Origin of the sequence: Candidatus Thiopontia autotrophica (genome assembly GCA_014384675.1) — a bacterium.
GTDB lineage: Bacteria > Pseudomonadota > Gammaproteobacteria.
This window is the reverse complement of sequence record JACNFK010000019.1, coordinates 1-43,285: the sequence shown is the minus strand read 5'-3', so window position 1 is coordinate 43,285 and position 43,285 is coordinate 1. Positions and strand designations below refer to the sequence as shown.

Genomic DNA, 43,285 nt, shown 5'->3' with positions numbered 1-43,285 from the left:
AGAGGAGGAGATCGCAGATTGGGTCTACCGTGAACAGACTGCATAGCGGGGTCACATAGCGGGGTCAAACCTGCTGTTTTAGCGTTATTCGCGCTATACTAACCGCATGTCCAGAAAACTCAGACTCTTCCACCCCGGTGCGTTCTACCATGTCATGCTGCGCGGCAATGCCAAGCAGACTATTTTTGGTGAGAATGGGGCGTATCAACAGTTTGAGCGGTTTCTCGCTGAAGGGTTGGAGCAACACAAGCACCGGTTACATGCCTACTGCTGGATGGGGAACCACGTTCACATGCTGCTACAGTGTGCGGATACTCCGCTCTCTGAAATGATGAAGGTGCTCTCACAGCGCTACACCTACTGGTTCAACCGGCAACATGATCGGGTAGGGCACCTGTTTCAAGGGCGTTACAAGGCGCTGATGGTCGATACCGATCACTATCTGCTGGAACTGGTTCGTTATATCCACCTCAATCCGGTGCGGGCAGAACTTGTGAAGAGTACAGATGATCATCCCTGGAGCAGCCACCACGCCTACCTGGGGCGACAAACCACGCCATGGCTGACAACAGATTGGGTGCTGCGGCAGTTTCATGAAGAGCGTGATGCGGCGCGTGCCAGATACCTCCACCTGCTTGGTGAGCCAGTAGATGAGCAGCAACAGGCACTATTTACCAGTGGAACGACCGAAGGACGGGTGATTGGCAGTGATGATTTTCTGCGTAGAATGGAAGAGAGAGCGGGTGTCACCAGTGCGCCGAATATCCCACTTGAGCAGATTGTTGACCTGATTTGTGATCAGCAAAACCTCAATAAAGATGAACTCCGCTCCGCAAGCCGACGCAGAGCAATAACAGAGGCCCGTGCAGTGATCACCTTGCTGGCCGTCCATGATGCAGGAAAGACCCTGACAGAGACCGCTGACTACTTTAATCGCGATATCACGGTCCTGAGTCGTCAGATGAAAAAACTGAAAGAGCGTTCTGAGCGACTTGTGTCGTTAAGAGAGCAATTGAATTACTACCGAATAACGCTAACAAAGCAGGTTTGACCCTCTTAATAAAGCAGGGTCGAACCTGCTGTTTTACACTATTTATGATAGTTTAAGATAATGTTACTTGACGATAGTATTTTGGTACGATACTATGCAGCAAAATATGATAAAAAGTTACACTGATAAACGAACTGAAAAATTTGCAACTGATGGAAAGCATAAGTCTATTCCCGATCAAATTGGCAAAAGGGCATTGATGAGATTGATACAAATAGATAATGCTACTTGTTTAGATGATTTGCGTTTACCATCATCAAATCATCTAGAGAGTTTATCTGGTGACAGAAAAGGGCAGTACAGTATTAGAATTAACCAGCAGTACAGAGTGTGCTTTGTTTTTGAGAGTGGTAATGCATACAATGTTGAAATTGTTGATTACCATTAAATAGGATAAAAATTATGATTAAAAATAACTTCCATCCAGGTGAATTCTTGCAAGAGTTGTTGGATGATTACAGTATAACGGCTTATCGATTATCTAAAGATATCTTTGTGCAGCAGACTCGTATTGGTGAGATATTAAAAGGAAGCAGATCTATTACTAGCGATACTGCAATAAGACTTGGGAAATATTTCAATAATTCCCCACAGTATTGGCTGAACTTACAAGATAGCTATGATCTAACTAATTGCAATGTTGAGAACTATCACAGTATTAGCCCCATTGGATACAAGTAAAGCAAGTAAAGGGTCAGGCATTTACTATTTATGATCTCCAAAAAGGGGACAGATTTATTTATCTGACGCAGCGGAGCTCTTTGCAAATAAGGGGACACAATACTTAATTCAAACGGACGAATTAAGTATTGTGTCCCCTTATTTTATCCTTATTTTATCTGCCTTATTTTGGATAAAATGATTGATACTTTCATAATGTAAAAGTATCATGCATTAATGCGTAACGTCGTTAGAGAAATTGAGGCTGCAGGGTTAGCTGCCCGTATTGTCACAGAGAGTCAGTTGGCGCGTCTGCTTGATGGGTCACCGCAAAGTCGATACAACCTGATCAACCGAGCGATGCACCGTGGCGAGTTGCTGCGCTTAAGGCGAGGTCGGTATATTCTGCCAGAACATATCTCTAAACAGCAGTCTACCCCCTTTTGTATTGCTCAGGCGCTACGGCCCGGATCCTATATCTCACTGCAATCTGCACTGAGTCTACATGGGTGGATTCCGGAATCTGTACCCACAACGCTCTCTATTGTGCCGGGCCGAAGGCGTGAAGAGCGGGATATTGCACCATTTGGACGCTTTCTTTTTTACCCACTGGCTATTGAGCAAGGCTATTTTCTGGAGAAGGTTGAGCGTAAAAAGTTAGGAGGATGTGTAGTGTTGATTGCACAACCACTGCGCGCACTGCTCGATATTTTTTGCCAGCGTAAGATGGAGTACCCTGGTTTGAATGGACTAATAGAGGGGTTGCGTATTGATAGAGAGAATTTACAAACCATCAGGATGGAGGAGTTGCAACAGCTCCGCTCGGTCTATAAACATAAGCGGATGCATCTGTTGATTGATGAAATGAGTCAGGATCTTACTACAATGGCAACAATCAGTGATTGAGCTAATAGGTCACCGTTTACAGAGCTACCAGGTTTCTGATTCAAGGGGGCAAGAGCATGCGCTCAAGGAGATTTTACAGGAACTTGCGCTCTATGCATTGTGGAGGGCCGGGTTCTTTAAAGTTGCCGCTTTTCAGGGGGGGACTGCGCTCCGTATACTGCACCAGCTACCCCGTTTCTCAGAGGATCTCGACTTTATCTTGCAAGAGCCTGACCCAAATTTTGAGTGGTCACCCTATTTAAACAGGCTGTTGGAGGTGTTGGCCGACTTTGGTGTAGATTGTGAGCTGGTTGATCGAACAAATAAGAATCGAGCTGTTCGTCATGCAATGCTGAAAGATGACTCCATTGGGCGACAACTGGATCTTTCATTCTTTAATGAGAGTGGTGGCATCAGGAAGAAGCTAAAGGTCAAGCTGGAGATTGATACTAATCCACCAGAGGGCTCATGTTTTGAATACAGCTATCTTGATTTTCCATTGGATTTTGAACTCACTGTCCAGGATTTGCCTAGTAATTTTGCACTTAAGATACACGCGCTACTTTGTCGTCCATATCTCAAGGGACGTGACTGGTTTGATTTTGGGTGGTATATCAGGCAGGGGGTTACGCCAAATATCTCATTGATCGCGGCTGCATTGGCACAAAGTGGACCATGGGCGCAGCAGCAGATAGAGGTCAACAGAGAGTGGTTGCAAGAGGCCTTGAAAAAGAAGATTCAATCCATTGATTGGCAGCAGGCGGCAGAAGATGTTGCGCCATTTCTGATCTCTGCGGAACAGGCAAGCTTAACGCTTTGGAGTGAAAGGTTTTTCATCAATAAACTGGAAAAGTTATAAAAGGGGACAGATTTATTTGTTATGTATGCAAATGAAACTTTGTATGTTATATTTGCATAGATGATTACTAGAAAAGTGAAGCGCGAGCTGCTTAATGCGCTAGACAAAAGTCCTGCTGTAGTACTTACTGGGCCACGACAGATCGGTAAGACTACACTCGCGTTTGAGGTGGCTAATGAGAGGAATGCTCTCTATCTTGACCTTGAACGCCCAAGTGATCTTAGTAAGCTGTCAGATGTTGAGCAATTCTGTAACCTGAATCAAGATCGATTACTGATTCTTGATGAGGTTCAACGCGTTCCGGATCTGTTCGCACCGCTACGGGGTATCATTGATGAGCGCCGGCGTAAGGGGATTAAGAGTGGCCACTTTCTATTGCTTGGATCAGCCTCCATTGAGTTGCTGAAGCAAGCGAGTGAAACACTCGCAGGTCGTACACGCCACATTGAACTCTCATCTTTGGACGTGGTTGAGGTTGGAGGTGAGCAACAAGCCAAACTTTGGGGGCGTGGGGGGTTTCCAGAGAGTTTCCTGGCTGAGGAGGATCAGGATAGTTTCGAGTGGCGAGTCGATTTTATCCGTACCTATCTGGAGCGAGATATCCCACAGCTTGGTCCACGTATCCCAGCTGAGACATTACGTCGTTTCTGGACAATGTTGGCCCATAATCAGGGGCAGGGGTTTAATGCGGCTGCTTTTGCTAAAGGGCTGGATGTAAAAGGGGTGACCACCAGTCGATATCTTGATTTAATGGTAGACCTGCTATTGGTTCGTCGTCTGCAACCATGGGTAAGCAATCTGGGTAGACGACTGGTCAAGGCGCCTAAGACTTACATTCGGGATAGTGGGATTTGTCATGCGTTGTTGGGAATAGAGCAGACCAACGATTTGCTCGGTCATCCTGTTGTCGGTGGTAGTTGGGAGGGGTTTGTGATTGAAAGTATTTTGAATCGGATTCCAAAGCAGGCTACCTATGGTTATTACCGAACTACGGGTGGCGCAGAGGTCGATCTGGTGGTTGAGATGGGGGCTGGAGAGGTTTGGGCGATTGAGGTGAAATACAGTACTGCTCCTACTTTATCCAGAGGATTTTACAGTGCATGTGAGGATCTACAGCCGACCCACAAATACGTTGTACATAGCTGTGAGGCGCGCTTTCCATTAGGCAAAGGAGTTGAGGCAATTAGCCTGTCTGCTTTGTTAGGACTGCTGTAAAAAAAGTAAGTGAATAGCAGGGTCAAACCTGCTGTTTTAGCGCTATTCGCGCAATACTAACCGCATGTCCAGAAAACTCAGGCTCTTCCACCCCGGTGCGTTCTACCATGTCATGCTACGCGGCAATGCCAAGCAGCCTATTTTTGGAGAGTACAGATGATTATCCCTGGAGCAGTCACCATGCCTACCTGGGGCGACAAATCACGCCATGGCTGACAACAGATTGGGTGCTGCGGCAGTTTCATGAAGAGCGTGATGCAGCGCGTGCCAGATACCTCCGTCTTCTTGGTGAGCCAGTAGATGAGCAGCAATACGCTAACAAAGCAGGTTTGACCCTCTTTGTGTTGTAAACATTGCAAATTAGTAATTAAAGTACTAAAATACAATAATGATAAAAAGATTATTAGAAAGCAAGCTTGTTGATGCGATTAACAACATGCCCGTTGTTGCGCTGCTTGGCCCTCGGCAGGTGGGTAAAACGACACTAGCATTAGAGGTTGCAAAGCTAATTGATAAAAGTAGTCATTATCTTGACCTTGAGTTGGATTCAGATATTGCTAAATTATCCGATGCTCAAGCCTATCTTGAAAGGTTTAAGGGTAAGCTTTTAATTATTGATGAAGTGCAAAGGCAGCCAGATCTATTTCGACTATTACGCTCTTTGGTTGATAGTAGAAAGAGGTCTGGCGAGCGTTCAGCGCAGTTTCTATTACTTGGTTCGGCATCACGTGATTTAATTCAACACTCATCAGAAACATTGGCAGGACGTATTAGATTTATAGAGCTAACACCATTTTCTGTCAGTGAACTGAGTGCCCAGAATGAATATCAATACAACATGGAGAAGCATTGGCTACGTGGAGGTTTTCCAGATAGTTGTTTGGCCACATCGGATGATCAGAGTTGGTCTTGGAGAGGGGATTTTATCTCATCTTATATAGAAAGAGATATTCCATTAATGGGGCCGCATATTCAGCCAGTCACAATGCGTAGGCTTTGGACAATGCTTGCCCATAATAATGGACAGCAAGCTAATTACTCTAAACTTGGTGAGAGTATTGGGGTTAATTACAAAACGATAAAGAGTTATATAGATACGCTGAGTGAATTTTATATGGTTCGACAGTTGCAGCCTTGGTCTGGCAACACTAAAAAACGATTGGTCAAGGCGCCAAAAATATATTTGAGGGATAGTGGTATTGCCCACCGTTTTTTAACCATTACAGATTTTGAAAGTTTATTAGGTCATCCTGTTATTGGTGCGAGTTGGGAGGCTTTTGTGATAGAAAATGTACTAGGTCAATTATCAGATAAATGGCAATATAGCTATTATAGAACTTCAGCACAAGCTGAAATAGATTTGGTATTAGAAGGCCCAAATAAGCAGATTTTGGCGGTAGAAATAAAAAGGTCTTTATCACCATCTGTCTCTAAAGGTTTTTATTATGCTTGTGATGATATTAACGCTACGCATAAATTTATCATTTATCCGGGAAAAGAAAGATATCCAACAGTAAACAATGTGGAAGTTATGGGATTAATCGAGTTTGTCAATTATGGGCAATTATGGGGACACAATTAGCGGGGTCAGGCTTCGCTTGTTGCCCTATCTGGAAGAGAACAAAAAGAAAACATAGATTGATTTTTGGTTGATGAGGTGTATAGTCGAACCTATGACAGATGATGAATTGAAAAAACTGGTTGCAGGACTTGCGGTTGCACAGGATAGAACGGATGCTCAGCAGGCCAAGACGGATGCGCAGCTGGCCAAAACGGATGTGCAGCTGGCCAAAACGGATGTGCAGCTAGCCAAGACGGATGCCAAGCTGAATCGTCTGGCTGAGATGTATGGTGGAGTAGGTAATAATCAGGGGAAGGTGGCGGAGGAGTTCTACTTTAACTCATTGAAGCAGAATCCTGTTTTGAGTGGGATCAATTTTGATTTGATTGAGAAAAATGTGACCCGTCATGCTGCGAATATTGAGGAGGAGTACGATCTTCTGCTGATTAACGGTGAGGATGTATTCATTATTGAGGTTAAATACCGTGTTCACCCCAAAGATATTGAGCGCTTGGTGGGACGAAAGGCGATTAATTTTAGAAAACTGTACCCAGAATATGTGAACTATCGTCACCATCTGGCATTGGCCACCTTTGCAATTGAGGATGATGTGAGGGATCTGGCTCTGGAGCAAGGGGTAACAATCTTGCAGCGTCGAGGTAAGGTGATCGAAACCTTGGCCGCCTAAACAGCGGGGTCAGGCTTTCCTTGTTGTGGTTGTTATTCAGTGGCATTATCGTTAGATGGCAAGAAAACCAAGAATCCACTACCCAGGGGCGCTCTACCATGTGATGCTCCGTGGTAATGCCAAACAGACGATCTTTACTGAGGCGGTAGAGTACCAGCAGTTTGAGAAGATTCTGGCGCAAGGGTTAGAGGCGCACCAAGTCAAACTACACGCATACTGCTGGATGAAAAATCATCTCCATCTGGCGCTGCAGGTAGGTAAGATACCGCTCTCAAAACTGATGCAGAGCCTGTCACAACGTTACACCGTCTGGTTTAACCACCGCCACGACAGGGTGGGGCACCTCTTTCAAGGGCGCTACAAAGATATACTCATCGACAGTGATCAATACCTGCTGGAGCTGATCCGCTACATCCACCTCAACCCGGTTCGGGCCAATCTGGTGACAGATTCTGCAGACTACCCACACAGTAGTCATCGTGCGTACAGTGGTATCGCAGCCGCACCTCCTTGGCTGACCATGGATTGGGGGCTGGGTCAGTTCGGAGAAGAGACAGTTGCAGCTAGAAACAACTACCTTGAATTCATGGGGCACCCCGTGAAGGAGGAGATGGACCGTCAACTGTGTAACGGTAGCGAACAGGGAAGAATCCTCGGTGGGGAGCGCTTCGTCAGCAATATAGAGGCTAAAACAGGAAATAACAACAATAAGCGAAGCCTGACCCCGCCAGAGGTGACCCCGCAAGAGGTGGTGGAGGTTGTTGCCGAAGTGTTTCAACTGGAAGCCTGGGAGGTGACTGGAGCAAGCCGTGCAAGAGACCTTGCAGAGGCAAGAGCCGTGACTGCGCTGGTTGGTATGGATGACTGTGCTCTGACGCTCACTGAAATTTCTAAACAGTTGCAGAGAGATCTCCCAACCCTGAGCAGACAGGTTAAAGCCCTGCGTGGAAAAATAGCCAGAAACCCAGCCCTGCAAACCAAAGTGGATGAGGTCGGGGTCAGGCTTCGCTTATTGTAGAGCAGGGGTCAGGCTTTCCTTGTTTCCCTATTGTATTTCGTTGAGTGCTCTGTATGTTTGTGATAGTATTATTAACAGTACGATTAAGGAGGTTGTTATGAATACGATTGCAGCGAATGATCTGAAAACCAGGGGTGTCTCTGCCCTTGAAGAGGGGCTGCTTGTTGAGCCAGAGGTGGTGATTACTGTGCGCGGTAAGGAGCAGTATGTGGTGATGCATCTGGAGCAGTATCGTTATCTGCGTGAGATGGAGTTGGAGGCGGCCCTGTTAGAGGTGCGCCGTGATCTGGAAAACGGTGATTTTGTACGTGAAACGGCTGAAGCACATCTGGCTCGGGTGGCTGGCGAGTGAGTTATTCACTGGTTTTCAGTGAGAGTTATAGTAGACGGGCAAGAAAATTACTCAAAAAACATCCGGAGCTGAGGAGTCAATATCTAAAAACATTGCAACTGCTAGAGTTGGACCCATATCACCGGTCATTGCGGTTACATGCCTTGGAGGGGAGGTTGGCAGGAGTGCACTCTGTCTCCATTAATATCAGCTACCGTATTACATTGGAGTTCTTGGTGGATGATCATGAGATTATCCCTGTCAATGTCGGCACGCATGATGATGTGTATCGCCAGTAGTGTAAATTAAATAAGGAAACAAGGAAAGCCTGACCCCGATTCTGCATAAAGGCGGCTCTTTTTGATAAGATCGCCCTTTTTTATTAGGCGGCTGAAACAGAGATGGCGACTATACGCGAGAAGTTACATACACTCATTGCTCCTGTAGTAGAGGGGCTGGGTTACGAGCTGGTTGGGATTGAGTACCTGCCGCAGGGCAAGCACTCTATTCTGCGGATCTTTATTGACCACAAAGATGGGATTACCCTGGATGACTGTACCGAGGTGAGTCACCAGCTTAGTGCGCTGCTGGATATTGAGGATCCACTGAATGGTCACTATAACCTGGAGATCTCCTCCCCGGGACTGGAGCGCCCTCTCTTTGTTGAGGAGCACTATGTCCGTTTTGCCGGCAACATGGTCTTTGTACGAACCTCGTGCCCAATTGATGGCAGACGCAAGTTTGAGGGGGTTCTGAAGGGGGTTGAAGAGGGGGATGTGGTGGTTGAAATCGGGGAAGAGAGCTTCCGCATACCTCTGCTACAGATTGATAAGGCACACCTGGTAGCGTAAAAGGAGATGTTTGTCCCCGATGTTTAAAAAATGGTTGAAAAAGGGGGGATAAGCTGTAAAATTCGCGCCAAGTTGGGGAGTGGGAGTTGTATGTGGTACCCGCTACCAAATCACAAAAAGGCCGATCTTTTTGATGAGATCGGCCTTTTTTTATGTTTTTTTCACCGGCAGCGGCCGGGGTTTACAGATAGAGAGTTGTGTTATGAGTAAGGAAATTCTGCAGGTTGTTGAGGTTGTCTCCAATGAGAAGGATATCAGCAGGGAGGTTATTTTCCAGGCGCTGGAGGCGGCGCTGGCGATGGCAACCAAGAAAAAGCATAGTGAGGATATCGGTGTTCGTGTTGCGATTGATCGTGAGACTGGCGAGTATGAGACCTTCCAGACCTGGGAGGTGCTGGATGGAGATGAGCCAGGTATCGAGATGGAGTACCCGGATGCTCAGTTATGGCTGATTGATGCGGTTGAGGAGGACCCAGAAATCAAGCCGGGTGAATTTATTGAAAAACCTATCGCCTCGGTTGAGTTTGGCCGTATCGCCGCGCAGGCTGCCAAGCAGGTTATCTTCCAGAAGGTTAGAGAGGCTGAAAGAGAGAAGGTCGCTGCCGAGTATCAGGAGCGAGTTGGTGAGCTACTGGGCGGCATCGTCAAGCGGATGGATCGCGGCAGTGCAATTATCGATCTTGGCGGCAATGCCGAGGCGGTAATTCCTCGGGAGCACCAGATTCCACGTGATCCGGTGCGCCCGGGTGATCGACTACGTGGCTGCCTGATGGAGATCCAGACCGAGCAGCGCGGCCCGCAACTGGTGGTAAGTCGGGTTGCACCAGAGGTACTGGTAGAGCTGTTTACTCTGGAGGTTCCAGAGATCAGTGACGGGTTGATAGAGTTGAAGGGGGCTGCTCGTGACCCTGGTTCACGTGCCAAGATTGCAGTCCACAGTCTGGATCGTCGGGTTGATCCGGTAGGGGCATGTGTTGGTATCCGTGGATCACGGGTGCAGGCGGTCTCTAATGAGTTGGCCGGCGAGCGAGTTGATATCGTGCCATGGGATGAGAATGAGGCACAGTTTGTCATTAACGCCATGTCTCCGGCAGAGGTGGTCTCTGTGGTGGTAGACGAGGACAAGCACTCGATGGATATTGCGGTGGAGGAGGATAACCTCTCCCAGGCGATTGGTCGCGGTGGACAGAACATCCGTCTTGCCAGTGAGCTGACCGGCTGGACGCTTAATGTTATGAGTGAGGAGGAGTTCGATACCAAGGCGGAGTCCGAGGCGGCAGATATTCAGAAGAGGTTGATGGAGCAGCTTGATGTAGACGAGGACGTGGCAGCAATTCTGGTTCAGGAAGGGTTTAGTGGGGTCGAGGAGATTGCCTACGTTGATGAGACAGATATGATGGCAATTGAGGAGTTTGACGAGGATATCGTTGCCGAGCTTCGTAACCGTGCCCGTGATTATCTGTTGACCCGTGCAATCTCGCACGAAGAGGTTCTGGAGGGGCGAGCCCCGGCGCAGGATCTGCTTGAGCTTGAGGGGATGGATGAGCAGCTGGCGTACAAGCTGGCAGCGCATGGCATTATAACTGCGGAGGATCTGGCTGAGCAGGCTACTGATGAGCTAATGGATCTTGAAGGTCTTGAGCTTACAGCAGAGCGCGGATCAGAGCTGATCATGAAGGCAAGAGAGCCATGGTTTGCTGATGAGCAGGAAATTGAACAGAACGCCGAGAAACAGGCTGAAGCATAAGCGGTAAGGTAAGGAGAGGCAGAGCCATGTCACAGGTAACAATTTCTCAGTTTGCTGAGGTCGTAAAAATTCCAGCGGATCGCCTGCTTGAACAGCTCGCTACTGCGGGCATTTCAAAGAGCAGTGTAGACGATGAGATCTCTGATGATGAGAAGATGAAACTTCTCGGCTTCCTCAGAGAGTCCCATGGTGGTGGAGGATCTGCAGGATCAAAGAAAAAAGTAACACTCAAGAAAAGATCAACAGCAACCCTGAAGGTTGGTGGTGGAGCACGTTCCTCTACCAGTAGAAGCGTTAATGTAGAGGTTCGTAAAAAACGGACAATTACAAAGCCGATAGATCCTGTAGCTGCAGAGGAGCAGAGTAGGGAAGCAGAAGATAAACAGAAAATAGAACGTGAGAGGCGCGCTGAAGAGGAGCGCCTGCGCCTGCAGCAGGACGAAAATCGTCGCCAACACCAGCTTAAGAAAAAAGAGGATGAAGAGCTTGCACGTGAGGAGGCAGTTCGACGAGAGAAAGAAGAGGCAGAGAAGAAGGTTCGAGAGAATGAAGAGCGTAGAATTCTTGATGAGCAGGCTCGCCTGGTAGCAGCAAAGGCTGCAGAAAAGAAGCGCGAGGATGAGAAAGAGTCATCGGGCAGAAAAAAATCCGGCAAAAAGCAGCCAACGCGTTATGGTCGCAAGGAGCTTCATGTTGCTGCTGGCAAGTCAGGGCGCAAGAAACAGAAGAAGGGTGCAAAGGGTAGACGCGCACCCAAGGTGGAGATGGAGACAGAGCATGGTTTTACCAAGCCAACAGCACCAGTTGTACTGGAGGTGCAGGTTCCAGAAACCATAACTGTTGGTGATCTTGCGCAAAAAATGTCTACCAAGGCGGCTGAGCTTATCAAGGTGATGATGAACCTTGGAACTATGGCAACCATCAATCAGGTAATTGATCAGGAGACAGCATCCCTGCTGGTGGAAGAGCTTGGACATACTCCTGTGTTGATGAAAGAGAATGCTCTGGAAGAGGAGCTTATGGTTACGGAAGAGCATGCAGGAGATGAGGTTCAGCGTGCTCCGGTTGTGACAATCATGGGTCATGTTGATCATGGAAAGACCTCGCTTCTGGATTACATTCGTGAGTCTCAGGTAACAGATAGTGAGGCTGGAGGCATTACTCAGCATATTGGTGCCTACCGTGTGGCTACACCAAAAGGAGAGATTGCGTTTTTGGATACCCCGGGGCACGCCGCCTTTACTGCTATGCGTGCTCGTGGAGCCAAGGTGACAGATATTGTTGTGTTGGTGGTTGCAGCTGATGATGGGGTAATGCCTCAGACAGAGGAGGCAATTCAACATGCCAAGGCGGCAGATGCGCCACTAATTATTGCGGTTAACAAGATTGACAAGCCAGAGGCTGATCCTGAACGAGTCAAGAGTGAACTGGCAAGCAAGGATGTAGTTCCTGATGATTGGGGCGGTGATGTCTTGTTTGTGAATGTATCTGCTCACACCGGTGAGGGTGTTGATGATCTATTGGATGGAATCATCCTGCAGTCCGAAATGCTGGAATTGACTGCGGTAACCGATGCGCCGGCAAAGGGTAATGTGGTTGAGTCCAGGGTTGATAAGGGTCGTGGTGCTGTGGCAACAGTGATGGTGCAGAGTGGCACCATGCGTAAGGGTGATATTCTGTTGGCTGGTCGTGAGTATGGTCGTGTTCGTGCAATGATGGATGAGCATGGCGAACTATTGAGCGAGGCTGGACCATCTACTCCGGTTGAGGTTCTTGGCCTCTCTGGAGTTCCAGAGGCTGGCGAGGAGGCTATTGTGGTCCCTAATGAGCGCAAGGCTCGAGAGATTGCCAATTTCCGTCAGGGAAAATATCGTGATATTCGCCTGGCCCAACAGAAACAGGCTAGCCTGGATCGTATGTTTGAACATATGCAGGATGGTGAGACTTCAGCTGTTAATATTCTTATCAAGGCAGATGTCCATGGCTCTGCAGAGGCGTTGGGTGATGCGCTTAACAAGCTCTCTACAGATGAGGTGAAGGTGAAGGTAGTCTCTTCTGGAGTTGGTGGAATTAATGAGTCGGATGCCAATCTTGCGGTAGCGTCCAATGCGATTGTGATCGGCTTTAATGTACGTGCCGATGCAACTGCCAAGAAGCTGATTGAGTCAGAGGGGATTGATCTCCACTACTACAGCGTTATCTATGATGCGATTGATGAAATCAAGCGCGCAATGGAGGGAATGCTCTCTCCAGACTTCAAGGAGGAGATTGTCGGCCTTGCAGAGGTACGTGATGTCTTCCGCTCTCCAAAACTTGGTGCCATTGCGGGATGTATGGTCTCTGAGGGTGTGGTCAAGAGAAACAGTCCGATCCGTGTATTACGTGACAATATCGTAATCTACGAGGGTGAGCTGGAGTCGCTGCGCAGATTCAAGGATGATGTCAGCGAGGTTCGTGCTGGAACAGAGTGTGGTATCGGGGTGAAGAGCTATAACGATGTGAAGGCGGGAGATCAGATTGAGGTCTTCGAGCGTGTAGAGGTTGCGAGAACCTTGTAGTTGACGAATCAAGAGCTGGTTGGCAATGAATAATGAACGTACTCGTCGGGTTGGCGAGCAGGTAAAACGCACTTTAGGTGAACTTATTCAACGTGAGTTGAGGGATCCCAGAGTGGGCTGGGTAACAATCACCGCAGTCAATGTCACCTCTGACTTCTCTCATGCAACGGTCTACTTTACTCTGTTTGGTGAAGGTAGTTCGGTGGAAGAGACGCTGCAAGCACTGGATCATTCGGCAGGATTTTTGCGTTCAAGATTGAGCAAGAGTCTGCAGTTGCGAACCGTACCGCTATTGCATTTCAGACATGATACGTCAGTTGAGTATGGTAGCGACATGGAGTCATTGATTGACAAGGTTGTGGCCGAGGATAACTCCAGACACCCTTCTGGGCGTCAGGAAGAGCAGTAGTTATGGGAAGAAGAAACCGCAAGGGGCGCAATGTCTCTGGAATCCTGCTACTGGATAAGCCGGCAGGTATTACCTCCAATGGTGCACTGCAGCGAGTAAAGCATCTTTTCTTCGCGAAGAAGGCGGGACATACAGGGAGCCTTGATCCAATTGCTACAGGTATCTTGCCAATTTGCCTGGGAGAGGCGACAAAGTTCTCTGGATTTCTGCTGAATGCCGACAAGAGTTATGTGGCAGAGTGTCAGCTTGGCGTGGTTACCCGTTCAGGTGATTCCGAGGGCGAGGTGGTCAGTGAGCGCCCGGTTGAGGGTGTTAGTGAAGAGATAATCAAAAACGCACTGGAGCAGTTCAGAGGTGATATCGAACAGATTCCGCCAATGCACTCAGCCATCAAGGTTAATGGTCAGCCCCTCTATAAACTGGCTCACCAGGGGATTGAGATTGAGCGGGAGCCTCGACAGGTGACTATTTATGCTCTCGATTTTATTGGGCTTGATGCAGATAAAGAGCGGATGACCATAAGTGTGCACTGCTCCAAGGGTACATATATTCGTACCCTGGTTGAGGATATTGGTGAGATCATCGGATGTGGTGCTCATGTAGCAGAGCTGCGTAGAACCACGTTGGGACCATATAAGGAAGATGACCTTCTGACTATTGAGGAGCTGGAAGAGATCAGAGAGGCAGATGGAAACAGAGGGCTGGATAGCCGCCTGTTATCTCTCGATAGCGCTGTAGAGGATTACGACAAGGTTCAGCTGGACAGGGATAGTAGTTACTATATTCGTCAGGGACAACCGATACAGGTCTCTGGTGCGCCAGAGGATGGCTGGGTTCGTATCTATGATGATGTGGAAAAGTTTGTTGGAGTGGGCGAGATTATTGATGATGGCCGAGTGGCCCCCAGAAGGTTGGTTTCATAGTTAAGAACAGGCAAGGGGGTCAGGTCTGCGTTTTTACTGTTATTTGATGATCGTATCAAATAACAGTAAAAACGCAGACCTGACCCCCTCATGATTTATCAGATATTCCTTGTGGAGTTGGGCCTGCATCGATAAAATACGCACCTTTCATTTTTAAGTCGTGAGCATTTTTTTAGAGTCGTTCAAATCTGGACGGCGGTTATGGAGTTAATAGAGTTATGTCAGTGAATGCAGAGCAAAAAAGCGAGATTGTTCAGAAATATCAGCGTACAGAGGGTGATACCGGATCACCAGAGGTTCAGGTCGCGCTACTTACAGCACGAATCCAGGATCTTACCGGGCACTTCAAGGAGCACAACAAGGATCACCACTCCCGTCAGGGGCTGCTGAAGATGGTTAATCAGCGCAGAAAGTTACTTGATTATCTGAAGAGTAGTGATGGTGGTCGTTACACCAAGCTGGTTGCAGATCTCGGTCTGCGTCGATAAGCGCAGAATTATTAATTACATTGAAACGGGGATGGGCCCTGTTTTACTAGCATCCATTAGCCATTATGGGTCAGCCATTATGGGTCAGGGAAGAGAATAGATGACACCTATCATAAAGAGTTTTGAATACGGAAATCAGACAGTAACAATAGAGACAGGTGAGATCGCCCGTCAGGCATCTGGTGCAGTCAAGGTTAGCATGGGGGATACAGTTCTTCTGGTAACTGTTGTTGCCGAAAAGGAGGCACGTGAGGGACGCGACTTTTTCCCTCTGACTGTTAACTATCAGGAAAAATTTTACGCTGCTGGAATGATCCCGGGTGGTTTCTTCCGCAGAGAGGGTCGCCCTACAGAAAAAGAGACACTGACCTCGCGTCTGATTGATCGTCCAATTCGTCCGCTATTCCCCAAGGGGTTCATGAGTGAGGTGCAGGTAATTGCGACAGTTATATCCTCTGATAAAGAGATAGATTCAGAGATTCCGGCAATGATCGGCACCTCTGCAGCACTGGCACTTTCCGGGGTTCCATTCCAGGGCCCTATTGGTGCAGCCAAGGTTGGTTATAGCCATGGTGAGTATATTCTTAACCCAACAGCAAGTGAGAAAGAGGGATCTGATCTGGAGTTGAGTGTTGCCGGTACTGCAGATGCGGTATTGATGGTTGAGTCCGAGGCAAACATTCTCTCCGAAGAGGCAATGCTTGGGGCAGTACTGTTTGGTCATGAGCAGATGCAGGTTGTTATCAACTCTATCAACGAGATGGTTGCAGAGCTTGGTGTAGAGCAGTGGGATTGGGAGGCTGCCGCAGAAGATAGCGCCCTGACCGATGCAGTTGCAGCAGCAGGTGCCGAGGGTGTAACTGAGGCCTACCAGATTGCAGACAAGATGGAGCGTTACGGCCGTATGGGCGAGGTGCGTGACCAGATTGTTGCAGAGCTGGCCACTGAAGATAGTGAGTGGGATGCAGATACCGTTAAAGGTGCAGTCAGCAAGCTTGAGAAGAAGATAGTACGTAGTCGTATTATTGAGGGTAACCCACGAATTGATGGACGTGACACCAAAACGGTTCGTCCAATTTATGTAAAAACAGGAGTTATTCCTCGTGCCCACGGTTCGGCACTATTTACCCGTGGCGAGACTCAGGCACTGGTAGTAACTACACTCGGTACCGAGCGTGATGCCCAGATTATTGATGCGCTTGAAGGAAGTTTTAAGGATCCGTTCATGCTGCAGTACAACTTCCCACCATTCTCCGTTGGTGAGACTGGTCGTGTTGGCAGCCCGGGCCGTCGTGAGGTTGGTCATGGCAAGCTGGCCAAGCGTGGTGTGCAGGCGGTTGTGCCAAGTAATGATGAATTCCCATACACGTTGCGAGTGGTTTCCGAGATTACTGAATCCAATGGATCAAGCTCCATGGCCTCTGTCTGTGGCAGCAGTCTCTCAATGATGGATGCAGGTGTTCCCCTGAAGGCTCCGGTTGCAGGTATTGCGATGGGTCTTATCAAGGAGGGAGATGAGTTTGCGGTTCTGACAGATATCCTTGGTGATGAGGATCATCTGGGTGATATGGACTTTAAGGTGGCCGGCACTGAAGAGGGCATCACAGCCCTGCAGATGGATATCAAGATTACCGGAATCACCCGTGAGATCATGGAGATTGCACTGGATCAGGCACGTGATGCACGTCTCCATATTCTTGGTGAAATGAATGCAGTTATCTCTACACCGCGTGATGAGGTTTCAGAGTTTGCGCCACGTTATCTCACCATGAAGATTGATCCTGACAAGATTCGTGATGTAATCGGTAAGGGTGGTGTGGTTATCCGTGGCATCCAGGAAGAGACCGGAGTGAAGATTGATCTGGATGACGATGGAAGTATCAAGATTGCAGCAACAGATGGTGAGGCTGCCAATGAGGCGAAGAAGCGGATTGAGACTATCGTTGCCGATGTTGAGGTAAACAAGATATATGAGGGCAAAGTTGTCAAGCTGATGGACTTTGGTGCATTCGTAAACATTCTTCCCGGCAAGGATGGCCTGGTTCACATCTCACAGATTTCGGAAGAGCGGGTCGAGAAGGTTGGAGACCATCTGAGTGAGGGTGACACAATTCAGGTCAAGGTGCTTGAGGTTGATCGCCAGGGACGTATTCGTCTGAGCATGAAGGCTGTATAAAACTTGTGATGGAGATCTGGGAGATCTGAGTGGGTCACGAAGTGACTTAATCAGAGCTTTCATAGAGAAAAAAGGGACCCGGATGGGTCCCTTTTTTTGTAGAATCGATACCTTATGAAAATCCTCCTTAGTAATGATGATGGTGTAAATGCCACCGGCCTGCAGACCTTGCGTAAACATCTCGCCAAGAGCAACGAGGTAGTAGTAGTTGCCCCTGATCGCAATCGTAGTGGCGCCAGTAATTCGTTGACCCTGGAGCATCCTCTCCACCTGTTTACCCATGAGAACGGAGATTACTCCGTAGATGGCACCCCGACTGATTCGGTTCATCTGGCACTTACAGGATTGCTGGATGAGGATCCGGAAATTGTGGTATCCGGAATAAATTCCGGTGCCAACATGGCAGATGATGTGCTCTATTCAGGTACGGTTGCCGCCGCCATGGAGGGGCGCTTTCTTGGGCTGCCGGCAATTGCGGTCTCTCTGGTCTGCAGGGAGGACCAGTGTCAATATTTTGAATCTGCCGCTATTGCAGTTGAGAAGATACTGGAGAGACTTAAACAGCATCCTCTGGAGCCAGAGACTATCCTTAATGTAAATGTGCCAAATCTTCCCTGGGAAGAGATTCATGGTTTCAAGGCAACATGTCTTGGCAGAAGACATCGTTCAGAGCCAGTGGTAAAAATGAAGGATCCACGTGGCAAGGATATATATTGGGTAGGCGCTGCAGGCAAAGCTGAAAATGGAGAAGATGGCACAGATTTTCATGCTGTAGAGAGTGGCTGGATCTCGGTAACCCCAATTCATACCGACCTGACACAACGCACAATGATAGATGGAATGGAGCAGTGGCTCTCATGAATAACTATGAGGTTGGCTTTCGTTCACGTCGGGTTAGAGAGCGTCTTATAAGTCAGCTGGAGAAGCAGGGGATCACGGATCTTGAGGTGCTGAATGCAATCCGGACGGTTCCTCGCCACCAGTTTGTGGATGAGGCGCTGGCGTACCGGGCCTACGATGATGTGGTGTTGCCAATCGGCCATGAACAGACTATATCGCAGCCCTATATCGTTGCCCTGATGACGGAGTCGCTGATGCGTCATGGGCGCCCAAAACGGGTGTTGGAGATCGGAACCGGATCTGGCTACCAGACTGCAATCCTCGCGCAACTTGTACCACATGTATACACTGTAGAACGTATTGGTGCATTGATTCGCAGGGCACAGGATAGATTTGCCGAGATGGGAATTCTGAATGTAGAGATGAAGCTGGACGATGGTCATGTGGGGTGGGAGGAGAAGGCTCCATTTGACGCAATTATTGTTACTGCAGCACCGGCAGGAATTCCCACCCGTCTTCTTGGACAGCTGGAGATTGGTGGAAGAATGGTGGTGCCAGTAGGGCCAGAGAAGCAGGAGCAGAAACTTTTGGAGCTGACAAAAACAGTAGATGGGTATGAAGAGGAGGTTCTGGAGAGGGTGAAGTTTGTGCCCATGAGGTCAGGAGCAAGATAATGGAGTGGATGAATAGAATGAATGAGAGGGTTGCCGTCTGGGCAGATCGCCCTCATGCCGAACCTGTTTTGGCAGGTCTTAGTTTTGCGGAGTCCAGTTTCTTTCCGGTTCCACCTGATGTGTTGCTTGCACCAATGACCCTGGCGCACCCCTCTCGAGGATGGCGATATGCAACTCTGGTAACGGTTGCCTCGGTGCTCGGCGGAGTTTTCGGCTACCTGATTGGGCTCTATGGAATGGAGCTGGTTGAGCCACTTATTGCGCAGTGGGGGCTGCAGGATTCATACGATCACGCCAAGGCACTGTTTGCAGAGTGGGGCATATGGATTATCTTCCTTGCCGGGTTTTCACCAATCCCATACAAGCTGTTTACTATCAGTGCTGGAGCGCTGGCCATGTCGCTTCCACTGTTTTTGGTGGCCTCACTTATTGGTCGTGGCGCCCGTTTCTTTCTGGTGGCGGCATTTGTTATCTGGGGAGGAGAAAAGTTCCTCAAGATGGAGCGTGGCTGGATGTCTCGTCTGGGATGGATTGCCGTGCTACTTGCAGCCATCTACTACTTCTTGCGACATTGATGAGACAGATAGTAGCCATAATCCCCCTGTTTGTTGTTGTCTCCCTGCTGGTGGGCTGCAGCAGCAGTCGTCCATCACTATCTCCGGTCTCTAATCAGACCCATCTTATTGGAGAGATTCAGGAAAGTTATACAGTGCGTACAGGTGACAGCCTCTACATGATAGCTATGGAATTTGATCTGGATTATCTTGATCTGGCCAGGTGGAATGGAATTAGTTCTCCATACAGAATCCACAAGGGGCAGAAATTACGTCTGCACCCAAACAGCTCACAATCCTCAAAACCACAGCCTGTAACTGGTGATTACTATATTGTGAGACCAGGAGATACATTAAGTGTTATTGCAGAGAGGCTGAATATTAAAATGGCTAATCTGGCACGCTGGAATAGCCTGAAGTCACCTTATCAGATTCATGTGGGGCAGAAGTTAAGGTTGAGGTCGGCGCTATCTGCCGGACAGATAACAGGGGTAAAACCAAAGCCGATATCAAAATCGAGCAAGAGGATAACGGCAGTTAGTAGATCTTCTGCCGCAACCAGCATGGGCCGCCCTTCATCTGGAAAAATTATTAAACGGTACTCCAAAGAGAGGGGGGTTACAGGAGTTGAGTTTGGTGGTAGAGAGGGTGACCCAATTGTTGCCGCAGGTGATGGCAAGGTGGTCTATAGCGGCACCGGTCTGGTGCGTTATGGAAAGCTGTTAATCATCAAGCATGACAATAATCTATTGACAGCCTATGCTCATAATAGTCAGCTGCAGGTTAGGGAGGGGGATGTTGTAAAAATTGGTCAGCAGATCGCAGCAATGGGGAAGAGTGGTACCGATCGGGTGAAGTTGCATTTCGAGGTCAGAAAAAATGGAAAACCGGTTGACCCAATGAGATACCTGGCAAAACTCTCAGGGAGTGGTAGGTAGGTGGCGTAATGGGCAGTTCAGATCAAGAGAAGTTTGCATCCAGCAAACTGAAGGGAAAGGACCATGATGCCCTCCATCTCTATATGCAGGAGATTCGGGAGTTTCCGCTACTGACCGCGGAGGAGGAGTGTGCATGTGCACGTAAAGTACAAAAGGGTGACAGGGATGCCAAGAATCATCTGATTGAATCCAATCTGCGTCTTGTAGTAAGTATCGCCAGGCGTTATCAGAATCGAGGCGTCGCCTTTATGGATCTGGTGGAGGAGGGAAATCTTGGCCTGATTCGTGCTGTTGAAAAATTTGACCCAGAGCGAGGTTTTCGTTTTTCAACCTATGCTACCTGGTGGATAAGACAGGGGGTTGATAGAGCATTGATGAATCAGGCCCGTACAGTGCGCTTGCCAGTCCACGTCATGAGAGAGATGGGGCGTTATATGAGAGAGTCTCGTCGTCTTACTCAATCCATAAACCATGAGCCCTCAATTTCCGAGATCGCGACATCGCTTGATAAGACGGCGGAAGAGGTTGATAAAATTCTAAAGCTTAGGGAGATCCCGACATCAACGGAACTGCCGGTTGTGAAGGGCTCCAGCAGGACAGTTGGTGACAGAATTGAAGATACCTCACTGGAGGATCAGGATGATCTGTTTCTCAGGGACGAAATTTTCACCCATCTGAGCGAGTGGCTAGATAGCCTTAAGGAGCGTGAACGCAAGGTTGTTATTCACCGTTTTGGGTTGTTGGGAGAAGATGAGATGACTCTTGAAGAACTTGGCAAAGAGATGGGGATTACCCGTGAGCGGGTACGACAGATTCAGCTGGATGCACTTCAGCATCTGCATGATGTTCTTGAGCGCTCAGGCTATTCAGAAGAGACACTTTTTTAGGTTGCCCTGGCTGTTTCCTGGTCATGGTTTCTACTCTATACAAGATTACTGAGGTATAATTTCGTCTAATTTTTTAGGGAATCTCTGAAAAAGCGTAATGGGATGGGGGTTTGGGGGAGGAGCTTTAACCCTTCCCCCATAGGATAACTTGAGAGGGAGCTCTGATTGAGTCACGAAGTGACTTAATCAGAGCTTCCTTAGGCACTAAATGATCGGAGTTAAGGTCTTGATTGAGGATTTCCAGAGAATCAAACGGTTGCCGCCATACGTATTCAATATCGTTAATGAGTTGAAGGCAAAGGCGAGGCAGCGGGGAGAGGACATCATCGATTTCGGGATGGGAAACCCCGATCAACCAACTCCGCAACACATAGTTGACAAGTTGACGGAGGCCGCACAACGTCCAGATACCCACCGTTACTCCATGTCCAGGGGCATTCCGCGTCTACGCAGGGCAATATGCAACTGGTATCATGACCGCTACGAGGTTGATCTGGATGCGGACTCAGAGGCAATCGTAACCATTGGATCAAAAGAGGGGCTGGCACATCTGGCATTGGCTACTGTTGGTCCGGGGGATACTGTGCTGGTTCCCAATCCAGCCTACCCAATTCACCCTTATGGCTTCATTATTGCGGGGGCAGATATCCGTCATGTTCCGCTTACTCCTGATGGGGATTTCTTTGCAGAGCTCGAGAAGGCGATCAAGAATTCATGGCCACGCCCCAAGATGTTGGTGCTCAATTTTCCAGGCAATCCAACAACCCACTGTGTTGATCTGGAGTTCTTTGAAAAGGTTGTGGCATTGGCAAAAGAGCATCAGATATGGGTTATCCACGATCTTGCCTATGCAGACATCGTGTTTGATGGTTATCAATCACCATCAATTCTGCAGATAGATGGTGCCAAGGAGATTGCAGTAGAGTTCTTTACCCTCTCTAAAAGCTATAATATGCCAGGATGGCGTGTTGGTTTCATGGTTGGTAATCCGACACTGGTTGCTGCCCTGGCACGAATGAAATCATATCTTGATTACGGCATGTTCACCCCGATACAGGTGGCGGCAATAGCTGCACTTGAAGGGCCTCAGGAGTGTGTCCATGAGATTTGTGACATGTATCTCAAGCGCAGGGATGCACTCTGTAGCGGCCTCAACTCAGTGGGCTGGGAGGTGGAGCCACCAAAGGCAACAATGTTTGTGTGGGCACCAATTCCTGAGCCTTATCGTGAGATGGGGTCACTGGAGTTCTCCAAGAAATTGTTGAGTGAGGCCAAGGTTGCGGTCTCTCCGGGAATCGGATTTGGTGAGTATGGAGATGGCTATGTCCGTTTTGGATTAATTGAGAATGAGCACCGTACCCGACAAGCGGTACGTGGAATCAGAGAGATGTTCAAGAGTGATGGTGTTCTTGACGTTGAACAGTAACAGGGAAGTAATTAAAAGATGAAGCCAGTAAAAGTAGGTGTTCTCGGACTGGGGACAGTTGGTTGTGGAAGTGTAAATGTACTAACCCGCAATGCAGCAGAGATAGCACGTCGTGCTGGTCGGCAGATTGAGATTAGTATGGCTGCAGTACGTGATCTGGAGCGCCCGAGAATCTGTGAGACAGAGGGGATACGGCTGACTACGGATCCGTTTGAGGTAGCTAATGATCCGGATATTGATATTGTTCTGGAGTTGATGGGCGGCACCGAATTTGCCCGTGAGGTGGTGGTGCAGGCACTCTCGCAGGGCAAGCATGTGGTGACTGCCAACAAGGCACTGATTGCAACCCATGGCAATGAGCTGTTCGAGTTGGCACAGGAGAAGGGGGTCATGGTTGCCTTTGAGGCTGCAGTGGCTGGTGGTATCCCGATCATCAAGGCGATCCGCGAAGGGCTGGCAGCTAACCAGATTCAGTGGCTGGCTGGAATAATTAACGGCACCGGAAATTTCATTCTCACAGAGATGAGAGACAAGGGACGCGCCTTTGATGATGTGCTCAAGGAGGCGCAGGAGCTGGGTTATGCCGAGGCAGATCCAACTTTTGATGTAGAGGGAATTGATGCAGCACACAAGCTGACCATTCTTGCCTCCATCGCCTTTGGTATTCCGCTGCAATTTGACAAGGCGATGACAGAGGGGATAACCAAAATTACGGCAGAGGATGTCTCCTATGCAGAGGAGCTTGGATATCGCATCAAGCATCTCGGAGTGGCACGCAAGACTGAGGCTGGTGTGGAGCTGCGCGTACATCCAACCCTGATCCCGGAGAGACAGTTGATCGCTAATGTGGATGGGGTGATGAATGCAGTGCTGGTGATGGGTGATGCTGTAGGACCAACTCTATACTATGGAGCGGGGGCCGGTGATGAGCCTACCGCCTCTGCTGTGGTTGCAGATACAGTAGATGTGGTACGTGCATTGACTGCAGACCCTGAAAACAGGGTGCCACATCTGGCATTCCAGCCTGATGCCCTGAAGGATTTACCGATACTGTCAATTGATGATATCGAGACCGCCTACTATCTGAGGATGGAGGTTGAGGATCGATCTGGAGTGCTTGCAGAGATCACCAGGATTCTGGGGGAGGAGGAGATAAGTATCGAGGCCTTTATGCAGAAGGATATCGAGAATGAAGGGTCAAGAGCACCCATTGTACTTTTGACCCACAAGACAGAGGAGGGGCGGATGAACCGTGCGCTCTCTGCCATTGAGGCGCTGGATTGTGTATATGGATCGGTTATGCGGATCCGTATGGAGACACTCGATTAAAATATGGTAACCACTCACCCATATGAGCCTGCTCTCTTTCTCTTCTCAAAGGCTGCTTCTATCCCTGTTTGCCACCCATTTTTCAGCACCTGCCAAAACTCGCTACGCTCAAACACTGGCAGGCTTCTTCTGAAAAACAGGCAGAAAACAGGGCGCAGCCACTGCGTTGATAAAGAGAACCGGCTCATATGGGTAAGCGGTTATAATTATGTGAGGCCATTTAGGGCTGAAAATTTTGTAGTTGGAGAAAACTATCGTGCCATTTAGAAAACACTACACAGGTCTTTTGGATCGTTACCGTGACCGTCTGCCCATAAGCGAGGATACAAAAATCATCGATCTGGGCGAGGGCAATACCCCGCTGATCAAGCTGAAGAATATCCCCGGTGAGATGGGGGTCGATGCAGAGATCTATGTGAAATACGAGGGGCTCAATCCAACAGGTTCATTCAAGGATCGTGGCATGTGTATGGCGGTGACCAAGGCGGTAGAGGAGGGTAGCAAGGCTATTATCTGTGCCTCTACCGGAAACACCTCGGCTGCAGCGGCGGCCTACGCGGCACGCGCCGGTATTACCGCTTTCGTACTTATTCCAGACGGCAAGATTGCGCTGGGCAAGCTTGCTCAGGCAATGATGCATGGGGCGGTAGTGATTCAGATTCATGGCAATTTTGATGATGGCATGCAGCTGGTGAAAGAGGTGGGTGAAGAGGCTCCGGTTACCATTGTTAACTCCATCAACCCGTTCCGCCTGCAGGGTCAGAAGACAGCGGCATTTGAGATTATTGAGGAGCTGGGCGCTGCCCCTGACTACCACTGTCTGCCAGTTGGTAATGCGGGCAATATCTCTGCCCACTGGATGGGGTATGTGGAGTATGCCGAGGATGGCATCGTTCCGACCCGCCCAACCATGGTTGGTTATCAGGCTGCAGGGGCTGCCCCCTTTATGCGTGGCGAGATGGTAGATGAGCCAGAGACTGTGGCAACTGCAATTCGTATTGGTCACCCACAGAGCTGGGACAAGGCGTGGAATGTGCAGAAGGAGTCTGGCGGCTGGTTTGACGAGTGTACGGATGAGGAGATACTGGCCGCACAGAAACTACTGGCAGAGAGAGAGGGGGTCTTCTGTGAGCCGGCATCGGCAACATCTGTAGCGGGTGCTCTGCGTGATCTCAAGAGTGGAAAGATCCCGGCTGGCAGCAAGATTGTATGTACCCTGACTGGACATGGGTTGAAGGATCCAGACACAGCTATTAAACAGAGCACGCGGGAACTGATTACTGTTGATGCGACCCTGGAAGATGTTAAGGGAGCAATCCTTAACAACATGTAGTCTGTGGAGATATTTCGTGTAGCGCCTGTACACCTGGTCGCAGACTGGGATGTGCTTCGTCTTTTCGAGATTGAGCCGGGCTCCATCTCTGTCAAAGAGCAGCAGGATTTGATTAATAGACTTGAGCCGCTGTTTAGTGAGATGAACATGGTGCTCAGTTACCATGATGATCTCGACTGGAGGCTGCAACTCTCGACAGGGGTGGCTGTAAAGACAACACCTCTGCACCATGTGGTTGGTGCAAATGTCCATGATGCCATGCCTGCAGGGGACGATGAGCTTCTATGGAAGCGTCTCCTCAATGAGGTGCAGATGTTGCTGCACCATGCATCAATAGGTGATCTCGCAGATAGTCACATATCTATTCCCCACAAGGTTGAGGGGGCTAATGGCATCTGGGTATGGAGAGAGCCATCGCGTTTTGAGAAGCTGATAGAGCGGGGCAAAACCATTTTTTCCAGACGGGCCTCAAGACTGTGAGAGTTGTCCAGCGCACCGTTCCTGACAGCCAACCGCTGGAGGGGGTGCCATCCATACTGGACCGCATATATCGTTCTCGTGGCATCCGCTCTGTTGCAGAGCTGGACCACTCCCTGAAGAATCTTCTCCCTATATCCTCCCTGAAAAATGTGGAACAGGCTGCAGAGCTTGTTGCCTCCTCTATCGGTCGTGGTGACTCCATTGTTGTTGTTGCCGACTACGATGCGGATGGCGCAACTGCCTGTGCGGTCTCTATGCGTGGCCTCAAATCGATGGGGGCAAATATCAATTATGTGGTGCCAGATCGCAAGAGACATGGTTATGGCCTCTCTGAAAAAGTAGTTGAATTAACATTAAAATATAAACCTAATCTATTGATAACGGTAGATAATGGAATATCGAGTATTGGCGGGGGAGAGGCGGCAAAGAGGGCTGGAATGGCTGTAGTAGTTACCGATCATCATCTTCCTGGTGACCAGCTTCCGGCAGCCGATGTGATTGTAAATCCGAACCAACATGGTGATGATTTTGCAAGCCCCAACCTCGCCGGTGTTGGGGTTGCCTTTTATCTGGTGTGTGCTGTCAGACAGAAACTGGGGTCTGACTTTAACCCGGCAACATTGCTGGATCTGGTCGCAGTTGGAACAGTTGCAGATGTGGTGAGGCTGGATCGGAATAATCGGATTTTGGTGAACAGCGGTATTCAGCGTATTCGTCAGGGTCACTGTTCACCAGGTGTGGCTGCACTGCTGGAGGTGGCGGGTAGAGAGCAGGGTCGTGTAGTGGCCTCCGATTTCGGATTCACTGTTGGCCCTCGAATCAATGCGGCAGGACGCATGGCGGAGATGGGGGCGGGGATTGATTGTCTACTGGCAGAGGATAGGCAGCAGGCTCTTACTCAGGCGCAGGCACTAGACAGCATCAACCGACAGCGTCGTGAGGTAGAGGCAGGAATTCGGGAGGATGCAGAATCCATCATAGAGTCCCTGCATCTGGATGGGGAGGGGCTCTCTTCAGCTCTTGCCCTCTATCAGCCACACTGGCATGAGGGTGTGGTTGGAATTGTTGCGGGGAGAATCAAGGAGCAGTTGCATCGGCCAGTAATTGTCTTTGCCCGTGGGGAAAGTGGCACCCTGAAAGGCTCTGCACGCTCTATCTCTGGTCTTCATATAAGGGACCTGATTGATGCCATATCCAAAAAAAGTCCCGGCATGGTTCTCCAGTTTGGGGGGCATGCAATGGCAGCAGGGGTGTCCATTCGTGAACACGATTTTGAACTCTTCAGAACCCTGTTTGAACAGTCGGTCTCCACTCTGGTCAGTGAGGAGATGCTGGAGGGGGTGCTTTATACTGATGGTGGACTCTCCAGTGGAGAGCGTCTGCTAGAGACGGCAGAGCTGTTGAGGGAGTCAGGTCCCTGGGGACAGGGCTTTCCCGAGCCCCTGTTTCGGGATGTTTTTGTTCTGGATGACTGGCGCATCGTTGGTGAGAATCATCTGAAACTTGTTTTGGGTGATAGCGAATCTAGTGATCGTGTAGATGCAATTGCCTTTTATCAGTCAGAGCAGTTGCTGCCGGAGCGGGGTGATAATCTGGAGATTGTCTACCGGATGGATGTCAATCGATGGCGGGGTAGAGATAGTTTACAGTTAATTGTAGAGACCATTATCAACTCGTAACGTAAGTATCAATCGTTCCAAAAACAGTGGCAGTTTTGTTCATGCAGCTCACTCAAGCACATCCATGTGTCGCTCGATTGCGGACGTCCTGTCCGCAAACGGCTGCCCGCACAAAACTGCCACTGTTTTTGGAACGATTGATAGCTCAGCAATTATCATTATGGCTAACAGTTTATGATTTCTCTCCTAAAACTATTTGCACAACTTCTCAGCTTGGTTTCGCTAAAATGCAGAACTCAGGCTGGCGCCCTCAAACAGCTGCATTTTTTACGCTATACCGCGCCAAGAATCTGTTGCAAATAGTTTTTAAAGTCGATCAATCATAAACTGTTCGCCATAATGATAATTGCTGTAAGTAGTTACCATTGAGCCACTATTTACATGGGGAGAGTGTGTATAATTCCCCACTGTTTATAGAAGTTCACAGGAAGCAGGCAACCATGATTGAGTTCAACCCAATCTACAATCAGATCAAAGATCTACAGGGGCGCACAGAGGCTCTTAGGGGGTATCTTTGACTATGCTGAAAAGGCAGAGCAGCTGATTGAGATTAATCGTGAGCTGGAATCACCCGAGGTCTGGAATGATCCGGAGCGGGCCCAGGGGCTGGGAAAGGAGAGGGCTCGACTGGAGAAGATTGTAGAGGGGATTGATCGGCTCTCCAGCGGTACAACAGATGCCAATGAGCTGCTGCAGATGGCAGAGGCAGAGGGTGATGATGATACTGTTGAAGAGGTTGTTGCCGATCTTGAGTTGCTGACCGCAGAGATTGAGATGCTGGAGTTTCAGCGCATGTTCTCTGGGGAACAGGATGCATCCAATGCCTTTATCGATATTCAATCCGGGTCTGGCGGAACAGAGGCTCAGGATTGGGCGGAGATGTTGTTGCGGATGTATCTGCGCTGGGGTGATCGTCGTGGTTTTGATGTGGAGTTGATGGAGGTATCGGCGGGTGAGGTGGCTGGCATCAAATCTGCCACCATTCAGGTTAAGGGTGAGTATGCCTTCGGTTGGCTGCGGACAGAGACTGGGGTGCATCGCCTGGTACGCAAGTCACCCTTTGATTCAGGTAATCGTCGACACACATCTTTCTCTTCGGTATTCATCTATCCTGAGGTGAACGAGGATATTGATGTAGAGATTAACCCCTCCGATTTGCGAGTGGATACATATCGGGCCCAGGGAGCTGGTGGTCAGCATGTAAATACTACTGATTCAGCAGTTCGTATTACCCATGAACCATCTGGTATTGTGGTGCAGTGCCAGAATGAGCGTTCTCAGCACAAGAACAAGGCAACTGCGATGAGCATGTTGAAGGCCAAGCTCTACGAGATGGAGCTGATGAAACAGAATGAGGAGAAGCAGGCGGCAGAGGATGCCAAGTCTGATATAGGGTGGGGCAGCCAGATTCGCTCCTATGTGTTGGACCAGTCGCGGATCAAGGATCTGCGGACAGGCCATGAGACCGGAAATACGCAGGCGGTTCTGGATGGTGATCTGGATCCGTTTATTGAGGAGAGTTTGAAGTCTGGGTTGTAAAGTCATCTCCGCGCAGGCGGAGATCCAGAAGAGAAGAGCAAGATGTCAAAAGAACAAAACCAGAAAGTTGATGAAAACAGATTAATCGCGGAGCGGCGTCGCAAGCTTGATCTGCTGCGTGAGGAGGGGAATGCTTTCCCCAATGATTTCCGCAGGAATGTGGTCGCTGGTGAGCTCCATGCCGAGTACGGAGAGATGGAGCCCGAGGTACTGGAGGAGCGGGGAGTTCGGGTAGCAGTGGCTGGACGGATGATGGCCAAGCGCGTCATGGGCAAGGCGGCCTTTACCCATCTCAAGGATATGAGCGGAAAGATACAGCTCTTTGTGCAGCGGGATGCCCTGCCAGAGGGGCTGTATGCAGGCTTCAAGAAATGGGACATTGGAGACATTATTGGTGCTGAAGGGGTTATGTTCAAGACTAAGACTGGAGAGCTCTCGGTCAAGGTTGACTCCATCCGGATATTGACCAAGTCGGTTCGCCCGCTACCGGAGAAATTTCATGGGCTGACAGATACCGAGGCTAGATACCGTCAGCGTTATATCGATCTGATCATGAACGATGCCTCACGAGATGTATTCAAGACTCGGGTTCAGGTAGTGCAGTATATCCGCGACTTTCTCAATGGGCGCGGCTTTATGGAGGTGGAGACCCCGATGATGCAGGCGATCCCTGGAGGGGCAACTGCGCGTCCATTTACCACCTACCATAATGCGCTGGATATGGAGCTCTTCTTGCGGATTGCACCAGAGCTCTACCTCAAGCGTCTGGTTGTTGGGGGGTTTGAGAGGGTCTACGAAATCAATCGCAACTTCCGTAATGAGGGGCTCTCAACTCGCCATAATCCTGAATTCACCATGATTGAGTTCTATGAGGCCTATGCCGATTATCAGGATCTGATGGACACCACTGAGGCGATGTTGCGTGGAGTGACGGAGGAGGTGTTGGGTTCCAGTCAGGTAAGCTATCAGGGCGACACCTATGACTTTGGCAAGCCGTTTGCCCGGATGACAGTAAAAGAGTCGATTTTGCACTTTAATCCGGATCTTGCAGAACAGGATCTGGATGATCTTGATAGTGCCAGAGCAGTAGCTGAGAACATGGAGATTCCCCTGAAAGACTCTTACGGTCTGGGCAAGGTGCAGATTGAGATTTTCGAGAAAACAGTAGAGCACCGTCTTATGAACCCAACATTTATTACGGCATACCCTACAGAGGTCTCTCCACTGGCTCGTCGCAATGATGATGATCCATTTGTTACCGACCGTTTTGAGTTCTTTGTTGGTGGTCGTGAGATCGCCAATGGCTTCTCTGAGCTTAATGATTATGAGGATCAGGCGGAGCGTTTCCGCAGACAGGTCGAAGAGAAAGAGGCTGGTGATGATGAGGCCATGCACTATGATGAGGACTACGTAACTGCGCTGGAGCACGGTATGCCACCAACGGCGGGTGAGGGCATCGGTATTGATCGGCTGGTAATGCTCTTCACCGATTCGCCATCTATCCGTGATGTGTTACTGTTTCCACATATGAGACCGCAAACATAAGAGAGACAAGTAAGGAAAGCATATGCCTCCAGTTGTTGAACAGAGTGGTCTGAACTGGACCGACCTGGTAATTTTGGGAATTATTGTGATCTCGACAGGGATCAGTCTGCTTCGCGGCTTCTTCAAAGAGGCGATCTCTCTCGTGACCTGGATAATTGCATTCTGGGTGGCGTTAAATTTTTCTGCAGATCAGGCCCATATTTTTGAATCTCTGATAGAGACCCCATCTCTGCGTGCAGGGGCATCATTTGCCCTACTGTTTTTGGTCACCCTGATTCTCGGTTCATTGATAAACAAGGCCATGCAGAGTCTGATAGATTTTTCAGGGTTTGGAGGAATGGACCACCTGTTGGGAATGTTCTTTGGTGCGGCACGAGGTGTATTGATTGTCTCGCTGCTCGTGCTATTGGCTGGCCTTACCCCTCTGCCACAGGATAACTGGTGGCATGAATCACTGTTGCTGGAGTATTTTCAGGAGGTTTCAGCATGGTTGACAGAGTATTTTCCTGAACACCTGCGTAGCTACTTCTCGTATACTCCGGTTGTCTGAGTATCGCTTTATATTTTCGAACATCACTGAACTAATTATCTATGTGCGGAATTATCGGAATTGTCTCCAGCTCACCAGTTAACCAGCAACTCTATGATGGATTAACTGTACTGCAACATCGTGGCCAGGATGCGGCAGGTATCATGACCTGTGATGAAGGAAAAATATTTTTAAGGAAGGCCAATGGCCTTGCCAAGGATGTTTTTCATACCCGCCACATGTTGCGACTGCAGGGGAATATGGGGATTGGTCATGTCCGTTACCCTACGGCAGGATGTTCATCTTCCGCGGAGGCACAGCCTTTCTATGTGAACTCCCCATATGGCATTGCTCTGGCGCATAATGGCAACCTCACCAATGCCGACAAGATCAAGCAGGACCTCTATCTGGAAGATCTTCGTCACATCAATACAGAGTCTGATTCCGAGATTCTGCTGAACGTTTTTGCTCATGAACTCCAGCACCTTGGAAAGATGCATCTTGATATGGACGATATGTTTAATGCTGTTTCAGGGGTGCATAGACGCTGTCAGGGAGGTTATGCGGCAGTAACCCTTATTACTGGATATGGCATCGTTGCATTTCGTGATCCATTTGGTATTCGCCCTCTATGCATAGGTGAACGTACACTTGATGATGGCCGCAAGGAGCATATGGTCGCCTCGGAGAGCGTGGCGATTGATACGCTTGGTTATCAGTTGGTACGTGAGCTGGACCCAGGTGAGGCAGTATATATTGATAACAGCGGAGAGCTGTTTGCGAAGCAGTGTGCAGAGAATCCGGTACTATCTCCATGTATTTTTGAGCATGTATATTTTGCCCGTCCAGACACTATTATCGATCAGGTCCATGTGCACAAGGCGCGCCTCCGTATGGGTGAAAAATTGGCGACCAAGATTCTCCGAGAGTGGCCAGAGCATGATATTGACGTGGTTATCCCAATTCCGGACACCAGCAGAACTGCAGCCTCTGAGCTTGCCTATGCCCTGAATGTTGTCTATCGAGAGGGGTTTATCAAAAATCGTTACATCGGCCGCACATTTATTATGCCTGGTCAGCAGCAGCGCAAGAAATCGGTAAGACAAAAACTCAACCCTCTTGGGCTGGAGTTCAAGGGGAAGAATGTATTGCTGGTTGATGATTCAATTGTACGTGGAACCACCTCTGCACAGATTATCGAGATGGCCCGTTCCGCTGGTGCAAGAAAGGTATATTTTGCCTCGGCGGCACCGCCGGTGCGTTATCCGAATGTTTATGGGATTGATATGCCGGTTGCGTCCGAATTGATTGCACATGATCGTACCGAGGAGGAGGTTGCAGAGTTGATTGGGGCCGATCGCCTGATCTATCAGGACCTGCAGGATCTGATAGATTCAGTGCAGGAGGGTAATCCGCAGATCAAGCAGTTTGATACCTCGGTGTTTGATGCCAACTACGTAACGGGCGGGATTGATGATGACTATCTTGAAAACCTTGAAGCAGCACGCTGTGACTCTGAAAAAGAGAAGCGCAATCAGCAGGATGATGAGGTGCTCGGTGTTCATAATTCCATATAAACTTGAGGTATAGAGGGGGCAGTTATGATTGATCCAGAGGAGTACGGTTTCGCAACCAGAGCCATTCGAGCCGGTCACCAGAGAACCAATGAGGGTGAGCACGGTGAGGCAATCTTTCCTACCTCCAGCTACGTTTTTGACTCTGCCGAACAGGCAGCGGCCCGATTTTCTGGAGATGAACCAGGAAATATCTACTCCCGTTTCACCAACCCTACAGTAAGAACATTTGAGCAGCGTCTAGCCGCTCTGGAAGGTGGAGAGCGTTGTGTGGCAACCGCATCAGGCATGTCGGCAATTCTCTCAACCTGTATGGGTGTCCTGAAGGCTGGCGATCATGTAGTGGTATCTCGCAGTGTTTTTGGAACCACAGTTGTTCTCTTTAACCAGTTTATGGCCAAGTTTGGAGTAGAGGTAACGTTTGTCTCTCTAACCGATCTGTTGCAGTGGGAACAGGCAATGCGCCCCAATACCCGCCTCCTTTTTCTTGAGACCCCGGCAAATCCATTGACTCAGGTTGGAGATATCAGTGCACTGGCTGAATTGGCGCATCGCAATAACGCTCTATTGGCGGTAGATAATGTCTTCTGTACACCGGCACTGCAGCAGCCACTGGCGCTAGGGGCAGATATCGTTATCCACTCTGCAACCAAGTATCTGGATGGCCAGGGGCGTGCAATGGGGGGCGCAGTGGTCGGTTCCGAGGAGGGTGTTGGAAATGATGTATACAGCTTCCTGCGTACAGCCGGCCCCTCCATGAGCCCGTTTAATGCGTGGATCTTCCTCAAGGGGCTGGAGACCCTGAAGTTGCGGATGGATGCACATACAAAAAATGCTACGGAATTGGCCGGGTGGCTGGAGCAGCAATCTGAGGTCTCGGTAGTCCACTATCCCGGTCTTGAGAGTCATGCCCAGCATGAGCTTGCCTCAACCCAGCAGAGTGGTGCGGGCGGAATACTCTCGTTTGAGCTGAGTGGAGGAAAGGAGGCTGCATGGAAGATGATTAATGCTACCGAGATGGTCTCCATCACCGCAAACCTCGGTGATACAAAAACAACCATCACTCACCCCGCGACCACAACTCATGGCCGCCTTACTCCGGAAGAGAAGGAGCAGGCGGGTATTAGTGATGGCTTGGTGCGGGTAGCGGTAGGTCTGGAGGAGATCGAGGATCTGAAGATGGATCTCAGTCGTGGTCTCGAGTGACCTCCTGAATCTGTTTGATGAGACCGGGCTAACCCTATTTCTGGATAGTCTGGAAGAGAAGCTGGAATCGACAGAGCGACTCTACGAGCTCTGGAAGAGTGGAGGCCTCAGCTCTGAATCCATGAATCAACCTGATCCAATCAGGCAGGCAGGCCATCCACACAAACCGGAACTGGTGCCACCAAGAGAGCTCAAACGGAGAAGGCTCGGGAGTCCGGAAGGGCATGCATCCATGCTTCATGCTATTGCCCATATTGAGTTTAATGCAATTAATCTTGCTCTTGATGCAGTCTACCGTTTTCGTGAGATGCCAATCGCATACTATGATGACTGGTTGCGGATTGCAGATGAGGAGCGCTATCACTTTCAGCTTGTCAGAGAGAGACTTAACCAGCTGGGGTATGAGTATGGTGATTTTCCCGCCCACAATGGTCTCTGGGAGACTGCGGAGAAGACAGCTTCTGACCCACTGTTGAGAATGGCGCTAGTACCAAGAATTCTTGAGGCCCGTGGCCTAGATGTTAATCCGGGGATTATGGATAAGCTCGCCTCAATTGGTGATCAACAGAGTGTTGAAACATTGAAGATTATTCTGCGTGACGAGGTGGGCCATGTGAAAGCGGGGACCAGATGGTTTCATCATCTCTGTGGTAAACGTGGCGTGGATCCTGAGGAGACATTTGAAAGCCTGGTGCGCGAGCATATGGCTTATGTCATACGTGGACCATTCTATCTGCCCGGAAGGGTTGAGGCTGGATTCAGTGAGTCAGAGATTGGGTTTCTACAGCAACTTGATCGTGACAACCGGAAGCGGTCTATACCCAAATCCTCAGATAGAAACGTAGGATAATGTGCAACAGATTGATCCATAGAGCAAATTTGATTCCGCGCGGTGTACTTATTGATACACCCAAGGAAGCAAATATTGCTATATGGGTCAAGATGTTGTGCAGTATTCATGTTTCTATCTGTGGATTTGGGTTATATACTCTGCTGGATAAATTTCCCGTTACTGTAAATAACCACGTTGTTTTCTGACTCCCAGTCACCAAGAACGATCCTGATGGCTGGCTCTCCATCTGGCTCAAGGTGGTGGATAGCTGGACGGTGAGTATGGCCATGAATAAGGGTATGGCTTTTCCATCTGCTCATCGTATGTATAACCTCGGATTTGGTTACATCCATTATCTCCTGCGTTTTTTCGCCCTTGTCATAATCACTGCGGGCACGTAGCTTCTGGCCTATTCTGGTGCGTATAGATATTGGCAGGTGGAGCATGATCCACTGAATCAGTGGGTTGCGGATAAAGTTACGGTAGCGTTGATAGCTTGTATCATCTATACAGAGTTGATCTCCATGCATCAAAAGTATGCGAGAGCCATCTGTTTCAAGCAGATATGGGTCCGAGATCAGCTTGCAGCCACTCTGCTGCTCAAACCTCTCTCCAAGAAGAAAGTCACGGTTGCCATGTTGAATGTAGATGGGTGTTCCGCTACTGGTGACACCATGCAGCGCCTGCAGTATAGATTCTGATTCGGGCGCTGAGAGGTCATCACCAAGCCAGATCTCAAACAGGTCACCCAGAATGTAGAGGGCATCGTGTCGGCTGGCATCACTTTCGAGAAAGTGGAGAAAACGCTCCACCGTCTCCGGCTGACTGGCAGAGAGGTGGAGGTCGGCAATAAAGCAGGTGGACATCTCCTGCAGACTACTCCTCTACAGACACCTTCTCGATGACCACATCCTCTTTGGGAACATCATCATGGAAGCCGTGGCTGCCGGTCTCTACCTTCTCGATCTCACGAACAATATCCATCCCTTCGACAACCTTGCCAAACACACAGTAACCCCAGCCATCTTGACCAGGGTTATTGAGGAAGCTGTTGCTGTTGGTATTAATGAAGAACTGTGCAGTTGCAGAGTGGGGGTCCATGGTACGAGCCATGGCAAGAGTGCCGACATCATTGGCAAGTCCGTTCGCGGCCTCATTCTCAACAGGATCTTTGGTTGTTTTTTCGGTCAGGCCTGGCTCCATGCCACCACCCTGCACCATGAATCCTGGAATTACACGGTGAAAAATTGTGCCGTCATAGAAACCGTCACGACAGTAGCCGAGAAAGTTATCTACAGTCTTGGGGGCTTTGTCGCCGTCCAGTTCAATGGTGATCTCCCCAAGGGATGTTGTCATATTGACTTTCATGTGGTTTTCCTCTGTTTTATGCAAACCTTGTTTGCGCGGATTGTATTCGTAAAAATTTTATTTGGATATCATCTGGATAGACTCGATAACCACCATCTGTTGTGGTGCGTCAGTCCGGAAAGGGCCGCCTGAACCGGTCTCTACCTGCTCAATCTTGCGTACTACATCTATTCCATCTACAACTTTGCCAAATACTGTATAGCCCCAGCCACGTTGAGATTTTCTGGTGTGGTTAAGGAAACGGTTGTTGGCAGTATTGATGAAGAACTGTGCAGTAGCCGAGTGTGGGTCACTGGTGCGTGCCATGGCAATTGTACCTGGCAGGTTCTTCAGGCCGTTGTCCGCCTCATTTGGGATCATGTCATCAGTTGGCCTCTTCTCATAGTCTGTTGTGAAGCCGCCACCTTGAATCATGAAGCCTGGGATAACGCGGTGAAAAATTGTGCTGTTGTAGTGGCCCTTCTCTACGTAGTGGATAAAGTTTATTACGGTGAAAGGTGCACGGGCAGAGTCTAGCTGTAACCTTATATCCCCGTGGTTGGTCTTGATCTCGACCACAGGGGCGTTAGCCGCAATTTCAGGGTTCTTCTCGTTTGCAACTGCAGGTGCTGTAGGTACTACGGTAAAAAGGATTGCACCAACAACAGCAACTGCTGCCCCCAGTTTGATTATATTTTTCTTCATCTGCTTCCTGTCTCTAGTGAAAACTTGGCGCGAATCATAACACTATGAGTGATATTGATCACTTGTGGCGATATAATCTCTCGCCATGTTACAGATCTACAATACTCAGAGTCGCTCCAAGGAGACCTTCAAACCAATCCATGATGGAAAGGTCAACATGTATGTCTGCGGGATGACTGTTTATGACTTCTGTCATGTTGGTCATGCTCGGGTCATGGTCTTCTTTGATGTGGTGGTTCGTTATCTCCGTTCTCGTGGATACGATGTGAACTATGTGCGTAATATTACCGATATTGATGACAAGATTATCAATCGGGCCAATGAGAATGGTGAAGACTTCAATGACCTGGTGGACCGTTTTGTGGCTGCTCTGCATGAGGATGCTGCAGCACTGGGAATTGAACCACCAACCCAGGAGCCACGGGCAACTCACTCGATGGACGAGATTATTGACATGATCGAGAAGCTGATTGCCAACGGCAAGGCATACGTGGTGGAAAATGGTGATGTCTACTGTGAGGTCTCGGAGATTGAGGAGTACGGCAAGCTCTCAGGCAAGAACCTGGAGGATCTGCAGGCCGGTGCTCGAGTCAAGATAGGAGATCTCAAGAGAGATCCGGTGGACTTTGCGCTCTGGAAATCAGCCAAACCGGATGAGCCCAGCTGGGACTCACCATGGGGCAGAGGGCGTCCGGGTTGGCATATTGAGTGTTCGGCCATGTCGACCCAGTGTCTTGGGAACCACTTTGATATCCATGGCGGGGGGATGGATCTGATCTTCCCGCACCATGAGAACGAGATTGCGCAGGCAGAGGGGGCGACCTGCGAGAGCTTCGTCAACTACTGGATGCATGCCGGATTTGTGCGGGTGGATGACGAGAAGATGTCAAAGTCACTGGGGAACTTCTTCACCATACGTGAGGTGTTGCAGAAATATCCAGCCGAGGTGGTTCGCTACTTCCTGCTCACCAGCCACTATCGCAGCCCGCTCAACTACAGCGAAGAGAATCTGCAGAATGCCCAAGCGGCACTCACCCGTTTCTACACTGCGCTGCGTGGAATCGAGACAGGTGGGGTAGAGGCAATTGAGGATAGCGGTTGGGGACAGCGCTTCAATGCGGCGATGGATGATGATTTCAATACCCCGGAGGCACTCTCTGTGCTGTTTGATCTGGTGCGCGAGATCAACCGTCTAGCGAGTGTTCAACCTGAAGCGGCTGCCTCTCATGCATCCCTTCTGAGAGAGCTGGCGGATATTCTTGGGCTGTTGCAGCAGAATCCAGAGCAGTTTCTGCAGGGGGAGGGATCCTCTGAGGGTGGTCTCAGTGATGAGGAGATTGAGCAGTTGATTGAGGATCGCGCAGCTGCACGTACCAACAAGGATTGGGCAGAGTCAGACCGTATTCGTGATCTCTTTGTGGAGCAGGGGATTGTGCTGGAGGATGGTGCCGAGGGTACTACCTGGCGCCGGGGATAGTTTGATATCCCTGCGAAAGTAGTGGTGGTACCGTCCAAGCAACACGCTCAAGTACATCCATGTATCGCTCGACCGTGGCCATCCTGGCCACAGACGGTTGCTTGGACGGTACCACCACCACTTTTGCAGGGATTCCTTAGGTGCCGTGGAAAACCTCGGCCGCCTTCAAGGTGTTTTGTAGCAGGGTGGCAATAGTCATCGGACCGACACCACCGGGTACCGGTGTGATCCAGGAAGCATTTTTGCTTGCACCCTCAAAATCGACATCACCAGTCAGGGTTCCATCATCCAGCCGGTTGATGCCAACATCGATCACCACAGCCCCCTCACGGATCCATTTACCAGGAATGAAGTTTGGTATTCCAACACCAACAACCAGGATCTCGGCACGGCGTACATGAGCCTCTAGGTCCTGCGTCTTGCTGTGGCAGGTGGTTGTGGTGCAGCGGGCAGAGAGTAGCTCCAGGGTCATTGGGCGTCCCACAATATTTGAGGCCCCCACAATTACCGCCTCCTTCCCCTCTAGCAGGATTCCGGTTCGTTCCAGAAGTGTCATTACACCTTTTGGTGTACAGGGACGAAGTACCGGCATCTTTAGAGCTAGCCGGCCCATGTTGTAGGGGTGGAAGCCATCCACATCCTTGTCTGGGTGAATCTCCTCAATAACTGTCTCAGGATCAATGTGTGAAGGTAGGGGAAGCTGAACCAGGATCCCATCAACAGTTGGATCGTTGTTTAACTGATCAACAATTGCAAGTAGCTCTTCCTGGGTGGTTGTCTCTGGTAGATCGTGTTCAATAGAGAGAATGCCGGCAGCTCCACAGCTGTTGCGCTTGTTACGAACATAGACGCCAGAGGCGGGATCACTACCTACCTGGATGACAGCCAGACCTGGCTGACGATGTCCTTTGGCGAGCAGGGAGTCTACCTCTCTACGCACATCCTCCTTGATCTCTGTCGCAATTCCTTTTCCGTCTAGGATAGTCGCACTCATCCTGTTTCTGCTCCGTAACACCATAAATGGTAAAAAAGTTGCAACATTATAGCACTCGATCTTGACCTGCAGACCGTTGATGGTATTATTCGCGCTCGCTGATTTTGTAATCGGTGTTCGGGGTGTAGCGCAGCCTGGTAGCGCGTCTGCTTTGGGAGCAGAATGTCGGGGGTTCGAATCCCTCCACCCCGACCAAATTTAGATACTGCGCCCGTAGCTCATCAGGATAGAGCATCGGCCTTCTAAGCCGAGGGTAGCAGGTTCGAATCCTGCCGGGCGCGCCATTTTTGGCAGGATAATATTTTAGAGCAACGTACAATGGTGACTGTAGCTCAGTTGGTAGAGCCCTGGATTGTGATTCCGGTGGTCGTGGGTTCGAGCCCCATCAGTCACCCCATATTTTGGGACATTAGCTCAGTTGGTAGAGCAGGAGACTCTTAATCTCTTGGTCGAAGGTTCGAATCCTTCATGTCCCACCAATATAAGCAGTTTGTCAATTAAGGCAAGCTGCTTTTTTATTTCCAGCTTATGTGGGGATTCTCACCTTCGGTGGACGTCCTGCGGCCGCCTCGGCTTAGCCGATCGAATCCTTCATGTCCCACCAATACAAGCAGTTTGTCAATTAAGGCAAGCTGCTTTTTTGTTTTTATTGGTCTGAGGGTGCTATGGAGGGTGCTTTGAATCTTTGATTAAAAAAAGGGGACAGATTTATTTTTCTGACCCCACACTTTGCTGGCCACGTACGAAAAAATAAATCTGTCCCCTTTTCCGATTACATCAGTATCACAACAGTTAATATGATCCCGAATACAAGTATTACCTCAATCAAGGGGTTGTTAAGGGTGTTAAGTATGGTCTCTACCGCTCTCTTTATCGTCATCTCATATACTAAATTGATCTGTGTATGTTGCAATAAAAAATCCGATACACAGCTTCGAAATGTGTATCGGATTTAGGGGGAGGACAACTTTTATCTAAAGGGCAAATAGAGCGAACATGAGCATTGAGCCTATAACAATGAATCCTTCGCCCAGTGGATCCATTACAAAATTGATAATATTTTTAGTCATATTTTTCATGGTCTTATTCTCGTTATTGGTAATTGTCTATAAACAAGCTGAACAGACACTGGAGACTATCGAGGAGGAGGGAGAGGCCTCCAGTGTCTGTTCACGACTCTCATCATAGTGGGCAACCATTTCTCTGTTGTTTCACCACTATTTCAGATTGTTTCAATCCGTTAAGGATTAAAAGTTAAAGCCACTTTCCTCAAGAAAGTCGTCGAATGTGTAGCGAACTTCCTGGAAGTTGCTGCTAAGACTCTCTGATGACCAGTTGAAACCATTGTCATTCAGCTCTTCTGCAGAGAGAGGAGTCCCAGAGTAGCTAACTTGCTCGCCACTATAGTTCTCACTCATGTTCTCTGATGACCATCCAGCCTCTGTATGGTCGTCAGCTATAGAGGCCATAGCGGAACCAGAGATCAATAGTGTTCCAGCAACTGTTGTGATAATTTTGTTTGAATACTTCATAATGTAATTCCTTATTTTGTTTAAGTTGTGGACTATTATATGGATCAGCTGTTACAGTAAAATTTCCTACTATTTCAGTATGTTTCTATGGGTTGGTTTAGAGTAACTGGTTGATTAAAAGGGGGTATTGTGGGAGAAAAAAACAAGATTCTGATTGTTGATGATGACCAAAAGCTAAGAGATCTGCTCTCCAGATACCTCAATGAGCAGGGGTATGAGGTAGAGACGGCAGAGGATGGTGAGGAGATGGATAGTGTTCTCCCTGGATTTTCTCCAAATCTGATTGTGCTGGATCTTATGATGCCGGGTGAGGATGGACTCTCTATTGCACGCAGACTTCGTGCAAGCAGCAATATTCCGATCATTATCCTCAGCGCCAAGGGGGAGGAGATTGACAAGATTGTGGGGCTGGAGATGGGGGCGGATGACTATCTGGCCAAACCATTCAATCCAAGAGAGCTGCTGGCTCGAATTCAGTCTGTTTTACGGCGACTCGATAGAGCTGATGCAGGGGCAGAAGATCAAAATACCGTATCATTTGGAGATTATCAGGTAGACCTTAACAGCTACTCGTTAACCAAGAATGGAGAGGCTGTAGAGGTGACCAGTGGGGAGTTTGAGCTGTTGAGACATCTGGTTGAGCACCCCAACCATGTACTGAGTAGAGATCACCTGCTTGACCTGCTGGATGGTGGCTCAGAAGAGGCCTTCGATCGAAGTATTGATGTCAGAATCACCAGGCTTCGCAAGAAGATTGAGGCAGATCCACACCATCCGGTTTTTATCAAGACTGTACGGGGTGTTGGTTATATATTCTCCACCAGTAGCTGATTTGTGCGCTTTCCACTAAAACTACCAAAAAGCCTATATAGTCGCACCATGATTCTGGTGGGGCTGGGGATTTTCTTCTTGCAGTTGATTACCTTCATTATCTTTTTCAAGCAGATGGTGATGCCCAATGTGGAGACCAGGGTTAACCACTTTGTTGATGCCCTGGAGAAGATAAGAGAGAACCCATCCCTTCTGCGTCTTGCTGGTGAGTTTGATGGTACAGAGAGAGAGAATGAGTTCACCGGTTTCATACTGGGCTCCCCAGATCTGAAGATCAGACCGGCAGAGTGGCGTATCCCGTTCTGGCACTTTGTTGATGATGAAATTGAGGAACGTTTTGGTGTTCCCATAACCATGTGGGAGAGTGATCATGATCCATATGGACATGATCATGGCCACTATTGGGTTGATCTGCCGGTAGTTTGGGGAAAGCACAAAACAGGAAAATCAATACGTATAGGGTTCTCCCAAGAGCGCAAGGGGTGTCTAAATCCCTCTGTGCTGTTGTTGGTGTTTTTGGCAGTATTTTTTCTCTCTATGGTATTGGTCTACTATCTTACCCGCTGGCTGCTTATGCCAATTAATAAGTTGCGTGGTGCAGTTGGGGAGATGGCTATGGGATCTTATCCCAAGCCTCTGCCAGAGAAGGGGCCCGCAGAGTTTTCATCGCTGGTGCAGCGATTTAACTGGATGGTAAAGAGCGTTCAGAATCTGACTGAAAATAGATCAACCATGCTGGTGGGTATATCGCATGATCTCAAAACCCCACTTGCCCGCATGCGCCTCAGTATAGAGATGCTCTCCAGAGAGCAGAGTCCGGAGCTGGTTGAGGGAATTATCGACGACCTGGATGTGATGGATCAGATGATCAGTGAGGCGATGGAGTTTGCCCGGGGAGGCAAGCAGGGAAAGCTTGAGCTTACTGATTTGAACAGGGCGATAACGGAGGTGGTAGATAGAAAAGTTCGCGGCGGCATGCGTGTTGGGTGGCGGGCCGACAGCGGGCAGTGCAAAAAAGAGATAGACCTGTCTGCGTTGCATAGAATTCTCTCAAACTATCTCGATAATGGATACCGTTACGGAGATGGAGAGAGTCTGGAGGTGAGGCTGGATTGTTCACCAGAGCATACAATTATCCGTGTTCTTAATCGTGGCATGGGAATTCCTGAAAAAGATCTAAAAAATATCTTTCAACCTTTTTATCGGGTTGATGAGTCCCGTTCAGACAAGAGTGGTGGTAGTGGTCTTGGCCTGGCAATTGTAAAAAATCTTGCAGATGTAAATGGTTGGAAAGTTGCGTTGAACAACCGTACTGCTGGGGGCATTGAGGCATCTTTACAAATTACCTGATTTAAATCAATTTAACCCCTTTTGGGCAGGATAATTAACCATAAATTAAGGGATGTTCAGCTCTGTTATATTGAAATTATTGTTACAATGAGACGGCCACTACAGTTAGTTAATTGTTTCAGTATTGTTTCAATTTGACCTAGGTCAAGTAGCTATAGTTGGTTAAAGGGTATAAATCACTGGCCTAACCTGCGGTGTATCTGTATCCGCTTTGTGGCGGGCAGATAGGGCAAATTAACCAGTTAATATTTTTTATAACATCAG

43 protein-coding genes and 4 tRNA genes are annotated in these 43,285 nt (G+C 49.0%); 42 read left to right on the top strand and 5 right to left on the bottom strand.

Annotated features, from left to right (window positions below):
• Window positions 1–154: 154 nt before the first annotated feature.
• The 35 genes from H8D24_02465 to H8D24_02295 all read left to right on the top strand — a co-directional run bounded on the left by H8D24_02465 (window position 155) and on the right by H8D24_02295 (window position 34,803).
• Complete coding sequence (locus tag H8D24_02465) at window positions 155–1,051, top strand: transposase (protein ID MBC8519258.1); 897 nt, start codon at window positions 155–157, stop codon at window positions 1,049–1,051.
• Window positions 1,052–1,157: 106 nt separating this feature from the next.
• Window positions 1,158–1,439: a type II toxin-antitoxin system RelE/ParE family toxin gene (locus tag H8D24_02460; GenBank protein ID MBC8519257.1), complete on the top strand. Its 282-nt coding sequence runs from the start codon at window positions 1,158–1,160 to the stop codon at window positions 1,437–1,439.
• Between the two features lie 14 nt (window positions 1,440–1,453).
• Complete coding sequence (locus H8D24_02455; GenBank protein ID MBC8519256.1) at window positions 1,454–1,732, top strand: HigA family addiction module antidote protein; 279 nt, start codon at window positions 1,454–1,456, stop codon at window positions 1,730–1,732.
• A 216-nt stretch (window positions 1,733–1,948) separates the two neighbouring features.
• Window positions 1,949–2,617, top strand: coding sequence for a hypothetical protein (locus tag H8D24_02450; protein ID MBC8519255.1), 669 nt, complete (start codon window positions 1,949–1,951; stop codon window positions 2,615–2,617).
• Complete coding sequence (locus H8D24_02445; protein ID MBC8519254.1) at window positions 2,610–3,455, top strand: nucleotidyl transferase AbiEii/AbiGii toxin family protein; 846 nt, start codon at window positions 2,610–2,612, stop codon at window positions 3,453–3,455. The genes H8D24_02450 and H8D24_02445 overlap by 8 nt, the downstream gene beginning before the upstream one ends.
• Window positions 3,456–3,515: 60 nt before the next feature.
• Window positions 3,516–4,670, top strand: coding sequence for an ATP-binding protein (locus tag H8D24_02440; GenBank protein MBC8519253.1), 1,155 nt, complete (start codon window positions 3,516–3,518; stop codon window positions 4,668–4,670).
• 107 nt (window positions 4,671–4,777) lie between these two features.
• Complete coding sequence (locus H8D24_02435) at window positions 4,778–5,020, top strand: hypothetical protein (protein ID MBC8519252.1); 243 nt, start codon at window positions 4,778–4,780, stop codon at window positions 5,018–5,020.
• Between the two features lie 38 nt (window positions 5,021–5,058).
• The gene (locus H8D24_02430) at window positions 5,059–6,252 is read left to right on the top strand and encodes an ATP-binding protein (GenBank protein MBC8519251.1); all 1,194 of its coding nucleotides are present in this window, start codon (window positions 5,059–5,061) and stop codon (window positions 6,250–6,252) included.
• Window positions 6,253–6,343: 91 nt separating this feature from the next.
• Complete coding sequence (locus H8D24_02425; protein MBC8519250.1) at window positions 6,344–6,919, top strand: hypothetical protein; 576 nt, start codon at window positions 6,344–6,346, stop codon at window positions 6,917–6,919.
• 103 nt (window positions 6,920–7,022) lie between these two features.
• Window positions 7,023–7,937, top strand: coding sequence for a transposase (locus H8D24_02420; protein ID MBC8519249.1), 915 nt, complete (start codon window positions 7,023–7,025; stop codon window positions 7,935–7,937).
• A gap of 97 nt (window positions 7,938–8,034) precedes the next feature.
• Entirely contained in the window at window positions 8,035–8,289 is a 255-nt protein-coding gene (locus H8D24_02415; GenBank protein ID MBC8519248.1) for a type II toxin-antitoxin system Phd/YefM family antitoxin, read from the top strand.
• On the top strand, window positions 8,286–8,567 hold the full coding sequence (locus tag H8D24_02410) for a plasmid stabilization protein (GenBank protein MBC8519247.1): 282 nt from the start codon (window positions 8,286–8,288) through the stop codon (window positions 8,565–8,567). The genes H8D24_02415 and H8D24_02410 overlap by 4 nt, the downstream gene beginning before the upstream one ends.
• A gap of 102 nt (window positions 8,568–8,669) precedes the next feature.
• On the top strand, window positions 8,670–9,119 hold the full coding sequence (gene rimP / locus H8D24_02405) for a ribosome maturation factor RimP (protein MBC8519246.1): 450 nt from the start codon (window positions 8,670–8,672) through the stop codon (window positions 9,117–9,119).
• Between the two features lie 202 nt (window positions 9,120–9,321).
• The gene (gene nusA, locus H8D24_02400; GenBank protein ID MBC8519245.1) at window positions 9,322–10,866 is read left to right on the top strand and encodes a transcription termination/antitermination protein NusA; all 1,545 of its coding nucleotides are present in this window, start codon (window positions 9,322–9,324) and stop codon (window positions 10,864–10,866) included.
• 26 nt (window positions 10,867–10,892) lie between these two features.
• Window positions 10,893–13,424 (top strand): translation initiation factor IF-2, encoded by a 2,532-nt coding sequence (gene infB, locus H8D24_02395; protein ID MBC8519244.1) that lies wholly within the window; start codon window positions 10,893–10,895, stop codon window positions 13,422–13,424.
• Window positions 13,425–13,449: 25 nt separating this feature from the next.
• Window positions 13,450–13,833, top strand: a complete 384-nt coding sequence (gene rbfA / locus H8D24_02390) for a 30S ribosome-binding factor RbfA (GenBank protein ID MBC8519243.1) — start codon at window positions 13,450–13,452, stop codon at window positions 13,831–13,833.
• A gap of 2 nt (window positions 13,834–13,835) precedes the next feature.
• Complete coding sequence (truB, locus tag H8D24_02385) at window positions 13,836–14,756, top strand: tRNA pseudouridine(55) synthase TruB (GenBank protein MBC8519242.1); 921 nt, start codon at window positions 13,836–13,838, stop codon at window positions 14,754–14,756.
• 218 nt (window positions 14,757–14,974) lie between these two features.
• The gene (gene rpsO, locus H8D24_02380) at window positions 14,975–15,244 is read left to right on the top strand and encodes a 30S ribosomal protein S15 (protein MBC8519241.1); all 270 of its coding nucleotides are present in this window, start codon (window positions 14,975–14,977) and stop codon (window positions 15,242–15,244) included.
• Window positions 15,245–15,344: 100 nt separating this feature from the next.
• A complete protein-coding gene (pnp, locus tag H8D24_02375) occupies window positions 15,345–17,420 on the top strand; it encodes a polyribonucleotide nucleotidyltransferase (GenBank protein ID MBC8519240.1) in 2,076 nt (691 codons plus the stop codon).
• 114 nt (window positions 17,421–17,534) lie between these two features.
• Window positions 17,535–18,281, top strand: coding sequence for a 5'/3'-nucleotidase SurE (gene surE, locus H8D24_02370; protein MBC8519239.1), 747 nt, complete (start codon window positions 17,535–17,537; stop codon window positions 18,279–18,281).
• The gene (locus tag H8D24_02365; protein MBC8519238.1) at window positions 18,278–18,934 is read left to right on the top strand and encodes a protein-L-isoaspartate(D-aspartate) O-methyltransferase; all 657 of its coding nucleotides are present in this window, start codon (window positions 18,278–18,280) and stop codon (window positions 18,932–18,934) included. The genes surE and H8D24_02365 overlap by 4 nt, the downstream gene beginning before the upstream one ends.
• On the top strand, window positions 18,934–19,509 hold the full coding sequence (locus H8D24_02360) for a DedA family protein (GenBank protein MBC8519237.1): 576 nt from the start codon (window positions 18,934–18,936) through the stop codon (window positions 19,507–19,509). The genes H8D24_02365 and H8D24_02360 overlap by 1 nt, the downstream gene beginning before the upstream one ends.
• A complete protein-coding gene (locus H8D24_02355; GenBank protein ID MBC8519236.1) occupies window positions 19,509–20,426 on the top strand; it encodes a LysM peptidoglycan-binding domain-containing protein in 918 nt (305 codons plus the stop codon). The genes H8D24_02360 and H8D24_02355 overlap by 1 nt, the downstream gene beginning before the upstream one ends.
• Window positions 20,427–20,434: 8 nt before the next feature.
• A complete protein-coding gene (locus H8D24_02350) occupies window positions 20,435–21,313 on the top strand; it encodes a sigma-70 family RNA polymerase sigma factor (GenBank protein MBC8519235.1) in 879 nt (292 codons plus the stop codon).
• Window positions 21,314–21,539: 226 nt separating this feature from the next.
• The gene (gene alaC, locus H8D24_02345; protein ID MBC8519234.1) at window positions 21,540–22,739 is read left to right on the top strand and encodes an alanine transaminase; all 1,200 of its coding nucleotides are present in this window, start codon (window positions 21,540–21,542) and stop codon (window positions 22,737–22,739) included.
• An 18-nt stretch (window positions 22,740–22,757) separates the two neighbouring features.
• Window positions 22,758–24,068, top strand: a complete 1,311-nt coding sequence (locus H8D24_02340; protein ID MBC8519233.1) for a homoserine dehydrogenase — start codon at window positions 22,758–22,760, stop codon at window positions 24,066–24,068.
• Between the two features lie 256 nt (window positions 24,069–24,324).
• Complete coding sequence (locus H8D24_02335; GenBank protein MBC8519232.1) at window positions 24,325–25,401, top strand: threonine synthase; 1,077 nt, start codon at window positions 24,325–24,327, stop codon at window positions 25,399–25,401.
• Between the two features lie 3 nt (window positions 25,402–25,404).
• Window positions 25,405–25,881, top strand: a complete 477-nt coding sequence (locus tag H8D24_02330) for a hypothetical protein (protein ID MBC8519231.1) — start codon at window positions 25,405–25,407, stop codon at window positions 25,879–25,881.
• On the top strand, window positions 25,878–27,560 hold the full coding sequence (gene recJ, locus H8D24_02325; protein ID MBC8519230.1) for a single-stranded-DNA-specific exonuclease RecJ: 1,683 nt from the start codon (window positions 25,878–25,880) through the stop codon (window positions 27,558–27,560). The genes H8D24_02330 and recJ overlap by 4 nt, the downstream gene beginning before the upstream one ends.
• A 440-nt stretch (window positions 27,561–28,000) precedes the next feature.
• Window positions 28,001–29,099, top strand: a protein-coding gene (gene prfB, locus H8D24_02320) for a peptide chain release factor 2 (protein ID MBC8519229.1) whose coding sequence is annotated in 2 segments (ribosomal slippage) — window positions 28,001–28,075 and window positions 28,077–29,099 — 1,098 coding nt in all. Because the reading frame shifts where the segments join, the coding sequence is not laid out codon by codon here.
• A 42-nt stretch (window positions 29,100–29,141) separates the two neighbouring features.
• Complete coding sequence (gene lysS, locus H8D24_02315; protein MBC8519228.1) at window positions 29,142–30,644, top strand: lysine--tRNA ligase; 1,503 nt, start codon at window positions 29,142–29,144, stop codon at window positions 30,642–30,644.
• Window positions 30,645–30,666: 22 nt separating this feature from the next.
• Window positions 30,667–31,194, top strand: a complete 528-nt coding sequence (locus H8D24_02310; protein ID MBC8519227.1) for a CvpA family protein — start codon at window positions 30,667–30,669, stop codon at window positions 31,192–31,194.
• Between the two features lie 41 nt (window positions 31,195–31,235).
• Window positions 31,236–32,750, top strand: a complete 1,515-nt coding sequence (purF, locus tag H8D24_02305) for an amidophosphoribosyltransferase (GenBank protein ID MBC8519226.1) — start codon at window positions 31,236–31,238, stop codon at window positions 32,748–32,750.
• Window positions 32,751–32,774: 24 nt separating this feature from the next.
• The gene (locus H8D24_02300) at window positions 32,775–33,953 is read left to right on the top strand and encodes an O-succinylhomoserine sulfhydrylase (protein MBC8519225.1); all 1,179 of its coding nucleotides are present in this window, start codon (window positions 32,775–32,777) and stop codon (window positions 33,951–33,953) included.
• Window positions 33,954–33,957: 4 nt separating this feature from the next.
• A complete protein-coding gene (locus tag H8D24_02295; protein MBC8519224.1) occupies window positions 33,958–34,803 on the top strand; it encodes a ferritin-like domain-containing protein in 846 nt (281 codons plus the stop codon).
• Window positions 34,804–34,934: 131 nt separating this feature from the next.
• Here the strand turns inward: H8D24_02295 and H8D24_02290 are convergent, their stop codons facing one another.
• From H8D24_02290 to H8D24_02280, 3 genes are read right to left on the bottom strand one after another with little or no spacing between them, the layout of a single operon-like run.
• Complete coding sequence (locus H8D24_02290; protein ID MBC8519223.1) at window positions 34,935–35,651, bottom strand: UDP-2,3-diacylglucosamine diphosphatase; 717 nt, start codon at window positions 35,649–35,651, stop codon at window positions 34,935–34,937.
• Window positions 35,652–35,661: 10 nt separating this feature from the next.
• Entirely contained in the window at window positions 35,662–36,153 is a 492-nt protein-coding gene (locus tag H8D24_02285) for a peptidyl-prolyl cis-trans isomerase (protein ID MBC8519222.1), read from the bottom strand.
• A 57-nt stretch (window positions 36,154–36,210) separates the two neighbouring features.
• Window positions 36,211–36,711 carry a peptidyl-prolyl cis-trans isomerase gene (locus H8D24_02280; protein MBC8519221.1) on the bottom strand — a complete coding sequence of 167 codons (501 nt, stop codon included), beginning with the start codon at window positions 36,709–36,711 and terminating at the stop codon, window positions 36,211–36,213.
• Window positions 36,712–36,922: 211 nt separating this feature from the next.
• Here H8D24_02280 and H8D24_02275 point away from each other — a divergent pair, with 211 nt between their 5' ends.
• On the top strand, window positions 36,923–38,314 hold the full coding sequence (locus tag H8D24_02275; GenBank protein ID MBC8519220.1) for a cysteine--tRNA ligase: 1,392 nt from the start codon (window positions 36,923–36,925) through the stop codon (window positions 38,312–38,314).
• 136 nt (window positions 38,315–38,450) lie between these two features.
• On the opposite strand, the gene folD is transcribed toward H8D24_02275, so the two are convergent.
• Window positions 38,451–39,308, bottom strand: a complete 858-nt coding sequence (gene folD / locus H8D24_02270) for a bifunctional methylenetetrahydrofolate dehydrogenase/methenyltetrahydrofolate cyclohydrolase FolD (GenBank protein ID MBC8519219.1) — start codon at window positions 39,306–39,308, stop codon at window positions 38,451–38,453.
• Between the two features lie 118 nt (window positions 39,309–39,426).
• On the opposite strand from folD, the gene H8D24_02265 reads away from it, so the two are divergent.
• From H8D24_02265 to H8D24_02250, 4 genes are all read left to right on the top strand, one after another.
• Window positions 39,427–39,503, top strand: a tRNA-Pro gene (locus tag H8D24_02265).
• 12 nt (window positions 39,504–39,515) lie between these two features.
• Window positions 39,516–39,592, top strand: a tRNA-Arg gene (locus H8D24_02260).
• Between the two features lie 37 nt (window positions 39,593–39,629).
• Window positions 39,630–39,705, top strand: a tRNA-His gene (locus H8D24_02255).
• Window positions 39,706–39,711: 6 nt separating this feature from the next.
• Window positions 39,712–39,787 (top strand) — tRNA-Lys (locus H8D24_02250).
• 768 nt (window positions 39,788–40,555) lie between these two features.
• Here the strand turns inward: H8D24_02250 and H8D24_02245 are convergent.
• Window positions 40,556–40,840 (bottom strand): hypothetical protein, encoded by a 285-nt coding sequence (locus tag H8D24_02245; protein MBC8519218.1) that lies wholly within the window; start codon window positions 40,838–40,840, stop codon window positions 40,556–40,558.
• Window positions 40,841–40,969: 129 nt separating this feature from the next.
• On the opposite strand from H8D24_02245, the gene H8D24_02240 reads away from it, so the two are divergent.
• Entirely contained in the window at window positions 40,970–41,671 is a 702-nt protein-coding gene (locus H8D24_02240) for a response regulator (protein MBC8519217.1), read from the top strand.
• Between the two features lie 48 nt (window positions 41,672–41,719).
• Complete coding sequence (locus H8D24_02235) at window positions 41,720–43,021, top strand: HAMP domain-containing protein (protein MBC8519216.1); 1,302 nt, start codon at window positions 41,720–41,722, stop codon at window positions 43,019–43,021.
• The last annotated feature ends 264 nt before the right edge of the window (window positions 43,022–43,285 follow it).

What these genes read in the sequence shown, in the direction of transcription:
- H8D24_02465 (MBC8519258.1), top strand. Translation starts at nt 155, where the DNA reads ATGCTGCGCGGCAATGCCAAGCAGACTATTTTTGGTGAGAATGGGGCG.
- H8D24_02460 (MBC8519257.1), top strand. Translation starts at nt 1,158, where the DNA reads ATGATAAAAAGTTACACTGATAAACGAACTGAAAAATTTGCAACTGAT.
- H8D24_02455 (MBC8519256.1), top strand. Translation starts at nt 1,454, where the DNA reads ATGATTAAAAATAACTTCCATCCAGGTGAATTCTTGCAAGAGTTGTTG.
- H8D24_02450 (MBC8519255.1), top strand. Translation starts at nt 1,949, where the DNA reads ATGCGTAACGTCGTTAGAGAAATTGAGGCTGCAGGGTTAGCTGCCCGT.
- H8D24_02440 (MBC8519253.1), top strand. Translation starts at nt 3,516, where the DNA reads ATGATTACTAGAAAAGTGAAGCGCGAGCTGCTTAATGCGCTAGACAAA.
- H8D24_02435 (MBC8519252.1), top strand. Translation starts at nt 4,778, where the DNA reads ATGTCATGCTACGCGGCAATGCCAAGCAGCCTATTTTTGGAGAGTACA.
- H8D24_02430 (MBC8519251.1), top strand. Translation starts at nt 5,059, where the DNA reads ATGATAAAAAGATTATTAGAAAGCAAGCTTGTTGATGCGATTAACAAC.
- H8D24_02425 (MBC8519250.1), top strand. Translation starts at nt 6,344, where the DNA reads ATGACAGATGATGAATTGAAAAAACTGGTTGCAGGACTTGCGGTTGCA.
- H8D24_02420 (MBC8519249.1), top strand. Translation starts at nt 7,023, where the DNA reads ATGCTCCGTGGTAATGCCAAACAGACGATCTTTACTGAGGCGGTAGAG.
- H8D24_02415 (MBC8519248.1), top strand. Translation starts at nt 8,035, where the DNA reads ATGAATACGATTGCAGCGAATGATCTGAAAACCAGGGGTGTCTCTGCC.
- rimP (MBC8519246.1), top strand. Translation starts at nt 8,670, where the DNA reads ATGGCGACTATACGCGAGAAGTTACATACACTCATTGCTCCTGTAGTA.
- nusA (MBC8519245.1), top strand. Translation starts at nt 9,322, where the DNA reads ATGAGTAAGGAAATTCTGCAGGTTGTTGAGGTTGTCTCCAATGAGAAG.
- infB (MBC8519244.1), top strand. Translation starts at nt 10,893, where the DNA reads ATGTCACAGGTAACAATTTCTCAGTTTGCTGAGGTCGTAAAAATTCCA.
- rbfA (MBC8519243.1), top strand. Translation starts at nt 13,450, where the DNA reads ATGAATAATGAACGTACTCGTCGGGTTGGCGAGCAGGTAAAACGCACT.
- truB (MBC8519242.1), top strand. Translation starts at nt 13,836, where the DNA reads ATGGGAAGAAGAAACCGCAAGGGGCGCAATGTCTCTGGAATCCTGCTA.
- rpsO (MBC8519241.1), top strand. Translation starts at nt 14,975, where the DNA reads ATGTCAGTGAATGCAGAGCAAAAAAGCGAGATTGTTCAGAAATATCAG.
- pnp (MBC8519240.1), top strand. Translation starts at nt 15,345, where the DNA reads ATGACACCTATCATAAAGAGTTTTGAATACGGAAATCAGACAGTAACA.
- surE (MBC8519239.1), top strand. Translation starts at nt 17,535, where the DNA reads ATGAAAATCCTCCTTAGTAATGATGATGGTGTAAATGCCACCGGCCTG.
- H8D24_02365 (MBC8519238.1), top strand. Translation starts at nt 18,278, where the DNA reads ATGAATAACTATGAGGTTGGCTTTCGTTCACGTCGGGTTAGAGAGCGT.
- H8D24_02360 (MBC8519237.1), top strand. Translation starts at nt 18,934, where the DNA reads ATGGAGTGGATGAATAGAATGAATGAGAGGGTTGCCGTCTGGGCAGAT.
- H8D24_02355 (MBC8519236.1), top strand. Translation starts at nt 19,509, where the DNA reads ATGAGACAGATAGTAGCCATAATCCCCCTGTTTGTTGTTGTCTCCCTG.
- H8D24_02350 (MBC8519235.1), top strand. Translation starts at nt 20,435, where the DNA reads ATGGGCAGTTCAGATCAAGAGAAGTTTGCATCCAGCAAACTGAAGGGA.
- H8D24_02340 (MBC8519233.1), top strand. Translation starts at nt 22,758, where the DNA reads ATGAAGCCAGTAAAAGTAGGTGTTCTCGGACTGGGGACAGTTGGTTGT.
- lysS (MBC8519228.1), top strand. Translation starts at nt 29,142, where the DNA reads ATGTCAAAAGAACAAAACCAGAAAGTTGATGAAAACAGATTAATCGCG.
- H8D24_02310 (MBC8519227.1), top strand. Translation starts at nt 30,667, where the DNA reads ATGCCTCCAGTTGTTGAACAGAGTGGTCTGAACTGGACCGACCTGGTA.
- purF (MBC8519226.1), top strand. Translation starts at nt 31,236, where the DNA reads ATGTGCGGAATTATCGGAATTGTCTCCAGCTCACCAGTTAACCAGCAA.
- H8D24_02300 (MBC8519225.1), top strand. Translation starts at nt 32,775, where the DNA reads ATGATTGATCCAGAGGAGTACGGTTTCGCAACCAGAGCCATTCGAGCC.
- H8D24_02290 (MBC8519223.1), bottom strand. Translation starts at nt 35,651, where the DNA reads ATGTCCACCTGCTTTATTGCCGACCTCCACCTCTCTGCCAGTCAGCCG.
- H8D24_02285 (MBC8519222.1), bottom strand. Translation starts at nt 36,153, where the DNA reads ATGAAAGTCAATATGACAACATCCCTTGGGGAGATCACCATTGAACTG.
- H8D24_02275 (MBC8519220.1), top strand. Translation starts at nt 36,923, where the DNA reads ATGTTACAGATCTACAATACTCAGAGTCGCTCCAAGGAGACCTTCAAA.
- folD (MBC8519219.1), bottom strand. Translation starts at nt 39,308, where the DNA reads ATGAGTGCGACTATCCTAGACGGAAAAGGAATTGCGACAGAGATCAAG.
- H8D24_02245 (MBC8519218.1), bottom strand. Translation starts at nt 40,840, where the DNA reads ATGAAGTATTCAAACAAAATTATCACAACAGTTGCTGGAACACTATTG.
- H8D24_02235 (MBC8519216.1), top strand. Translation starts at nt 41,720, where the DNA reads ATGATTCTGGTGGGGCTGGGGATTTTCTTCTTGCAGTTGATTACCTTC.